Source organism: Hyphomicrobiales bacterium, from assembly GCA_030688605.1.
Lineage (GTDB): Bacteria > Pseudomonadota > Alphaproteobacteria > Rhizobiales > NORP267 > JAUYJB01.
In genome coordinates this window covers 1-45,553 of sequence record JAUYJB010000029.1, presented here as the reverse complement: position 1 = coordinate 45,553, position 45,553 = coordinate 1, and the positions used below count along the sequence as shown (strand labels likewise).

The window sequence follows — 45,553 nt, the reverse complement described above, 5'->3', positions numbered from 1 at the left end:
CCGCCCAGACGATCGGATACCGCTCGCCGTCGATGGGGTCGCCGGCCCTGAGCTTGGGCGCGTTGGGGTCGGTTGGCGCGTAGAGCCGCGGATGCCAGCGGATGTCATCGCCGGTGAAGCGCACCGAGAGCGCCCGTCGCCGCGCCGTCGCCGATGTGTTCGCGTAGGCGCCATGCAGCATCTTGCCGTGAAACGCCAGGCAGTCGCCGGGCGAAAGCTCCCAGGAAGCGGTATCGTAGTCGCCGGGCGAAGCGTCGATGTCGGGCGCCGGGCCGTCGAAATCCTCCGCCTCTTCGACCAGCTCGCCGAGACCGATGCGAACCGGGTGGAACTGCTTGCCCCACCGGTGCGACCCGCGCACGAACCGCATGGTGCCGTTTTCCTCGTTGACCGGGTCGAGCGGGATCCACATCGAGCAGAACTGCTCGCCGGCAAACTGATAGTAGGGCTGGTCCTGGTGCCAATAGGTCGGATTGCTGGTCTTCGGCTCCTTGATCAGGAGATGGTCGTCGACCAGGTTCACCTTCCGCGCGCCCATGAGACGGGCGGCGATCTCGCCCGCCGGCGACTCGAAGACGAAGCGGCGGATGGGGTCGTTGCGCAGATACATGTCGTGGTCGGTGAAGAATTTGCCCTTACCGTCCTTGGCGTAGTCCTTGGCGAGCGCGCCCGGGTCTGCAGCCGACTGCTCGGCCCCGAGACGGAGCAGCTCAATCCAATCCAGCGTGAACACCTCGCGCAGGCAGACGACGCCGTCAGCGCGCCATGTCTTTGCCAAATCTTCGGCGATGTTCCCGACCGTCATAGGCGTCCCCCCTGTGTACTTGCAACGGGAACCAAATCCGCCGCACCCCATCGTACCCGGCTGGCGCCGACCCGCCGGAGCGCTCTTTGCAGTCGATTGCCGCAGATGCGGATCCGACATTCCCCATATAAACCAGAGTTCCGAGGGTCAGAGTAGCCATTTGGCCTCCCTGCGGCAATCTCGTATAAGATAGTAGCCGCAGACATTGCCTCGACTGTCAATCATGGCCTTGCCCGGCCGCTGACGGCTTTATTTTTCGTTAACAAGGTGCACCTCCCGCCGTCATTTCTCACTGTAGGAATGGCAGTCGAACGCCTCACGCTGGCGGCGACGCAGGCGGCGGCCTCAATTCCGCGAAGAGCCGCAGGATTTCGCGGTACAAGTCCCTCGGCCCCGCCACCTCGGCCACCTGGAACGTGACGTAGCGGGCATGCGTGACGATCCCGGCGCCGACCTTCACGAGCTTCTCCCTGCGGCCGGTCAACAACCAATGCGCGACGGCCTCGGGCAATGCCAGCGTTCGCATGAAGTTGGCGAGATTGTAGGCGAGCGCGTGAAGCTCAAGCCGAACGGCGGCGGCGGCGAAAGAGCAGCATGATAGCCGCGTCCACTTCATTTCGTTCCTGCCTTCCTTGATCCACTACTCGGCAATTCCGCGCTGATTGTAAAAGACGACAGCACGCTCGGTCGGGCGTGACAGGTTGGTGGACTTGCAACGCAAAGGAAGCATGCATGTGTGCGGTGCCGAAGCCCAGGGAAAACGCCCATGCCGATCGAGCCGGAGACCGCGGATCAGCTGGTGGAGATGGCAAGCCACGACATCGCCGAGGTTGTGCGTGCAGCCGCGGCCCTTGCGGACGCGGCCCACACGTGTGCCGCCGCCGGAAACCGGGACGAGGCCTTGCACATCCTGCTCGACATCGAGCCGAAGCTTCATGACGCGAGCGCTCTTCTAGAGATCGCCTCCTTTGCCTGCCGCAACGTGAAGGGAAGGCGGCGAGCCTAAACCTCTTCCTCCGTCACAGGTCCCTCCGCCCCGCCGGCGCAAAAGCCCTCGCGGGGCTCCGGCGGTGACAGCGCCAGATGCTGTCGCATTCAACCGAAGGAGGGTCCGATGACCGTCAAACTTACCGACACCCAGCTCGTCATTTTGAGCGCCGCCGCCCAGCGCGACGACCACGCCGTCCTGCCGCTGCCGAAATCGCTCACGATCAACAAGGCGGCCGCCACCAAGGTGCTCAAGAGGCTGATTGCCAAGCAATTGATCTCCGAAACGCCCGCTAGCCTCGATGACGAGACCTGGCGCGAGGAAAAAGACGGCGCGCGCCTGATGCTCGCCGTCATTGATAAGGGCCTCGAGGCGCTCGGGATTGCGCCGGAGGGCGAAGGGCCGAAAGAGATACCGGCTGAACAGAAGAAGGCAGGCCGCACCTCTCAACCCCACAAGAATGGCAAGGTCTCATCGCCGCCAAAACTCGATGCGAAACCCGCAGCCAAAACTCCGGTGAGCAAACAAGGCATCATCATCGATCTGCTGAAGCGCAAGGACGGCGCCACCATCGACGATCTTACTGCCGCGACCGGCTGGCAGGCGCACTCCGTGCGCGGCGCGATCAGCGGCGCGCTGAAGAAGAAGCTGGGTCTTGCCGTCTCCTCGCAGACCGTCGACGGGCGCGGCCGGGTCTACCGCATTGAGGCGGGTGCCAAAGCAGGAAGATCGTGATGTCGAATGCCGAAAGATTCGTCAGCCCCTACCTGCTCCGCCCCTGCCGGAGCCTGCAGGAGGTCCTGCGCGAGCAGGCGGAGTGGCATGCGAGGGCGGAAGGGACCGGAGACGCAACGGCCTCTGCGAAGGGATCCGGAAACGAACGCTCCCGCGGAGGAGGCATAGACCGATGCCGACTCGCCGAGAAGGCTGGATCATGAGCGGGCCGTCATTGCACATGAAGGTCGAAGAAGAGATCAGCGGCTTGGCTGAGCTCTCTCGCCAGGAGCTGGTCGATCTGTGGGTCAAGGCCCGCGGGTGCAATCCACCGAAGGGCATCAAGAGACCGCTGCTGGAACGCTCAGCGTCCTACCGCATTCAGGCCAGGGCCTATGGCGGTCTCAAGCCCGCCACCCGCCGATACCTGCTCGCTCTCGCAGATAGAAGACCCGGCAATCAGTCGGAGACACCTGCTGCCCAGAAACAGTGCATTCCGCAGCCCGGCGCCCGCCTGGTGCGGCAATGGCATGGCAAGACCCACACCGTCGATGTGGTCGATGGCGGGTTCCAGTGGAACGGCGCGCACTACCGGTCGCTATCTGCGATCGCCCGTGAGATTACGGGCGCCCAATGGTCGGGGCCGAGGTTCTTCGGGGTGCGCCGCGCTGTGACGCGGAAAAGGCGCACATAATCAATATGTTCCGCGTCACGACAACTGGTTGACGACCGACAGTCAAAGGAGCTGTCCCAGCATGAGATGAGCATGTTTGGAAGGGGGTCGCGAAACTCGGGAACGGTCCGAAAGCCGGGTGAACTTAGCACAGCGACCTGAACTGTCCGGATAAGGGGCTGTTCCCCCGACGGCCGGGCTACCGCAGGACCCACGGCGAGAGAACGAAATCCGCGCATGAAGCCTCAGTATTTAACCAACGGAACCTCCACAACGGAACAGCGGGAGGTCATGGAGTGAGATCCGGATCGGCTGACCGAAACCGGTCTGGGCGTGCCGCCAACAACGGCACGGTCACCGCCCCCTCATCACGGTCGGTGAACAGGGCTCTCTGGGGTAAAGGCGGATCGCCTACAGGTCCAAGGGTTGTCAATCGGAACGCGGGAACCCGCGTTCGGTCGCCGGTCGGTAGCAGACCGGCTAGCCGCTCGGAGTCCGGAGATGACCGGACGCGGGGGCAGAGTTCCCGTAGTAGTCCGAGGCCGGGAGAGCCGGTCACATGGCGAAGGGGAACAGGTGTCCGTAGGTTTGCAGGCGAAGGAGAAAAAATTGGTGGACGCCAATTATCAGGCCGATAAGGCCTGGCTTCTCGACATTCAACGCAAGCTCTACACGTGGAGTCGGGCCAATCCTGACGACGCCTACCGGGACATGTGGAACTGGGTCATCGACCCCCGCAACCTCCGGCTGGCGTGGCGGCGCGTCTCGGGAAACCGGGGAGCACGCTCGTCGGGTGCGGACAAAGTAACGGTCAAGGATATCACCAGAGGCCCTGGCGTCATGAGTTTCCTCACTCGGGTGAGGCGGGAACTCCGAACTGGAGAGTACCGTCCCCGGCCCGTACGGAGGATCATGATCCCAAAGCCGGGGAAACCGGGGAAATTCCGTCCTCTCGGGATACCGACCGTCAAGGATCGCGTCGTCCAAGCCGCGCTCCTTCAAGTGCTTGAGCCAATCTTCGAGGCGGACTTCCTCCCCGTCTCGTATGGTTTTCGTCCCAAGAGGGCCTGTCGGGATGCTCTGGAGCATATCCGCATCTCGATCTGTCCGGCTTGGAAAAAGGAAGACGTGGATTGACCTCGTCCTCCATACGAGTGGGTTATCGAAGGGGATATCAAGGGATGCTTCGACACCATCGACCATCATGAGGTCATGACCCGCCTGCGCCGCAGGGTCCGTGACCAAAAGGTCGGTCGACTCGTGCGGGCATTCCTCAAAGCAGGGGTCCTGCACCAAGGGGCGTTCAGGCGCACCAAAAAGGGAACCCCACAGGGCGGTATACTGTCGCCGCTCCTCGCCAATATCGTGTTATCCGCGATTGAGGAGCGCTACGGGCAGTTTACCAAATGGTCCCGTCGGAAGGACGGAAAACCTTACGCCCACCCCGGACAGGAACTCCGGAAATTCCGCCGACGCGAAAGAAAGGCGGGCCGAACGGTGTTCCTTCCCATTCGCTATGCGGACGACTTCGTCGTCCTCGTCTACGGGACCGAAGAACAAGCCCGTGTCGAGAAAGAGGCCCTGGCGGTGTTCCTCAAGGAGGAGCTAAAGTTAACGCTCTCTCCCGAGAAGACACACGTCACAGCGCTGGCACAGGGGTTCGTATTCCTGGGTCATCGCATCCGGCTTCGGTGGCATGACCATTGCGGCTTCTGGCCGCGACTGGAAATTCCAAAGGATCGGATAAAGGACCTCCGCCGACGGATCAAGCGCCTCACGACCCGTCGAAGGGTCCTGCACAATCTTCAGGACATCATCGGCGACATCAATCCTCTCTTGATGGGATGGGGGCGTTACTACCAACACTGCTACGGAGCCAAATCCATCTTCGCGCGTATCGATCATTACGTCTGGGATCGGATATGGCGTTGGCTGAAGAAGAAGCACCCCAAGACGTCCCGAAGGCGGATCTACCGGACATACTGGAAACGTCTGCCTAACCGAAATCGGTCCGTTTGGACCGACGAGAGACCCGTCGCCATCATGGCGGATCTCAAGGTGGGACGCCACAATCTCGCAAGACTGGAGTATCCCGACTATGCGATGGACGCTGGAAAGCCCGGTGCATAACGAAAGGTGCACGCCGGGTTTGGGAACGAGGGAGGTGGAGACCGCCAGGGGCAACCCCGGTACGGCGTCATCTCCCTACGTTCATCTATGAGCACCAACACACGCTATCGCTGCGCCATCTACACGCGCAAATCGACCGAGGAGGGGCTGGAGCAGGACTTCAACTCGCTCGATGCCCAACGGGAAGCCTGCGAGGCCTTCATCGCCTCGCAGGCCGGCCTCGGCTGGCACTTGGTGCGCAAGCGCTATGACGATGGCGGCCTGTCGGGCGGGCACATGGACCGCCCGGCGTTACAGCAGCTTCTCGAAGACATCCGCTCAAGAAAGATCGACGTGGTGGTGGTCTACAAGGTCGACCGCCTGACCCGCTCGCTTGCCGATTTCGCCAAGATTGTCGAGGTGTTCGACGCCCATGGCGTGTCGTTCGTCTCGGTGACACAAGCGTTCAACACAACAACCTCCATGGGCAGGCTCACCCTCAATATGCTGCTGTCCTTCGCCCAGTTCGAGCGCGAGGTCACGGGCGAGCGGATCCGCGACAAGATCGCGGCGTCGAAGAAGAAGGGCATGTGGATGGGCGGCTTCGTGCCGCTCGGCTACGACGTCGTCGACCGCAAACTGGTCGTCAACGAGGCCGAAGCGGCAACGGTGCGAAAGCTCTTCGAGCTCTACCGCAGGCACTCCAACACCCGTCTCGTGAAAAAGGCGGCCGATCGGGTGGGCCTCAGAACAAAGTCAAGAATGCCCAACAATGGGCGACGCGAGGGCGGCGTGCCGTTTACCCGGGGTCATATCAACAAGATTCTCGTCAACCGCCTCTACATCGGCGAGATCACACACAAGGGTACGAGTTATCCCGGCGAGCATGCGCCGATCATAGACCGTGCCGTCTGGGATGCGGTCCAGGCGCAGCTCGCCCGCAACGCCGTCAAGCGCCGGCATGGCGGAAATACGAAACACCCCAGCCTACTCGCCGGGCTGCTCTATGATGGCGAGGGTCGGCCCATGACGCCATCCCATGCCACCAAGGCCGGACGGCGCTACCGTTACTACGTTTCCCGACTGCCCGACGGCGCCGAATCCGATACGGGTGTCGCTTGGCGCTTGCCGGCACTAGCGCTGGAGGATGCCGCGCTCAATGGGATCGTCTCGTTCCTCGGCGATCACCGACGCCTGAGTGAAGCCCTCGACATCACCGGACAGCTGCCCGACGGGCTGAAGGCGATGCTGTCGAGGGCATCACTCCTGGCCGACCGGATCTCACAGGCCACGCCTGCGGACCGGCGCCGCGTTACACTCGAGTTCGTCAGCCGTATCGACGTGCGGCCCAACCGCCTCTGCATCACCCTTCGCGCCGGGCCTCTGCAGGCGCGCCTCGGCCAGGCGACCGATCAGACGCGCGATCATGGCGACCATGCCATCCCGTTCGACGTTCCGGTTCAATTCCGTCGGCGAGGGGTGGAGACGAAAGTGGTCATGACGGGCGAAGCATCGCCCACAAGCTACCTGGACCCGAAGCTGATCGCCGCCGTTGCGCAAGCACACCACTGGTTCACGGCGCTGCGAAGCAGCGCCGTGGCGTCAGTTCGGGACCTCGCCGAACGCGACCGCGTCGATCGCGGCGAGGTCAGCCGGATCCTGCGGCTTGCCTTCCTCGCGCCGGATATCGTCGAGGCGATCCTCGACGGGCGCCTGCCGGTCGAGCTGACCCTCGCACGACTGACACGGATCGCCGATCTTCCGGTCTCTTGGGCCGAGCAGCGGCTGGCTCTCCGCTTTCTTTGAGCGGGTGGCGGACCCGCCCGGAGATATCCCCGAAAGAATGACGGCGAAATCGGCCGCGAGAGACAGTCGGCCGAAGACGCCCGAACGGCGCGCCTAGCCGCCGTCTCTAGTCGCGACTTTCCGACCGCCTTGGCGCCTAACGCTTTGAATTGGCGCGGAAACCGCGGATACCCTCCGGTAGCGTCACAAAACCCGTAGACTTAATGGTGGAGCCGAGGGGGATCGAACCCCTGACCTCCGCATTGCGAACGCGGCGCTCTCCCAGCTGAGCTACGGCCCCATCGGCGCGCTTGGGTTTGCGCGCGGCCGGTATTTAGGGGCCGGCCCGTAAGCCTGTCAAGAATGATGCCGCGGGCCGCCGCGCCGCGTCAGCGCGCTTGCAGCGGCGGTCACGGGCAGGTACATGAATGGCTGTCGCCGGCAACCGACTCTGGGGCAAACCCGATGCTCGCAATCTTCGACGTGATCCTTGCGGCGCTTTGGATCTACTGGTGGATCATCATCGCCGCGGCGGTGATGAGCTGGCTCATCGCCTTCAACGTGGTCGATACCCGAAACCGGTTCGTCTACACCGTCGCCGACATACTCAACCGGCTCACCGAACCGGCGCTGCGGCCGATCCGCCAGTTCATGCCCAATCTGGGGGGTATCGACATCTCGCCCGTCATCTTGCTGCTGATCATCTATTTCATCCAGCAGCTCATCATCCGAACCTTCTATTTCTGATTGTTCGGCCGCGCATGTGGACACGATCTGGCGAGAAAAGGACGGCGGCGTCGAACTACGCGTGCGCCTGACGCCGAAATCCTCGCGCGACGCGATCGAGGGCGTTGCCCGGCTCGCCGACGGCGGCTCGGTCTTGACCGCGCGGGTGCGCGCGGTGCCGGAGAAGGGCAAGGCCAATGCGGCGTTATGCGCCCTTGTCGCCAAGGCCCTGTCGGTGCCCAAAGGGTGCGTCGCGGTGACCGGCGGCGCGCGGGGACGCGTCAAGATCGTCGCCATCGCTGCCGACCCGCGGCTCATGGGCAAGCGCCTGACCGTCCTCCTGCAGGGCACGCGGGCGTGAAGGATCGACGCCAATGCCGAGGGCAAGTTTCGCGTGAGCGCCAACATCATCGACGGCAAGGCGATCGCCGCCGAAATCCGTGCCGCGGTCGCCGCCGGCGTCGGCGAGCTTGACCGCACGCACGGGTTCGTTCCCGGCCTGGCCGTAGTTCTGGTCGGCGACGATCCGGCAAGCCACATTTATGTGCGCAACAAGAGCCGGCAGAGCGCCGAGGTCGGCATGCGCGCCTTCGACCACATCCTCGAAGCGGCAACGCCTCAGGCGGGCCTGCTCGGCCTCATCGACCGGCTCAATGGCGATGCGGCGGTGCACGGCATCCTGGTGCAGCTGCCGCTGCCGGCGCAGATCGACTCGCAGACGGTGATCAACGCCGTCGACCCGCGCAAGGATGTCGACGGCTTCAATGTCGTCAATGTCGGACGTCTGGCCACCGGTCAGGAGAGCCTCGTCCCCTGCACGCCGGCCGGCTGCACGATCCTCGCCAAGCGCGCGCTCGGCGCGCTCGAAGGTCTCGAAGCGGTGATCGTCGGCCGCTCCAACATCGTCGGCAAGCCGCTCGCCCAGCTGCTCCTGAAGGAAAACTGCACCGTGACCGTCGCCCATTCGCGCACCCGCGACCTTGCCGCCGTGTGCCGCCGAGCCGACCTGCTCGTCGCCGCCGTCGGCCGCGCCGAGATGATCCGCGGCGACTGGATCAAGCCCGGCGCCTGCGTCATCGATGTCGGCATCAACCGCGTCGACGGGCCGGATGGCAAGAAGAGGCTTGTCGGCGACGTCGCCTTTGCCGAGGCAAGCGCGGTTGCCGGCGCCATCACGCCGGTGCCGGGCGGCGTCGGGCCGATGACCATCGCCCTGCTGCTGGCCAACACGCTCACCGCGGCGCGCGCCGCCGCCGGCCTCGAAGGCCCCGCCATATCGTAGAATCCCGCTATTTCCCGGAATTCAGCGCCAGCAATAGGCGACCTTGTCGAGCACGCGCCCGCCGAGCCGTTCCTTGGTCACCGCCGCCCGGTAGCCCTGCAGCGCCTCGTAGAAGGCGCAGGCCGGCGCGTTGTCGGCAAGCGCCCAGACGACGTGGCCGCGGCGCCCGCTGGCGTCGAGGCGCTTGCGCGCGGTGCGGAACAGGCGCGTCCCGAGGCCGACGCCCTGGAACTCGGGCTTGAGGTAGATCTCGTAGATCTCCCCCTCGTGGCCGGCGATGCGCATGCGTGCCGGCCCGATGCTGGCATAGCCGGCGAGCCGGTCGGCAAAGGCCAGCACCAGGATCGAGCGCGGCGCGGCGGCAATCGCCTGCCGCCACCAGCTGGCGCCGCGCCGGGCGATCATCCGCTCCAAGCTCAAGGCCGGAAGAATGCCGCGATAGGCGCCGTGCCAAGCCTGCCCGTGCAGATCGGCAAGCGTCTCGGCATCGTCGGGCGCGGCGTTGCGAATGTCGATGACGACAGGCTCCATGACGCCATCATATTCCCGGCCGCGGCGCGCCGGAAGCCGAATATGTCTAGGCGGCGGAGACTTTGCGCATCGAGCGGGCGAGCTTGACCGTCGCGTCCCAGGCATCGAGCACCTGGTCGCTCGGGCGGCCGTAAAGGAAGCCCTGCACCTGCGTGCAGCCGACCGCGCGCAGGGCTTCGGCCTGCGCCTCGGTCTCGACACCCTCCGCAACGATGGCGATGTCGAGGGCGCGGCCGAGCCCGACGATGGTCTTGATCACCGCGGTCGCTTCGGGGCTGGATCCCAGCGCATGGACGAAGGACTGGTCGATCTTCAGCTTGTTGAAGGGGAACCGGGCGAGATAGCTGAGGCTCGAATAGCCGGTGCCGAAATCATCGAGCGCCACCGCCACGCCGTGCTCGCCGAGCCGTCGCAGCGTATTCTGCACGCGATCGATATTGTGCAGAAGCACGCTTTCCGTGATCTCGATTTCGAGACGTTTCGGGTCGATGCCGGTCTCCTCCAGGATGTTCTCGATCATCGGCACCAGGTCGTTGTTCAAGAACTGGATCGCCGACAGATTGATGGCGACGTTCACCGGCACGGGCCAGGTGACAGCATAGCGGCAGCCGGTGCGCAACGCCCATTCTCCGATCGCGTGGATGAGGCCGCTCTGCTCGGCGCAGGGCACGAACTCGTCCGGCGGGATCGGCCCCTTTTCCGGATGGTCCCAGCGGATCAGCGCCTCGTAGCCTATGACCCGGCCGGTGATGAGGTCGAATTGCGGCTGATACTGGAGGCGAAGCTGTTCCTCTGCGATGGCCTTGCGCAGATCCTTCTCCAGCTCGCGGCGCCTGCGGCTTGCGTCCTCCATGGACCGGACGTAGAAGCGGCCGGAATTGTCCCCCGAAGCCTTGGCCTGGGCGAGGGCCATCTCGGCATGTTTCAGGAGGGTGGCCGGGTCCTCCCCGTCGGCCGGGCCGATCGCCAAGCCGACGCTGATCGAGCTGATCAATTTATGCCCGCGAACGGTGTGCGGTTTGGCCATCGAATCGCGAACGGTGCGGGCGAGCACGAGGGCGGCGTTCCTTGCCTTCTTGCCTTCGACGAGGATCGCGAACTCATTGCCGCCGAGGCGGCCGGCAATGGCGTCGTGGTCGGCGATGACCTCGCGAATCCGTTCGCCGACACTGGCGAGAAGCGCATCGCCGATCGGATGGCCGAGCGCATCGTTGATATCCTTGAAGCGATTGAGATCGACAGACAAGACGGCGACGGAGGTGTGGTTGCGCTGCGCCTCATCCAGGGCCCGCGCCAGATGCTGGATAAAACGGGCGCGGTTCGAAAGCCCGGTCAGCGGGTCGTGGGCGGCGAGGAAATGGATCTCCCGCTGCAGCTGGTCCTGCTGGCGGATTCGGCGCCAAACCACGAAGAGGGGAGCGCTGATGCCGAGCATCATCAAGGCCGAGGAGACGACGATCGCGATGTTGAAGGCGTTGCTGAAGCGGATGTAGGCGCTCGACTGGTCAGTGTCGACGACCATCACCTTCGATACCCGCGCGCCATCCTTGATCGGGACGAACACCCGGGCGGTGTGCGCGGGCATGTTCGGCATTCCCGAGGAGGCATAGCGCAAAAGGCTCCTGCCGGAGGTGATGGTGCGCTGGAAGGCCCGGTCGAAATTGGCGTTGCGGGCCAGCGTGCGCAGCTCCCGGGCGCTGAAATTCGGTCCCCTGGCTTCCACCGAGCGGTCAGCGCGAAACAGCGCAAAGCGGCGAACGATGCTGAAATGCTCGCCGCTGCGGAACGACAGGAGCTCATCTGGTCGATAGCGCGACGCGGCCGGCTCGCCGACAGAACGCTTTATGGCCAAAGCGGCGTCGCTCGAGGCCGCCGGGCTATGGACAAGGCCGTCCGCCTGCGAGCGCGGCGGCGACGCGTCGGCATATTGCAGACCGTGGCTATAGTTGCTGTCCCTGGCGATCGCCGCGGGACGGCCCATCTGGTTGCTGACATGCTGCGCCCAAAAGGTGGCGAGATAGCGCGCGTCCCGCTCGAGAACGTCAAGCGAGATCAGGCGGGTCACGAAAACCACGCCCAGCACCATGAACAAACCGAAGGCGACGAGCCCCGTGATGAGCATGAGGTCGCCTTTGGCCCACCTGGAAGACATACATGCTCCCTTGTGCTTGACAGCACATGGTTGCAGGCGCTGGTTAAGATACACTCAAGACGGGTGCGGTAATCGAACGCTATCGATTATCCGCTTCTAAACCCCGAAAGGGCGCTGAATTCCTCTGAAAAACCGAGGCGAGACCCCGACGCGGCGGCTCAGACGAGGGCTGAACGCCGCTCCGCCCGTTTGCGCGCGTGCGGGTCGAGCAACAGCTTGCGCAAGCGGATCGATTTTGGCGTGACTTCCACCAATTCGTCGTCCTGGATATAGGCCAGCGCCTTTTCCAGTGTCATGCGGATAGGAGGAGTTAGCCGCACCGCCTCATCCTTGCTGTGGGTGCGGATATTGGTGAGCTTCTTGCCCTTGAGCACGTTAACTTCAAGATCGTTGTCGCGCGTGTGCTCGCCGACGATCATGCCGGGATAGACCTTGACGCCGGGGTCGATCATCATCGGCCCACGCGCCTCCAGATTCCACATGGCATAGGCGACCGCCTCGCCGAATTCGGTGGAGATCAGCACGCCGTTGCGGCGGCCGGGGATGACGCCCTTGTAGGGCGCGTAGCCGTGGAACAGCCGGTTCATCACCGCGGTTCCGCGCGTGTCGGTAAGGAGCTCGCCCTGGTAGCCGATCAGCCCGCGCGTCGGCGCGTGGAAGACGAGCCGCAGCCGCCCGCCGCCGGAGGGCCGCATCTCCACCATCTCAGCCTTGCGCTCGGACATCGTCTGCACAACGACGCCGGAATGCTCCTCGTCGAGGTCGATCACCACCTCCTCGATCGGCTCCAGCAATTCGCCCTCGTCGTTCCGCTTGAACAGCACCTTGGGGCGGGAGACGCTCAACTCGAAGCCTTCGCGCCGCATGGTTTCGATCAGAATGCCGAGCTGCAATTCGCCACGTCCGGAGACCTCGAAGGCGTCGCTGTCCGCCGTCATCGCCACGCGCAGCGCCACATTGCCCTCCGCCTCGCGCAGCAGCCGCTCGCGGATCACCCGGCTCTGCACCTTGTCGCCGTCAAGGCCCGCGAGCGGCCCGTCATTGATGCGGAAGGTCATGGCCAGCGTCGGCGGGTCGATCGGCAGGGCTGCAAGCGGCATGTCGATGGCGGGATCGCAGATCGTGTCGGAGACGGTGGCGACGCCAAGGCCCGCGATGGCGACGATGTCGCCGGCGCGGGCCACCTCGATCGGCTGCCGCTCCAGGCCGCGGAAGGCGAGCACCTTGGAGATGCGCCCCTGCTCGACGATCCTGCCGTCGCGGGAAAGCGCCTTGACCGGCTGGTTGGGCGAGACGGCGCCGGACGTGATCCGACCGGTCAGCACCCGGCCGAGATAGGGGTTGGCCTCGATGGTGGTGGCCAGCATGCGCAACGCGCCGGGCTCGACCGTGGGCGCCGGAACGTGGCGGACCACGAGGTCGAACAGCGGTGCCATGTCCCGCTTCGGTCCCGCCGGCGCGACCGCCATCCAGCCCTCCTTGGCCGAGCCGTAGAGGATCGGAAAGTCGAGCTGCTCGTCGCTGGCGCCGAGCGCCGCGAACAGGTCGAACACCTCGTCGACAACGGCGTCGGGGCGGGCGTCGGCCTTGTCGATCTTGTTGATGGCGACGATGGGCCTCAAGCCCACCTTGAGCGCCTTGGCGACGACGAACTTGGTCTGCGGCATCGGCCCCTCGGAAGCGTCGACCAGGACCACGGCGCCGTCCACCATGTTGAGGATGCGCTCGACCTCGCCGCCGAAATCGGCATGCCCCGGCGTATCGACGATGTTGATGCGCGCCTCGCGCCACGGGATCGAGGTGACCTTGGCGAGGATGGTGATGCCGCGCTCGCGCTCCAACTCGTTGGAGTCCATCGCCCGCTCGGCGACGCGCTGATTTTCGCGGAAGGCGCCGGACTGCGCCAGCAGCCGGTCGATCAGGGTCGTCTTGCCATGGTCGACATGGGCGATGATGGCGATGTTGCGGAGGTTCATGGAAATCCACTTTCGCGCGGCCCGGGCGGCGCGTCACTCTGGTTGCGGCGCAATATAGGCGGGCGCACGAAAAGCGCAATGCCGGGGCGTCCGGCCGCGGCCATCGATTTGCCGTCTGTGCGGCTCTGATATAATCGGATCGTCGCGCAACCTTTCGAAAGCCGCTTGCATGAAGCGCCTCGCCGTATGGCTGTTCGCGCTGTTCTTTCCGCTGCCTTTGGTGGCAGGCGGCGTCTGGTTCGCGGCCCAGGGCTGGCCTCAGAGCTGGCGCTCGGCCGACTGGTCGTCGGCGGGGATCGCGCCCGACCCGGCGGGCAACGGCGAGGCGATCATCCAGGTCTATACGGCGCGCGCCGGCAGCTGGCGCGGCATTTTCGCCGTCCATAGCTGGCTCCTGATCAAGCCCGAAGACGCCTCGGGTTTCAGCCGCTACGAGGTCACCGCCTGGGGCAGCCCGGTGCACCGCAACCGCCACGCGCCCGACGGCCGCTGGTACGGCAACATGCCGCAAGTCATCTATGATCTGCGCGGCGAGGAGGCGGCGCGTCTGATCCCTAGGATCGAGGCGGCGATCCGCGCCTATCCGCACAATGAGCGCGGCGGCTACCGCAGCTGGCCGGGTCCCAACTCCAACAGCTTCATCGCCGCCATCGCCCGCGCCGTGCCCGGCTTCGACCTCGTCCTGCCGCCGGTTGCGCTCGGCAAGGACTATGTCGGCGACGGCGTCTATCTGGTTCAGGCGCCGAGCAAGACTGGCTGGCAGCTTTCGCTCGCCGGCATTCTCGGTCTCACCCTCGCCGGAGAGGAGGGCCTGGAGGTCAATTTGTTTGGCCTCGTCGGCGGCGTGAACCTGCTCGCGGCAACCGTCTCGCTGCCGTCGCTCGGCCGCGTCGATCTTGCCGGCCTTGCCTCGAGAGCCTTGGCGGCCTTCATGGCGAACTAATACCAGAGCCCCATCGCCGAGAGGCGGGTGCGGGGCCCGCGGATGACCGGCACCGAGCCGCGCGGCGGCTTCGGGCGGCCATCGGGCAGGTCGAGAAAGGGCCGCTCTGGCGGCTTCAGCGACAACAGCCGCCTCACCCGCTCGCTGGTCTTGGGATGCGAGCGCAGCACCGAGGGCTGCGGCACCCGGCCGCCGGGCAGCATCATCTCCCACATCCGCCCCTGGCTCTTTTCCAGATGCACCAGCGCCGAGGCCAGGCCCTCCGGGTCGCCGGTGAGACCCGCAGCGTCGAGGTCGGCGTCATATTCGCGCGCCCGGGACAGCGCCAGTTGCAGCAGCGCGCCGATGGTCGGCGCCGTCCACAGGAGCGCGATGCCGAGCCACGGCACCCGGCCGCCGCCGGCAAGGATCGCCGGAAAATTCAGGAACAGCGTGAACAGCCCGACCATCGACATGACCGATGTCAGGCGCGAGACCATGTCGGCGAGCGCCATGACCTTGATGTCCTCGTTGCGGATATGGCTCAGCTCATGGGCGATGACGCCGGCGAACTGGCGCGGGGTCAGGCGCCGGATCAGGGCGTCGGTGATGCCGATGGCGGAATCCTGCGGCGTGCCGACGGAAAAGGCGTTCATCAGGTTCGACGGCACGTAATAGAGGTCGGGCGGGGCGGGAAGGTCTGCCCGGGCGGCGATGAGGCGCAGGATGCGGTGGCCTTCCGGGAAATCCTCCGGCTCGAGCCGCCGCGCCTTGTAGAGCCTGAGGATGAGGTCCGGAGACATGCGCGCGCTCATCCACAGGCTCAGGCCGCCGAGGAGCGCCGCCCAGAAGATGCCGGCGAGCCCCGCGAACACATAGGCGCAGGCCACCAGCAGCAACAGGCTGCCGCCCGCGAGCAGCACGGTGTGCAGCCGGTTGCGCCATTTGTGCCGGACCTTGTTGAGCGGATCGAGCGGCGTCAGTCCCACCATGCCCCTGATATAGGGCGATCTTTACGTCTTTGCATTCATTGCGCCGCGCAGGTGTTGCCGACGGAGTCTTGAACGCGGCAGTGCGGCATGGCCGGCGCGGCGATCCGTGATCGTACCGAACATCGGCCCTCCCTTTCGCGCCCGCTTTGACGCCCCTGCGGAGCGTGCGATGCTTCCCGCACAGACCGCGTGGGCCGGGAGAACTCATCATGACCGCGACGTCAGACCAATCGAGGACCTACGCGCCGGGGACCGCGGGCGCGATCATGGCGACGCAGGTTCCGGTAATCGAGGCTGGCGAAACGGTCATGAACCTGCGACTCTTGCTGCAGGAAGCGAAATGGGACTCCGTCGACCCGGTAATCGTCACGGACGACGGCGGTTTCTTCACCGGCGCCCTACCAATGGCGCAGCTTGTTGCAGCGCCGGACCAGACATTGGTGGGAGAGCTGGCCGATCCGGACTGGCCCTGCGTGACGTGGGACGTGGATCAGGAGAGCGTGGCCAACATTGCCCGCAGCGAAGCCCTGTCGGGCGTTCCCGTGCTCGACACCCGGGACAATGTGCTTGGCTGTGTCTCCGCCACGATGCTCCTCGATGTCCTGTGGCATGAGCATACCGAAGACGTCCACCGGCTTGCCGGCATCATTGCCCGCACCGAGTCGGCCCGCCATGCATTGACAGCCTCCCCCGTGAGCCGCGCCTGGCGCAGGCTGCCCTGGCTGCTGCTGGGCGTCGCCGGAAGCGCGGTCGCGACCGGCATCATGGCCGGTTTCGAGGCGCAGATCAGCGCCGATGTCCGGATCGCGTTCTTCGTACCGGCGCTGGTCTATCTTGCCGATGCCGTGGGCACGCAGTCGGAGGCCGTGACGGTACGCGCGCTCGCGACCGGAAGGATCCCGCTGGGCCCGGCGCTGCGCGGCGAACTCGCCACCGGCGCGCTGATCGGCGTCGTCCTCTCGGCGTTCGCGTTCGCGGGCGTGATGCTGGGCTTTGCCGACGCGGACCTGGCGGCAGCCGTGGCGCTTACCGTATTCGCCGCCGGCGGACTGGCGACAGGGATCGGATTCGGCCTCCCCTGCCTGCTCGAACGGTTCGGGATCGACCCGGCCTTCGGCTCCGGCCCGTTGGCCACGATCGCTCAGGACGTGCTCAGCATCCTGGTCTATTTCGCCGTTGCCCTCGCGGTGCTCTAGATGCGAGTCGCTCCCGGTCATAGGCAACCACTCCAGCGTGTGCGGCACCTCACCGGGCGTAATTGTCGAGACCTTGAATCGCACCTTCTCGACAGCCTGCCGGAGATCACGATTGCCGGCCCGGCCATCACGCTTTCGCGAGGGGCGATTGCGCGCGGCGCCCGAACGTCTAGATTGCCGATAATCGTTGATCCCGGGAAAGGCTGGTCGCAATGAAGACTTGGCGGAATTCGAGAAGGCTCGGGAAATTGGGGCTGGCGGCGGTGGCCGGCGCCGCCCTCATCGCAGCCGCGGCGAGCCTCGCCGCGCGGGAGAGCAAGGCACAAGGTGCCGGCGCCGAAACGGCGATCTTCGCCGGCGGCTGCTTCTGGTGCGTGGAGGAGGCCTTCGACAAGGTCCCCGGCGTCGTCGAGACCACCTCCGGCTATACCGGCGGCCACGTCGAGAACCCGACCTACGAGCAGGTCACGGCCAAGGGCACGGGGCACAAGGAAGCCGTGCGCGTGCGCTACTACCCGGCCCAGGTGACCTACGCCGAGCTTCTCGACGTCTTCTGGCGCAATGTCGACCCGTTCGATGCCGCGGGCCAGTTCTGCGACAAGGGCGATTCCTACAAGTCGGCGATCTTCGTCGCCGACGACGCGCAGCGCAAGCTTGCCGACGAATCGAAGCAGGCGGTCGAAAAGCGCTTCGGCAGGAATGTCGCGACCCGGATCGAGGCGGCCAGCACATTCTGGCCGGCGGAGGGCTATCACCAGGACTATCACAACAAGAATCCGCTCCAATACAAGTTCTACAAATGGAACTGCGGCCGCGCCCAGCGGCTGGAACAGGTCTGGGGCCCGGCCGAGCATTCCTGAGCGCGGCGTCGGCAAGCAAGACCGTTCGGCGCAACGGCGTGCTTGACGCGCCCCGGCGCGATGCTATCTACCGCCCGTGACCGACCTCTCCCACATCCGCAACTTCGCCATCATCGCCCATATCGATCACGGCAAGTCGACGCTCGCCGACCGGCTGATCCAGATGTGCGGCGGGTTGCCTGAGCGCGAGATGAAAGAGCAGGTGCTCGATTCCATGGACATCGAGCGCGAGCGCGGCATCACCATCAAGGCGCAGACGGTGCGCCTCACCTACGCCGCCAGGGACGGCGAGACCTACGAGCTCAATCTCATCGACACGCCGGGCCATGTCGACTTCGCCTATGAGGTGAACCGGTCGCTGGCCGCCTGCGAGGGCTCGCTGCTGATCGTCGTCGCGAGCCAGGGGGTCGAGGCGCAGACGCTGGCCAACGTCTACCAGGCGCTCGACAACGACCACGAGATCGTGCCGGTCTTGAACAAGATCGACCTGCCGGCCGCCGAGCCCGCCCGCGTCCGCCAGCAGATCGAGGACGTGATCGGGATCGACGCCTCCGGCGCGCTGGAAATCTCCGCCAAGAGCGGGCTCGGCGTCGACGCGGTGCTGGAGGCGATCGTCGCCCGCCTCCCCGCCCCCAAGGGCTCGGCCGACGCGCCGCTCAAGGCGCTGCTCGTCGATAGCTGGTACGATTCCTATCTCGGCGGCGTCGTGCTGGTGCGCATCGTCGACGGCTTCCTGAGGAAGGGCATGCGCGTGCGCATGCTGGGCTCCGGCGCCGTCCACGATGTCGACCGGGTCGGCGTGTTCACGCCCAAGCTGGTGCAGACCGACCAGCTTGGCCCCGGCGAAATCGGCTTCCTCACCGGCTCCATCAAGGAGGTCGCCGACACCCGCGTCGGCGACACCATCACCGAGGAGAGGCGCCGCTGCGCCAAGCCGCTCGCCGGCTTCAAGCCGGCCCAGCCGGTGGTGTTCTGCGGCCTGTTCCCGGTCGATGCCGCCGATTTCGAGGCGCTGCGCGCCGCCGTCGGCCGGCTCCGCCTCAACGACGCCAGCTTCTCCTACGAGATGGAGACCTCCGCCGCGCTCGGCTTCGGCTTTCGCTGCGGCTTCCTCGGCCTCTTACACCTGGAGATCATCCAGGAGCGGCTGGAGCGCGAGTTCGACCTCGACCTGATCGCCACCGCCCCTTCCGTCGTCTACAAGATCGCCTTGACCGACGGCAAGGAGATCGAGCTGCACAACCCGGTCGACATGCCGGACCCGGTCAGGATCGCCGAGATCAGGGAGCCGTGGATCCGCGCCACCATTCTTTCGCCCGACGACTATCTCGGCGCCATCCTGAAACTCTGCCAGGAGCGGCGCGGCGTCCAGATCGGCCTCACCTATGCCGGCAGCCGCGCCATGGTCTCCTACGACCTGCCCTTGAACGAGGTGGTGTTCGACTTCTACGACCGGCTGAAATCGATCTCCAAGGGCTACGCCTCCTTCGACTATCAGCTCACCGACTACAAGCCCTCCGACCTCGTCAAGATGCAGATCCTGGTCAATGGCGAGCCGGTCGACGCGCTGGCCATGCTGGTGCACCGCGGCCAGGCCGAGGCGCGCGGCCGGGCTCTGTGCGAGAAGCTCAAGGAGCTGATCCCGCGGCACATGTTCAAGATCCCGATCCAGGCGGCGATCGGGGCTAAGGTCATCGCCCGCGAGACCATCTCGGCAATGCGCAAGGACGTCACCGCCAAATGCTATGGCGGCGACGTGACGCGCAAGCGCAAGCTGCTCGACAAGCAGAAGGCGGGCAAGAAGCGCATGCGCCAGTTCGGCAAGGTCGAGATTCCCCAGGAGGCGTTTATCGCGGCGCTGAAGATGGGGGAGTGAGGGAGCGAGGGGCGGTCTGCGCCGCTTCAACAATCTTGCTCTGCACGATGTCGCTGCGGGCAAGGCTCACCATTCGAAGGGCGACTACAACAAATGCCCGATGACTTGTTTCGTAACCGAACTCCCAGTCTCCGAATGAAGTTGGCCATCATGAGCAGCATGATGCCCAACAGGACGGAGGCCGTGGCCACCAGCCAAACGAGAATTGTGGGATCAATGATAGTGAGCACACCCACGACGACCAGCACAGCCCCTGGGAGCATCAGCAAGAAGCCGGAAGACGGCTGTTCCATCAACCCCTTGCACATCGTCGCCATCGAGCACATTGCCACGGGGGTCGGACGGGGCCCGATGCCGGGCCCCGTCGGGTCCGCCCCTTGTTGCGCGGTGTCTTCGACCATGGTTGACCTCCGGTTAACCAGACAGCCCTGCATACCGCTAGAGGACTAAAACTTGCGTGCGTGCGGCCTAAGGAGCCTGCTCGGAATGCATTGACCGCATGGCGTTCACCGGACTGAAGCCCGCAAACGTCGCATAGGCCCCCATCGCCGGGGACAACGCGGCGAGAAGGAACACCCAGACAGCCACGATCTGGCCGAGTTTTTGCACCGCCCCCCGACCAGACCTCTCAGATAGCGAAGAATCCTCGGCCGGAATTCCGCGTGGATCGCGTCAAAATCGGAACTGGCGTCTGGCATCGGAGTCGTCCTGCCACTGGGCCGAGATTGTCGGAGGCGGCGTCGGCTCCGGCATTGATGTCGATCAACTTCGCGTAGACTTTGGCTGCCCCGCGCCCCTTTGGGCGAAGGGGGAAAGATAAGGCAAAACCCGGAGCCAAGCCGCTCGCGGCAACGGCGAAGCTTGCCCTATTCCGGAATGACGCGCCGGTCGCGCAGGCGGGCGAGGCCGGCTCGGCCGGTCTCGGTGAGGAAGGGCACGATCAACAGGTCGATGCCCTCGGCGACATAGGAATCGAGGTCGTAGCGGCCGCGCAAGGCCCACTGCTTGAGCGCCCAGGCGTGGCAGAAATGAACCAGCTGGTAGATCGCCAGGAACACGTTGACCGGGCGGATCAGCCCCTCGGCGATGGCCGCTTCCAGGCACGTCTCCAACAGCTTGTTGGTCGCCGTCTCGCGCTCCTTGATGACGTCCTGGCGATGCGATTTGAGCGACTTGGTCGAGCGGTAGGCAAGCACGGTCGCGTCGAGCAGCCGGTCGACGACGCGGCAATAGGCGTAGAACGCCCGGCAAAGCCGCTCCAGCGGGTCCTCGAGGCCCTCGATGGCCTTGGGGATCTCCCGCTCATAGGTGTCGAGCACGGTGACCAGCGTCAGGAACAGCACGTCGTCCTTGTCGTGGAAATATTGGTAGATGAGCCCGGTCGAGACGCCCGCCTCCTTGGCGATCGCCTGGATGGTGGTGCGGTGGAAGCCCTGCTGCGAGAACAGCTTGGTGGCGGCGGTGAGGATCTGCCGCCGGCGCTCCTCGATCAGCCGCGGGTCGGTCACCAGGCTTTCGACTTCGCCGGGCTCGGTCATGCCATCTCCTCTCTGGCGAGTTCCCTGCCGATCAGCATGCACTGGATGTCGTTGGTCCCTTCGTAGATCTTCGTCACCTTGGCATCGCGATAATGGCGCTCGACGGCGAAATCCTTGAGATAGCCGTAGCCGCCGAAGGTCTGGAGGGCGTCGGAGCAGACCTGCTCTGCAGCCTCGCTGGCGAGAAGCTTGGCCATGCAGGCCTCCTTCAGACAGGACAGACCGGCGTCGCGCAGGCTCGCGGCATGCTGGACGAGCTGGCGGGCGGCTTCGATGCTGGTCGCCATCCGGGCGAGCCTGAACTGCACCGCCTGGTGTTCGATGATCGGCTTGCCGAAGGTCACCCGCTCGCCGGCATAGGCGACGGCCTCCTCAAATGCCGCCCTGGCGATGCCGACGGCGAGCGCCGCGATGCCGATGCGCCCGCCCTCGAGATTGCCGAGCGCGATTCTGTAGCCCTCGCCCTCTTCGCCGAGACGCAGATGGGCGGCGACCTCCAGATTGTCGAGCACGATCTGGCAGGTGTCCGACGAGCGCTGGCCGAGCTTGTCCTCCTTGCGCGCGACGACATAGCCCGGCGTGTCGGTCGGCACCAGAAAGGCGGAGATGCCCTTCGGCCCGGCATCGGCATCGGTGACGGCGAAGACGAGCGCCAGCTTGGCGTTGGCGCCGGAGGTGACGAACTGCTTGGTGCCGGCGAGCACATAGCCCTTCTCGGTGCGCCGCGCGCGGGTCTTCAGATCGGCGGCGTCGGAGCCGGCATGCGGCTCGCTCAACGCGAACGCGGAGAGCATGTGGCCCGCCGCCATCGGCTTGAGGAAGCGCTCCTTCTGCTCCTCCGTGCCGTGGCCCAGGACCGGCATGCAGCCGACCGAATTGTGGCCGCTCATCACCGAGGCGACGCCAGCATCGCCGGTGGCGATCTCCTCCAGCGCCAGAGCGAGCGAGAGATAGTCGCCGCCGGCGCCGCCATAGTCCTCCGGCACGGTCATCCCCATGAAGCCGAGCGCGCCCATGGCGGCGATGGCCTCGGCCGGGAAGGTCGCGTCGCGGTCCCATCGGGCGGCGTTCGGGGCAAGCTCCTGGGCTGCAAAGCGGCGGGCCATGTCGCGGATCGCCGCGTGCTCGTCACTCAGGATCACGCTTGGCCTCCGCCAACAGGCTGTCGGCGATGATCAGCTTCTGGATCTCGCTCGTGCCCTCATAGATCCTGAGCGCTCGGATCTCGCGGTAGAGGCTTTCGACAACCGTGCCGGTGACGACGCCGAGGCCGCCGAAAAGCTGCACCGCCTGGTCGACGACCCGTTGGCCGGCCTCGCTGGCGTGGAGCTTGGCCATGGAGGATTCCCGCGTGCCGCGGCTGCCGGTGACGTCCTTGGCCCAGGCGGCGCGGTAGACGAGGAGGGCGGATGAATCGATATCGACCGCCATGTCGGCGAGCTTGGCCTGGGTGAGCTGATATTCGGCCAAGGGCTTGCCGAACACTTGGCGGGCCTGAACCCGGGCGAGCGCCTCGTCGAGCGCCCGGCGGGCAAAGCCGAGCGCCGCTGCGCCGACGGTGCAGCGGAACACGCTCAAGGTCGCGACCGCCACCTTGAAGCCCTCGCCGGGCTTTCCGACCATGGCCGGCGCGGGAACGCGGCAGTCGGTAAACTTGAGGGTCGCGAGCGGATGCGGCGCGATGACCGGGACGCGCTCGGCGACAATCAGGCCGGGCGCGTCGGCCTCGACGATGAAGGCCGACAGGCCCTTGGCGCCGGGCGCCTCGCCGGTGCGGGCGAAGACGACATAGTGCGCGGCGATGCCGCCGTTGGAGATCCAGGTCTTGGTGCCGTTGAGCACGTAATCATTGCCGTCGCGCACCGCCGACGTGGCGATCGCCCCGACGTCGCTGCCGGCGTCGGGCTCCGACAGCGCGAAGGCCGCGATATGCGCGCCTGCCTGCACCGGCGGAAGATAGGTGTTGCGCTGCTCCTTGGTGCCGAACAGCGAGATCGGCCCGGTCCCCAGCCCCTGCATGGCGAAGGCGAAGTCGGCAAGCCCCGCGTTGCGCGCGAGAATGTCGCGGCTCAGGCACAGGCTGCGCACGTCGAACCGGCCGTCCGGCGCGACGACGCAGGCGTTCTTGAGCAGGCCCGCCGCGCCGAGGCGCTCGACAAGCGTGCGGCATGCCCGATCGAGCCCCTCGTCGTCGGCGGGATGCAGGTCGATGCCGGCAAGCCCGCTCTTCGCAAATTCCTCAAGGTCGGCGGAAAGCCGCTTGTGCCGCGCCTCGAAGAACGGCCAGTCGAGATAGCCCTTGTCCGGCATCGGCCCTCGTTCAGTTGCCTTCGAAAGCCGGCTTCTGCTTGGCCACGAAGGCGTTGTAGGCGCGCTCGAAATCCTTGGTCTGCATGCAGATCGACTGCGCCTCGGCCTCGGTCTCCAGCGCCTGCTCGATGGTCATCGCCCATTCCTGATGCAGGCACTTCTTGGTCATGGCATGCGCGAAATAAGGCCCGTCGGCAAGCTTCTTGGCCATCTCCTGAGCGTGGGAAAGAAGCTTGTCGGGTTCGACCAGGGCGTTGAAATAGCCCCAGGCGAGCCCCTCCTCGGCGCTCATGGAGCGGCCGGTATAGAGCAGCTCGGAGGCCCGGCCATGGCCGATGATGCGAGGCAGGATGGCGCAGGCGCCCATGTCGCAGCCGGCAAGCCCGACGCGCACGAACAGGAACGCCGTCTTGCATTCCGGCGTGCCGTAGCGGAAGTCGCAGGCCATCGGGATGATGGCGCCGGCGCCGGCGCTGATGCCGTCGACGGCGGCGATCACCGGCTGCGGACAGGTGCGCATCTCCTTGATCAGGTTTCCGGTCATGCGGGTGAAGGTCAAAAGCCCGTCCATCTCCATTCTGACCAGCGGCCCGATAATGTCGTGCACGTCGCCGCCGGAGCAGAAATTGCCGCCCTCGCCGGTGACGACCACGGCCCGCACGTCGTCGGCATATTGCAGCTTATGGAAGGTGTCGCGCAGCTCGGCATAGCTTTCCAGCGTCAGCGGGTTCTTGCGCTCGGGCCGGTTCAGGGTCACGGTCGCGACCCGGTCCTTGACCTCCCATTTGAAATGCTCCGGTTTCCATTCGGCAGCCTTGAGCTTGTACATTCGTCTGTCTCCTGTGGTCCTGTCTGTCGTTCGGCGCCTAGCCGGCCATGGTCAGGCCGCCGCTGACGCTGAGCACCTGGCCGGTGCAGAAGCTTGAGCGGCCGCTGGCGAAGAACAGGATTGCGTCGGCGACCTCCTCGGGCTTGGCCAGCCGGCGCATCGGCGTCACCCGCATGAAGGCCTCCTTGATCTTCTCGTTGACCGCAGCCATCAGCGGCGTGTCGGTGGGTCCCGGGCAGACGCAATTGACGTTGACGTTGAAGCGCGCCATTTCGCGCGCCAGCGACTTCGAGAAGGCAATGGCACCGCCCTTGGAGCCGGCATAGACGGACTCGCCGAGGCTGCCGACCCGGCCGGCGTCGCTGGCGACGATGACGATCTTGCCTTCGTTGCGCTCCATCATCGGCTCGCAGAAGGCGCGCGCCATGAAGATCGGCCCCATCAGGTTGAGATTGACCACCTTGCTCCAGAAATCCGGCGTGTTCTGGATAAAGGGCTCGGTCTTCCCCCAGCCGGCGACGCTGGCGAGAATGTCGACATGGCCGCGCAGCTTGACCGCCTTTTCGCGGAACGCCTCGACGGATTTCCGATCGGTGACATCGAGTTCGATAAAGTCGGCCGTGCCCCTATTGTCGCGGATCGCCGCCGCCACCGCCTCGCCGTCCTTGACATTGATGTCGCCGAGAATGACGGCGGCTCCCGCGGCAGTGAAGCGCTCGGCGGTGGTCTTGCCGATGCCGGACGCCGCGCCGGTGACGACCGCAGTCTTGCCCTCAAATCGCATGGTCCATTCCTTTCGGTTGTCGCACTCGGTTGGCTGAATGATTATTCATTCAGTCGAACTTTTCAAGGCGAAAAAATGCCGCTGCTAGCAAATCCGGGCTTTGTCCCGCCGGCGCGATGAGGAGGCGAGAAAAGAGAAAGAGCCGCCCGGCAAGAGTGGCGCAACGGGCCGGGGCAAATCTGCGGCCAGAGCCCTATTCGGCGGCTTCGCGCAGCTCGGTCAGGTTCCGGCGCACCGATTGCAGATGCCGGCGCATGCGCGCCGCGGCGCCGTCCAAGTCGCGTTCCTCGATCGCCTGCACGATCGCTTCGTGCTCGGCGAAACTGTGATGGTCCGAAGGCGGCTTCACCGGTTGGTCGCGCAGACGACCCCAGACGACGGCGCGGCGCACCGCGTTCAGCGTGTCGAACAATGCCAACAGCAGCGTGTTGTGGGTCGCCCGTGCGATGGTCCGGTGCAGGCGGTTGTCGAAATTCTCATATTGCCGCCAGGTACGCGTCTGGCGGCTGCCCTTGAGGCAGGCCCGCATCTCGGCGATCTCGGCCGAGTTCGCGTGCAGCGCCGCTTCCCGCGCGATCTCCGGTTCGATCAGAAGCCGGGTGCGCATGACCTCGGCCGGATTGGTCAGGCCGGAGACGCCGGCAATTGAAAAACGCTCCTCGACGGGCTTCGGGCCGACGAAGGTCCCCTTGCCGACATGGCGCCACAGTTCGCCCTCGCTCTCGAGGATCGCCAGCGCCTTGCGCAGATCGCCGCGCGAGACGCCGAGCAGATCCGAGAGCTCCCGCTCGGCGGGAAGGCGTGCGTTCGCCGTCAGCTCCTCCTGCGCCAGATAGGCGCGCAGTTGCGTCAATGCGGCTTGGGCGTCCTGGGCGCCCTGGCTGACCTGGTCCTCTTGCACGGTTCGGCTCGCGATTTGCTCAATGGGCGAGAATTAGCCATGTTTACAGGGCGTCGGTCAATACAAGTTGACCAATCCGGTGGTTTTGTTTAGCCAATAAGGGATTGGTCAAACAGAGGGTGTCGGCCAATTGCAACGATGTCACAGGGGGCGAGAAGCGTCGCGATCGCCTCGATCTCCCGTGACGGCCAGAACCGGGATGGCGAAACTGCCCGGGCCAAGGAGGAAACCCACCATGAGCAGAATTACAGGCTATGTCATGCGAGCGTTTGCAGGCGTACTGCTTGCCATGTTTTTTGTCCTTCAAAGCGGCACTGTCCAGGCGCAGAACAAGATGCGCATCGCCTTCGGCGATGTCGCGGCCATCGAGTCAGTCCATTTCCTTGCCGCCTTCGAGCGCACCAAGGAACGCGGCATCGATGTCGAGGTGACGTATCTGCAAGCCGAGGACATCGCGGCCCAGGCGGTGGTCGGCGGCCAATTGGACATCGGAATCGGCGGGCCCTACGCGCTCATCCAGAAGGTAAAGGCGCCGATCCGCATCTTCGCCCAGCTTTCGGTATTGCGCTTCTTCCCCGTCGTCAATTCCGAGTTCTACCAGACATGGGCAGATCTCGACGGCCAGGAGATCGCCGTGCATGCGCGCGGCTCGGGCACCGAGGCGATCATGAAGCTGATGGCCGACGTCAATAACATCAAGTATGCGTCGATCAGCTACGTGCCGGGATCGGAGGTGCGCGCCGGCGCGCTGCTGCAGGGCAACATCAAGGCCTCGATCGTCGACGCCGCCAACCGCCGCTTCCTCGAGCAGCAGGCGCCTGGCAAGTTCATCATCTTGCCGCTCGGCGACATCGCCGCCAGCGATGAGGTGCTGTTCGCCAATACGGACTATCTCGCTGCCAACGCGGACGATGTCGATATCCTGGTCGAGGAACTGCTCAAGGCCGTGCGCGAGGTCGCCGACGATCCGGCCGCCGCGGTGGAGATGCGCAAGAAATACAATCTCCTGCCCGATCTCGGCGAGGCGGCGAACGAAGAGATCCTCGCCTACTTCAAGGAAACCGCCGAGGCCGGCGCCATGCCCGTCAATGGCGGCGGCGCCGACGCGGCGCAGGACGACTTCGCCTTCTACACGATTGCGGGCCAGCTCGAGGGCGAGGCGTCGAGCCTCGATGTCGCCGATTTCTGGGATCTCGGCCCGCTCGAGCGGGTGCTCGACAAGATCGGGACCCGGTGAGGCCGAAAGCCTGATGTCGGATGAAATCAGCAGCGGGCGCGGGGCCGTCAGCCTCGCGCCCCTTGTTCCTGCACGCAGTCTGGCTGCCAGAGTGGCGGACAGCCCCGTCACCTGGCGCATTATCTCCTTCGCGCTGTTCGCTCTGGCTTGGGAGATCGCCGGCCGAATCCCGATCAGCTTCGCCTTCCCGACCTTCTCAGACACCGTCCAGGCGCTGGTTGCGATGTTGCTCGACGGCTCGATGCCGCGCGCCTATGTCTCGACCCTGCAACCGCTCGCTCTCGGGCTCTTCATCTCGGCGACGCTGGGCGTCGGGCTTGGTATCAGTTTCGGCCTGTCGCACACCGGCGAGTGGCTCGGTGTGCCGATCTTCATCGTGCTGCAGGCGGCACCCGTGGCCGCGCTCATCCCGCTGGTCACGTTCGTCTACGGCATTGGCCTCACCGCCAAGACGCTGGCGGTCGTCATCCTGGCACTGCCGGTGATCGTGTTGAATTCCTATAAGGCAGTCAGGAACGTCAACGAATCGCTGCTTCTCATGTGCCGCGCCTTTCTCGGTAACCAGCGCCAGGAGGTGCTGAAGATCGTTCTGCCCGACGCCAGCCCGGTGATCTTCGCCGGGCTGAGGCTCGGGATCGCCGCGGGATTCATCGGTGTGGTGCTGGCGGAGCTCCTGATCACGCCGACAGGCATCGGCGACCTCATCACCTATCACCGCTCCATCGCCGACTATCCCGAGATGTATGCCGCCATCGCTTCGATCATCGTGCTGTCGACGCTGACCCTGGTGGTCCTCCAATGGGTCGAGGTTCGCTTCCTCCGGCCGGAAAAGACGGGTACCTGACATGAACGCCAGTGCAGCGATGCAAGCAGCTGCGAAAACGGCCGCAGCCGATGCTGTGGTCGAGATCCGCGGTATCTCGAAGATTTACGGCACCGATGTCGAGGCGCTGCGCGGCGTCGATCTCGAGGTGCCGCGCGGCAAGCTGACCAGCCTGCTCGGCCCGTCCGGCTGCGGCAAAACCACGCTGCTCAAGATCATCGCCGGGCTGTTGCCGGCGACCTCCGGCGAGGTGACGATCAACGGCAAGCGCGTCACCGGCCCGGGGCCGGAGCGCGCCTTCGTGTTTCAGGACTTCGCACTGATGCCGTGGGCGAACGTTCTGCGCAATGTCGCCTTCGGCCTTGAACTGCGCGGCGTGCACCGCGCCGAGCGCGAGGCACGGGCCGACAAATATATCGGCGAGGTCGGCCTGAGGGGCTTTGAGAACAGCTATCCGCACGAGCTTTCCGGCGGCATGCGCCAGCGCGTCGGCCTTGCCCGGGCGCTCGCTGTCGATGCCGAGGTGCTGTTGCTCGACGAGCCCTTCTCGGCGGTCGACGAGCAGACGCGGCGGAAATTCCAGGAGGATCTGATCCGCCTGAGAGCCGGCGATCAGAAGACCTTCCTGTTCGTCACCCATTCGATCGAGGAGGCCGTCTACATCTCCGACCGTATCGTGTTGCTTTCGCCGCGCCCCGGCAGGGTGGCGCAGATCATCGAGCCGGAGATCGACCGCTCGGGCGATCCCGACCAGATCCGCGCCGACCGGCACTACATCGAGACGGTCGAAGAGATCTGGCGCGGCCTGAAACAGTATGTCGAATAGGAGCGGGCGATGAAGATTCTCGGCTATCGCGTGCCCATGATGGCCTCCCTGATCGTTTGGTGCATCGCCTGGGAAGTGGCCGGACGGCTCAATCTCGTGTTCCTGCTGCCGCCCCTCAGCGAGGTGCTCGCCGCCTTGGTCGATCTCGTCCAGTTGCCTTCCTGGCAGGCCGCGACCGTGACGACGCTGAGGACCTTTTTCGTCGGCATGGTGGTGTCCGTTTTGGTCGGCGTGCCGCTCGGGGTTCTGATGGGGCGCGTGCGGCTTGCCGACGATCTGCTCGGCATGTGGGTCAATGTCTTCGTCTCGGCGCCGCTGACGGCTCTGGTGCCGGTGCTGATGATCCTGTTCGGCTTCGGCGAAACGACGATCATCGTCACCGTCTTTCTCTTCGCGGTGTGGATTATCGTGCTCGATACCCGAGCAGGCGTGCGCCACGTCTCGCCGTCCCTGATCGAAATGGCGCACGCCTATGGCGCCGGCCGCATTGCACTGTACGGCAAGATCATCCTGTGGGCGGCTCTGCCGGAGATCCTGGCCGGCATCCGCCTCGGCTTCATCCGTGGCGTCAAGGGCGTGGTGATCGGCCAGCTGCTCGTTGCCATCATCGGCTATGGGGCGCTGCTGGAGCTTTATTCGCGCAATTTCCGCATGGCCCAGTTCTGGGCACTGACCATCATCCTGTTCGCCTTCGCGTTGGTCATCGCCGAACTGCTGGAGCGGCTGGAGCGCAAGGTCGATTACTACGCCGCCAGCAGGTAACCGAGGGCAACGAAGAAAGAGGTCAGTTTCCATGGATTACGTGATTACGCCGCCGACGATGCCGGTGCTTCCGGTGCGCGGCACGGATGCGGTCTTTCCCGTGCATCGGGTCTATTGCGTCGGGCGCAACTATGCGGCGCATGCCATCGAGATGGGGCACGACCCGGACAAGGAGCCGCCGTTCTTCTTCCTGAAGAATCCGGACAATATCGACACCAGCGGCACGTTTCCCTATCCCTCGGCGTCCAACGACGTGCATCACGAGATCGAGCTCGTGGTGGCACTGGCGAAGGGCGGCACCGACATCCCGGTCGAAAGGGCCCTCGATTGCGTCTACGGCTATGCGGTCGGGCTGGACATGACGCGGCGCGACCTGCAGGGCGAGGCCAAGAAGATGGGCCGGCCGTGGGAGGTGGGCAAGGCGTTCGAGCACTCCGCGCCCTGCGGCGAACTGGTGCCGGCTAGCGCGGTCGGGCATCCCGACAAGGGCGCCATCTGGCTCAAGGTCAATGGCAAGATGCGCCAGGAGGGCGACCTCAACCAGCTCATCTGGAAAGTGCCGGAAGTGATCTCCTATCTCTCCGGCCTGTTCACGCTGGCCGCCGGCGACCTGATCATGTCCGGCACGCCGGCCGGCGTCGACGCGGTGAGCCGCGGCGATGTCCTGCTCGGCCATGTCGATGGCATTGCCGACCTCGAGGTCAAGGTCGTCTGAGGCCGGGCCCCCGATCTGGCATCAGGATCGCATCATTCGCCAAATCGCCTTCGATTGGCTCAAGCGCCGGCCGCAATGCGGCGCGGAATGCGATGCTGATCGCGGGCAAAACGGCGGCCGCGGCGCGCCACCGGGCCGAGGCCGCGGAAGCCGCGGCAAAATGAACGGATGACCGTGGAGGGGGCGTGAGCGATCCGAGAAAACACGGCATCCCAATCCTGAGCTACGGGTTCCGGATCTTCTTCCTGCTCGCCGGCCTCTACGCGGTCGCGGCGATGGCGGCGTGGCTTGCCTGGCTCGGCGTGCATATGCTCGGCGCGGAAGTCGCAACGGGGAGCTTTTCCGGCGCGCCGAATGTCTGGCACGGCCATGAGATGGTCTTCGGCTATGGCGTCGCGACACTCGCAGGCTTCATGCTGACCGCGGTGCCGAGCTGGACCGGAGCGCTGCCGCTCTCAGGCCGGCCTCTGGCGATCCTCGCTGCCCTATGGCTCGCCGCCCGGCTCGCGCTGTGGACCTCCGCCTTGCTTCCGGAATGGCTGGTCGCCATCGTCGACCTCGGCTTCCTGCCCTGGCTGGGATTTTTGGTGGCCCGGCAACTGTTGCTGAAGCCACAGGCCCGCAACCTCGTCTTCCTCGCGCTCCTGGCGCTGCTGTTCGCCGCCAATTTCGCCGTGCACCTGGAGTGGATCGGCGTCGCCGACGACAGCGCCTCGTGGGGCCTGAGCCTCGGCATTGTCACGCTTGCCCTCATGGTCGCCATCGTCGGCGGACGCATCGTTCCGGCCTTCACCCGCAACGCCCTGATACGCGAAGGCGAAGGCGAGCGGTTGCCGCAAAGTTTCAAGCCCATCGAGGCTGCGTCGCTGATCGGCGCGTTCGCTGTCACGCTCTGCTATCTGGCGAACGCGCCCGACACGATCAGCGGCGGCGTCGCCGCGCTCGCGGCGCTTGCCCATCTCGCCCGTCTGGCCTTCTGGCGCTCCTGGGCCACGCGCCGCGCGCCGATCCTGTGGAGCCTGCATCTGGCCTATCTGTGGCTTCCCATCGGCTACGCAACTATTGCCGCCGCCCGTCTGTTCGACGCCATGCCCGAGCCCGTTGCCCTGCATGCGCTTGGCGTAGGCGCCATCGGCGGCATGACCCTGGCGGTCATGACCAGGGCGGCACTCGGTCACACCGACCGTCCTCTTGCGGTGACGCGGCCCATCGCCTTATCCTACGGACTGGTTGCGCTGGGGGCACTCGTGCGCGTGTTTGCTCCGGGATTGTTTCCCGCCTTCTATCTGGAGTTGATTTTCGTCGCGGGCGGCCTCTGGATAATGGGATTTGCCATTTTTGTGACCGTCTATTGGCCGATTTTGAGCGGTCCGGCTCTTTCGGGGGAGGGAAAGGTTTGATATCAGGTAAGGCGTTGCCGCGGCATTTTGGCGATCCAATGTGCGGTGGGATCACAAGCGGCCGCAGTGGTGAGGGACCGAGCTGATGGACTATGAGACAATTTTCGAGACCGCGGTCGCAGACGTCAAGGCGGAGGGTCGCTACAGGGTCTTTGCAGATCTGGAACGGATCGCTGGTGACTTTCCCTACGCCCGCAACCACGGGCCCGGGCCCGACCGGGTCGTGGTCTGGTGCTCGAACGACTATCTCGGCCAGGGTCAAAATCCCGAGGTGATCGAGGCCGCCTGCCGCGCGGCGCGGACCATGGGCGCCGGCTCCGGCGGTACCCGCAACATTTCAGGCACCCACCATCTGCACGTCATGCTGGAGCGCTCGCTCGCCGACCTGCACGGCAAGGAGGCGGCATTGCTGTTCACCTCGGGCTATGTGTCGAACGCGGCGACGCTGTCGACCATCGCCAAGCTGATGCCCGGCTGCATCATCCTTTCCGATGCCAAGAACCATGCCTCTATGATCGATGGCATCCGTCAGGCGGGGTGCGAGAAGGTGATATTCCGCCACAACGACCTGGAGCATCTGGAACAGTTGCTCGCCGCCGCGGACCCGGCACGGCCGAAGCTCATCGCCTTCGAGTCGGTCTATTCGATGGACGGCGACATCGCGCCGATCGTTGACATCTGCGATCTTGCCGACCGCTACGGCGCCATGACCTATCTCGACGAGGTGCACGCGGTCGGCCTGTACGGCGAGCATGGCGGAGGCATTTCCGAGCGTGACGGCGTCGCCCAACGGCTGACGGTGATCGAGGGCACGTTGGCCAAGGCCTTTGGCTGCATGGGCGGCTATATCGCCGGCTCCGCGGCGCTCGTCGACGCGGTGCGCAGCTGCGCCGCCGGCTTCATCTTCACCACCTCGCTGCCGCCGGCGGTCGCCGGCGCGGCGCTGGCCAGCGTCGAATATCTGAAAAAGCATGACGAACTCAGGCGACGTCACCAGGAGCGGGCGGCAACCCTGAAGCGGCGGCTTAGCGCGGCCGGTCTGCCGCTGATGCCGAGTGAGACCCATATCGTGCCGATCCTGATCGGCGGCCCGGAATGCGCCAAGGGCGTCACCGACTATCTGATGACCGAGCACGGCATCTACATTCAGCCAATCAACTATCCGACCGTTCCCAAGGGGACCGAGCGGCTCAGACTAACGCCGACGCCGTTCCATGGCGACAAGCTCATGAACGGGCTCTTGGCGGCGCTGCTCGCCGCCTGGCAGATGGCCCATCTAGAGCTGCGTCAGGTGGCCTGATCGGCCAAATCGCTTGAAGGATTGACAATCTTCTGGCAGCCATGCCGCGGCCGAAATAGGTTTCGGGGGCTTGATCAGGCTCGTTTTCGGCACATATCGGATATGAACGACTACGAGAATGCCGGGAGCGTTGGGCGCAGCAGAGGCGCCTCTTGAACTAGGCGATGGAGATGAAAATGAAGTTCAGTCACCTGTTTGCCACGGTCTTGCTTGTCGCCATGCCGGTCTTTGCCGGACAGGCGCTCGCCGACGGCGATGCCGACAAGGGCAAGAAGGTCTTCAACAAGTGCCGCACTTGCCACAACGCCGATGTCGAGAAGAACAAGGTCGGCCCGTCTCTTCTTGGGCTGTTCGGGCGTCACGCCGGCTCGGTCGAGGGTTTTAAATATTCCGATGCCATGAAGAATGCCGACATTGTGTGGGACAAGGAGACCGTCGAGGAATATGTCAAGGATCCCAAGGGCTTCATCCCCGGAAACAAGATGGCCTTTGTCGGAATCAAGGATGAAGACCAGCTCGAGGATTTGCTGGCCTATCTCGAAGAAACCACCAAGAAACCGCAATAGCGCTCGCCGTCCCGTTCCCGGCCAGGGCTTGTCAAATAAGCCCGATCAGCGGGTCGGGCCCGAAGGCGTAGCGGTGCAGCGCTAGAACCGCGGCATAGGCGACAAGGCCCCCTGCAGGCCGCGACCAACCGATTTCGGCGAGCGCCTGCATCGCGCTTCTTCGAGTCAGCGCCATCACCGGCACGAGCGCCGTGCCGCGGCGCCAGTCCGGCGCCTGCGGAGCATCCGATCTGGCGAGCACGATCTCGTCCTTGACGATCGCAACGAGCGCGATCAGTGCCATCACCGCAAAGGCCGTAAAGCGCTTCGCGTCCCCCATATTCAGCATGTGCAGGCCCGCCCACAAAAGGATGGCGAGGCTGCCGGGGGCGCGGGTGACGCGAAAGATGCCGGCGGGCTCAACCAGCTCCGCGCCGCGGCCCGCGCGCGTCGTAAGCCTGGCCACGACGCCGATGAAGGCAAGGGGCATGAGGATAACCGCAGCAAGACGCGCGGGCCCCGCCGGCACGAACAGCTGCGGGCCGGTTTCGGCCGCCCTATAGGCGAGCACGAAGGCGGCGAGCGCCGCCGTCGAGACGAGCGTGTAGACGGCATAAAAGGCGACGCGGCCGAGCCGCGCATGGAGCCAGGGCCGTACCCCCGGCGCCGACAGCGCGGCATGGCTCAGGACGAGGGCCAGACTGGCGGCGATATAGGCGGTCCATCCCTGCATGGCGGACGATCCGGGTTTTGGCGCGCCGCGCCGCCGAGGCGGCGGTCAATCGGCGGGGGAGCCGGCGAGCGCGGCCTTGACGATCCTGGCGGCGCGCTCGGGAAGCTTGAGCGCCAGCGCCGCCTCGTGGCCCTTGGGCGACATCTTGCTCCACGTCTTGCGCACGATGTCGATGAGCTTCGCATCCTCGTGCTTGGCGGCGAAGTCGGCGAAATAGTGCTTGAGAAACACGACGCAGATCACATCTTCCAGCGCCTGCGCCTCGGCGTCGTACTTGATTTTCTCCTTGCGCACCAGCGCGCCGACGCGGGCGATGTCGGCCTCCTCGTAGCCGGCCTCCCGCATGATCTCGGCCAGGCGCCTTGCGTGATAATCCATCAGCGCCTTGCGCCATTTGAGATAGCCGACGCGGCCGTCCGGATAGTTCCCGCGCGGGCTCGTCCAGCGCTCGATGTGCTGGCCGCGGGCGGCGATGCGCAAATGCTCGGATCCGTCCGGGTAGAGCGAAGCGAGCGCCGCGCTCATCCGCTCGCCATAAAGGCGCTCGGCGGCGCGCTCCTCGCCGTCGGCCATGACCCGGTTGGGATCGGCCGCGTTGGCGGCGTCGATCGCGGCCAGAACCGTCGCCAGACGCGGCTTGCTCATCGCCGTGGCGCCGCCTCGCCTTTCGGGCGGCGAAGCTTCGGCCTGGCGGTCATTCGGGAAACACCGGTGGGTCGGGGTCCTCGTCCCAGTCCTTTTCGGGCTCGGGATGGCGCTTCAGCAGGTCTTCGACGAGGCGCACGTGTTCGGCCTCCTCCGAGCGGAACTCCGCGGCCCATTTCTTCATCTCGTCGTCCTTGGCGGTGGCGACAAGGCGGTCGAAAAAGGCAAAGGCCCGCTTCTCGGCGCCGAGCGCCATCTGCAAGGCGTGCCACGGCGTCATCAGATAATGGGCTTCGTCGATCTCGGCCGCCTCCGGCCCCTCGAAATCGCCCCACTTGTACTCGCTGGGCTTGAGCTCGGGCATATTCAGGCCCTTGGCCTGCTCGAGGATCTCCTGGGCGTGATGCTCCTCGTGCGAGGCGAGCTTGCGAAACAGTGCGGCGAGTTCCGGATTGTTGTGCACCTCCATCTGGTCGGCGAGCATCAGATAGCGGTCGGTGGCGTCGACCTCGATCATATAGGCGTGGGCGAGAAGCTCCTCGACGCTGTCGATTGCTTCCGGTCCGGGCTGGCTTGCCCGTGCGGGCTTGGCCTTCTCGGTCATATTGCGAACATCTCCGCAAGTTGGTCCGGATCCTGTTGCGGCCCGCGCTTGGCAAGATGATAGGGGGTGCGGTTGCCGCGATAGAGAATTCCGATATTGAACCCATCATCGGTCATGATGCGCCGCGCGGCGCGGGCCGGATCGTCGGTCGGCTCGACCGGGGCCGGATGCACCAGCTCCTTCCAACTGCGCTCGTCGGGCCGAAAGGTCACGCACGGGCTGAGGATCTGGACGAAGGAAAGTCCGGGGTGCCGGATCGCCTCGACCAGTATGTCGCCGGTGCGCGCAGGGTCGCCGGAAAAGCAACGGGCGACGAAATTGGCGCCCGAGGCGAGCGCGATGACCAGCGGGTGAAACGGGCTCAAGCCCGTGCCGCCCGGCGACAGGGCGCTGTCCCAGTCCGGCTCCGTCGTCGGCGAGGGCTGGCCCTTGGTCATGCCGTAGACCCGGTTGTCCATGACCATATAGGTGAGGTCGATATTGCGCCTGCAGGCATGCAGGAAATGGTTGCCGCCGATGGAAAAGCCGTCACCGTCGCCGCCGGCGACGATGACGGTCAAGTCCGGTCGGGCAACCTTGAGGCCGGTGCCGAGCGGCAGCGAGCGCCCGTGCACGCCGTGGAACCCATAGCAGTTGAGATAGGCGGGGATACGCGAGGAGCAGCCGATGCCGGAGACGACCGCCACATTCTCCGATTGCAGGCCGAGGGCTGCCAGCGCCCGGGTCAGTGACAGGAGAACGTGATAGTCGCCGCAGCCGGGGCACCAGACCGGCTTGATGTCCGACTTGAAATCGCTGGCCTTGAGAACGGGCGCGGTTTGTGCGGTCACGGGATCAGCTCCATTCCTCGATGCGGTTCAGGATTTCCGTCGGACTGATGGTGAGCGGGCCGGGGTGGCGGAAGCCGCGCACTTCGGAGGGCAGGTCGTAATGAGCCCTGACATAGTTCATGAATTGTCCGGAGTGAGACTGTTCCACCACCAATAGCCTGTCGACGCCGGCGAACGCCGCGCGCATCGCCTCTGGCCGGCACGGCGCCAGCAGGCGCAGAGCGATGAGCTTGACCGCGGCGCCGCGCTGGCGCGCCATCTCGACCGCCTCGCGGGCGGCCGCGGTCGAGGAGCCCCAGATCAGCACGGCGAGATCTCCCTCGCCGTCGATCTCGGCCCAAATGTTCCCGAAATCGAAAGCGTCAACCTTGTGCTGGCGCTTGTCGAGCTGGGCGAGATGGTCCTCGGCGCGGGTCGAAGGGGTGCCGCGCGGCGAATGCTCGAGCCCGTCGGCTGTGTATTGGCCGCCGGGCGCGCCGGGAATGGCCATCGGCGAGACGCCGGACGCGGTCACCGCGTAGCGGTGATAGGCGCCGGAAATGTTCTCGGCGCGCTCGCGGCGGCCGAGAAAAGTGATCTCCGCGGGGCGATCGATCACCGCCTTGGCCTGGCCGATGAACTGGTCGGAGAGCACGATGGTTGGGACCTGCATCGCCTCGGCCAGATGCACGGCCCACTGGGTGGTGAACAGGCAATCGGCGATGGACAAGGGCGCCACCACCACATGCGGGGCGTCGCCGTGCAGGCCGTAGACGGCGATGTTGAGGTCGGATTGCTCCGACTTTGTGGGAATCCCGGTCGACGGGCCGCCGCGCATCACGTCGACGACCACCAGCGGCACCTCCGCGGCGGTGGCAAGGCCGATCGCTTCGGTCATCAGCGCCAGCCCCGGTCCGGAAGTCGCGGTCAGCGCCGGGACGCCGCCATAGGACGCGCCGATGACCATGTTGATGGAAGCAAGCTCGTCCTCGGCCTGGACCAGCGCGCCGCCGACCTTGGCAAGAGACGGGGACAACCATTCCAGTATTTCGGTCGCCGGCGTGATCGGATAGGCGGCGGCGAAACGCACGCCGCCGCGCACCGCGCCGAGGGCCGCCGCCTCGTTGCCGGTGATGAGCCAGCGCCCGGCGGCGGCCGGCGTGGGCTCGCCGAGCCGCGGCGCGCCTCCAAGCGTCTCGGCGAACTTGTAGCCAGCCTCCACGGTGACCTTGCCGGAGGAGACCGCGTGTTCGCCCTTGGAACCCAGCTGTTCTTCGATGAGGTCGAAAATCGTGTCCATCGGCAGGCCGACGATGCCGGCAACGGTGCCGAGCGCCAACATGTTCGGCCGCCCGCCCGGGATGGCCTCGAGGATCTCCTTCACCGGCATCTCGATGACCCGCGCGCCGGACGCCGTGACTGCGTCCGCGATCTCGCCGGAGGCCGGGTCGGCGATGACCAGCGTGTCCTTGCGCAACTCGATCTCGGCCGCGAAGCGGTCGAAATTGAGCCAATCGACGACGAACAGCAGGTCGAAGGCGGCGGTCTGAACCTCAACCGGGCGGGTCGACAGGCGCAACAGCGCGGCCGCCTCGCCGCCGCGGATCTGCGGCCCGACCGAGCGGGTCTGCAATCCATACCAGCCGGCCTTCGCCGCCGCTTCGAGCAGAAATCCGCCGGCCGTCATGACGCCCGCCCCGCCGCTTCCGGTGACGGCGATCGACAGGCTGGAGACGGTATTGCGCTGATTTGTCACGGTGCGTTCGGCCCTCTTGTCGCTTGGTCCCGGTGCCGGTCCGCGCGAGATGGGTTGACTTAATTTCGTATTCCAGTACGATTATACGATATTAACTGACCTTAGCGCTGTCAAGGCCCATCACGTCGCATCCGGGCCTGCTGGAAAACGGGTAAACCAAGCCGTCACCGAGGCCTTTGAGACAGATCAAAGCCGGGCTGATACGGATGGGAGATGAAGACCAGCCATGTCGGAACCAGCACATGGATGGATGGTGACCGCGGCCGCGCGAAGCGCCGCGTGGTGCTGGTGCCGGTAGCTAAGACAGGTTCAGGAGGAGTTGAAAGAGATGAATGCGGATACGGCAAAGGCGGCGCGCGAGACCGCTCCGGACAAACTGATTGATCACACGCTTCATTGCGAACTGGTGGTTCAGGGCGTTGTGTTCGAGAAGCGCCCCGCCAAGACCGCCGACGGAGAGATTGTCGAAGGGATCTACAATGCCTGGATCAGGCTCGACAATCCGGAACAGTACAATTCCTACACCACCCACATGGTCAAGGGCGTCATCCACGCCTTCCGCGACGCGTCGGTTGCCCGCGACGTCGTGGCGGTGGTGTTTACCGGCACCGGTGACCAGGCCTTCTGCAGCGGCGGCAACACCAAGGAATATGCCGAATATTACGCCGGAAACCCGCAGGAATACCGACAATATATGAGACTTTTCAATGACATGGTGTCGTCAATCCTGGCCTGTGACAAGCCGGTCATCTGCCGCGTCAACGGCATGCGCATCGGCGGCGGCCAGGAAATCGGCATGGCCTGCGACTTCTCCATCGCCCAGGACCTGGCCCGGTTCGGTCAGGCGGGCCCGAAACACGGCTCGGCCGCCATCGGCGGTGCGACCGACTTCCTGCCGGTCATGATCGGCTGCGAGCAGGCGATGGTCTCAGGGCTTCTGTGCGAGCCGTTCACGGCGCACCAGGCCTATCAGCTCGGCATCATCATGGATGTCGTTCCGGCGCTGAAGGTCGACGGCAAGTTCGTGCCCAATCCGACGGTCGTCACCGATCGCCTGTTTGACGAGTGGGGGCGCGTCGCCTACGGCACGATGAAGACCGGGGAGGAGCTGAAAAAGGGTAGGGCGCTGATCAAGAGCGGCACGGTCGATCTGTCGATGCTCGATGAGAAGGTCGACGAGCTGTGTGCCAAGCTGCTGACCACGTTCCCGGACTGCATCACCAAGTCCTTGGAAGAGCTTAGGAAACCGAAGCTTGAGGCGTGGAACAGAAACAAGGAGGATTCGCGCGCCTGGCTGGCGCTGAACATGATGAGCGAGGCGCGGGCCGGATTCCGCGCCTTCAACGAGGGCACCAAGGAGACCGGCCGCGAGATCGATTTCATCGGCCTGCGCCAGGCGCTCGCCAAGGGCACGCCGTGGTCGCCGGAACTGACCGAGAGCGTGATGCCGCGGGTCAAGGAAGCCGCCGAATGAGCGAAGCGCTGAAGGTCTGGACCGATCGCGAGGGACGGCTGTTGCGGCTGCGGCTGAACCGGCCGAAGGCGAACATCATCGACGCCGAGATGGTCGCTGCCCTCGATGCGGCCCTGAGCGCCCATGGCGACAATCCTGGCTTGCTCGCCATTCTGATCGATGCCGAGGGGCCACATTTTTCCTTCGGCGCCAGCGTCGAGGAACATCTTCCCGGTCAATGCGCGGCGATGCTGCGCGGCCTCCACGCGCTCATCCTGCGCATGGTCAAGAGCCAGATCCCGATCCTGGTGGCGGTGCGCGGCCAATGTCTCGGCGGCGGCCTCGAGGTCGCCATGGCCGGTCATCTCATGTTCGTCGCCCCCGACGCCATGCTCGGCCAGCCGGAAATCAAGCTCGCCGTGTTCGCGCCGGCGGCCTCCTGTCTGATGCCGGAGCGGGTCGGCCGCGCCGTCGCCGAGGAGCTGTTGTTCTCGGGCCGCAGCATCCCCGGCAGCCAGGCCGTCGCCATCCGCCTTGCCAATGCGGCGGCCGACGACCCGGAGGCGGCGGCCGTTGCTTGGTTCGACGATCATCTTGCCGGCCTTTCCGGCGCCGCCCTGCGCCATGCGGTCGGCGCGGTACGCATCGGGTTGGCCGAACGGCTTGCCGAGCGCCTCGCCTCTGTCGAGAAGCTCTATCTCGACAGCCTCATGTCGACTCGCGACGCGCTCGAGGGCCTGCAGGCCTTTATTGCCAAACGCCCGGCCAAATGGGAGCACCGCTAGCCATGTCCGCCATCGACAAGATCAACGAACGCTGCTTCGATCTGTATGAGGATCTGCATTTCAAGGCGGCGCGCGAATGGAAGGATGCCAAGCCCGGACGCAAGGTCGTCGGCTACATGCCGATCTACGTGCCGCGCGAGGTCATCCACGCCGCCGGCATGTTGCCGCTCGGCATTCTCGGCGGCGGCGACCAGCTCGAGGTGATCCACGGCGACGCCTACTATCAGAGCTATATCTGCCGCATCCCGCGCTCGACCGTCGAGCTCGGCGTGTCGGGACGGCTGGATTTCGTCGACGGCATGCTGTTTCCTTCCATCTGCGACGTCATCCGCAACCTGTCGGGCATGTGGAAGCTGATGTTCCCGAATGTCTATGTGCGATATTTCGACGTGCCGCAGAACTATATCGACGAGATCGGCGGCAACTATTACCGCAACGAGCTGCAGGAGCTGAGGGAAGGGCTGGAGGAGCTCGGCGGCTGCAAGATCAACGACAAGGCGCTCACCCACTCCATCGGCGTCTACAACGACAACAGAAGGCTGGTGCGCCAGGTCTACGACTTCCGCGCCAAGGAACCGTGGAAAGCGCCGGCGGCGGAAGTCTATCTGCTGATGCGCGCGGGACTGGTGCTGCCGGTCGAGGAGCACAGCCGGCTGATCCGCGACTGGCTGAAGGAGGCGGAGAGCCGCGACCTGCCGGCGCGCGACAATTGCCGCGTCATCGTTACCGGCCTGTTCTGCGAGCAGCCGCCGCTCAACCTGATCAAGTCGATCGAGCTTTCCGGCTGCTACGTGATCGATGACGACCTGCTGCTGGTCACCCGCTGGCTGATCGGCGACGTGAAGGCCGAGGGCGACCCGCTGACCAACCTGTCGCTCGCCTTCCTGCACCAGTCGGAGGAAACCTCGGCGAAGTATGTGGCGACGCTTGAAGAGAAGGGCCAGCACCTGGTGCGCGCGGTCAAGAGCCGCGGCGCGGAAGGGGTGATCTTCGCCTCGCCCAGCTTCTGCGACCCGGCGCTGCTCGACCGGCCGATGCTGCAGCACGTGTTGGCGGCCGCCAACATTCCCTACATCGCTTTCAAATTTGCGGAAAATTCCGGCCAGATGCAGCCGATCCGCGAGCAAGCCGGCACGTTCGCCGACTCGATCAAACTGTGGAGCCACGCATGACCGAGATCACCACACCGAAAGTTGCCGCGCCTGAGGTCGTCAAGGACGACTCCATGCTCAAGCAGAAGGACATGATGGCCGGTCATTACGACCGTATCACCAGCGCGCACGAGAACGGCAAGAAGATCTGCTCCACCTTCGTGCCGGGCAACCTCAACGAACTGATCATGTGCTTCGATCTGGTCAACAATCTGCCGGAAATCAACGCCATCCAGTCGGGGCTGCGCAAGAAGAGCGGCGCCTTCGTCATGGAGGCGGAAAAGATCGGCCATTCGGAGGACGTGTGCACCTATGTGAAATCGGACATCGGCATGATGTCCAAGGGCAACATCGCGCCCAACGGCAAGCCGTTTCCCGATCCCGACGTGCTGCTCTTGTCCTATACCGGCTGCTTCACCTTCATGAAGTGGTTTGAGCTCTTACGCGAGCAGTACAAGTGCGAGACCGTCATGCTGCACACCCCGTATACGGGCGACGGCAAGATCACGCAGAACATGCGCGACTATATGGTCAAGCAGCTCAAGGAGGTGGTGATCCCGAAGCTGGAGCAGGTGTCGGGCGTCAAGTTCGATATCGACCGGCTGCGCGAATATATGAAAAAGTCGGCCGCCGCCGAGCAGGACCTGGTCTATGTCCTGCAATCGGCCAAGCATAAGCCCTCGCCGATCGACGCCTATTTCGGCGGCATCTACTATATCGGCCCGATCTTCGGCGCCTTCCGCGGCACCCAGGACGCGATCGACTATTACAAGATGCTGCGCGCCGAGGTCGACGAGCGCATCAAGTCCGGCCGTGGCCCGGTGACGCCGGACGGCGACATGGGCGAGGAGAAGTACCGCCTCGTCACCGAGGGGCCGCCGAACTACACCAGTTTCCGCGACTTCTGGAAGATGTTCTACGAGGAAGGCGCGGTGGTCGTCGCGTCGAGCTACACCAAGGTCGGCGGCGTCTATGATTTCGGCTTCCGCCACGATGCCGAAAATCCACTGGAATCGCTCGCCGACTACTGCCTCGGCGTCTACACCAACCGCAACCTGCCGCAGCGCGTCGAGATGCTCGCCAACTATATCGAGGAGTACGAGGCGGACGGGCTGCTCATCAACTCGATCAAGAGCTGCAACTCATTCTCCGCCGGCCAGCTCCTGATCATGCGCGAGGTGGAGAAGCGCACCGGCAAGCCCGGCGGCTTCATCGAAAGCGACCTGGTCGACCCGCGCTATTTCTCGCCTGCCAACATCAAGAACCGGCTGGAGAGCTATTTCCAGATGATCGACCAGAAACGCACTGGCGCCAAGACAGCGGGAGTTGCGGCATGAGAAGCTTCATCGGTGTCGACCTGGGCTCGACAACCACCAAGGCCGTCCTGATGGACGAGAATATGGAAATCCTCGGCCGCGGCATCACCAACTCGCGTTCGAACTATGCCACCGCGGTCAATGTCGCCAAGCTGGAGGCGATGATCGGCACGCGGCTCACCCTGTCCTGGCGCAATTTGAAGACCCGTGTGCCGCAGCTGGGCAACAAGCTTGAAGAATTCCTGACGCGACTCGAGCTCGCCTTCCGGCTCGAGCAGTTTCTGGGGCAGTTGGACGATCTCGAACGGACCTGCATCCGCAATGTCGCCGGCGACCGGTTCGCCGGAATGGAAAAGGCCGTCATCGAGGTCATCTCGGAAGTCTTCAAAGGGGCGCGTGAGGATGCACCGGCGCTGTTTGAGCCCGGCGCGCCACGCAAGTCGGACTTCTTCCGCGACATCGCCGGATCGCTTTTCATGTCGCACGCCAACACGAGGGCCAAGGAAGCCGGCATGGCCTACGACACGCTGCTGAACGTTTACGACAAGTCGATCATCGAGGTGGAGAACCGGACCCCGGAGGTGCAAATCAGCGACCAGTTCATGCGCGCGCTCGACCGGGTGCTCGACCACATGGGCGGGCTCGGCGTCGATAAGGAGGTGGTCCGCGAGGCCGTCAAGGACGCGCTCGACGTGGAAGTGGAGGAGACCTATCTGGTAGGTACCGGCTATGGCCGCGTGACCCTGCCCTTCTCCAAGGAGCATATCCGCTCCGAGATCCTGTGCCACGGCCTCGGCGCGCATTTGATGTATCCGCAAACGCGTACCGTCCTCGATATTGGCGGCCAGGACACCAAGGGCATCCAGGTGGACTCCGCCGGAATCGTCGAGAATTTCCAGATGAACGACCGCTGTGCGGCCGGCTGCGGACGCTATCTCGGCTATATCGCCGACGAGATGAACATCGGCCTGCACGAGTTGGGGCCGATGGCGTTGAAGGCCAAACGCACGGCGCGGATCAACTCCACCTGCACCGTGTTCGCCGGCGCGGAATTGCGCGACCGGCTGGCGCTGGGCGAAGCGCGCGAGGACATCCTCGCCGGCCTGCACCGGGCCATCGTGCTGCGCGCCATGTCCATCCTGTCGCGCTCGGGCGGCATCCGCGACCAGTTCACCTTTACCGGCGGCGTCGCCAAGAACGGGGCGGCGGTGAAGGAGCTGGCAAAGCTGGTCAAGGAGAATTACGGCGACGTGACCATGAACATCAATCCGGATTCCATCTATACCGGCGCGCTGGGGGCGGCGACCTTCGCCTACCGCGCGGTCGAGGGCAACGCCTGAAGGAGACCAAGCTCATGACCATTACAGCAGGCATCGATATCGGTTCGGGCGCGGTCAAGGCGGCTCTGTTCGAGGTCACCGGCGAAGAGACCAAGTGGCTTGCCAAGGATCTGCACCGCGTCCGCCAGCGCGATCCGTTCCAACTCGCGCGGTTGGCGTTTGACACCTGCCTCGAAAAGGCGGGCCTCAAGGAAGAGGCCGTCCAATATGTGGCGACCACCGGCGACGGCGAGACGATCCCGTACCGCACCGGTCACTTCTACACCATGACGACCCATGCGCGCGGCGCCATCTATCTGCATCCCGAGGCGCGCGCGGTGCTCGATGTCGGAGCGCTCAACGGCCGCGCCATCAAGATCGACGAACGCGGCAAGGTTCTGACCTACAAGATGACCAGCCAGTGCGCTTCGGGTTCGGGCCAATTCCTGGAGAATATCGGACGCTATCTCGGCATAGCCCAGGATGAGATCGGTGAGCTGTCGAAACAGGCCGACGATCCGGAGAAGGTCTCGAGCATTTGCGCGGTGCTGGCCGAAACCGACGTCATCAACATGGTATCACGCGAGATTACCGCGCCGAACATCCTGAAGGGCATCCATCTGTCGATGGCCGGCCGTCTGTCGCGGCTTCTCAAGGCAATAGGGGCCGACGGCACGATCATGGTCACCGGCGGGCTCGCCGGCGACGCCGGCCTCGTCGCCGCGCTTGAGGAGGATCTTCGTGCGCAGAACATGTCGATGCCGGTGGTCACCCACGAGGATTCGATCTATGCCGGCGTCATCGGCGGGGCGCTGTGGGGCGCCTACCGTTATGAGAAGCTGAAGCAGATCGACGCGCTGCCGATCGCCTCGTGACCATCGGCGGAAGATAAGAAGGAAGCTTCTTATGGCATTGAAGATTTTGGAAACCTGCACCGCCTGCGACGCCTGCGAGCCGGTGTGCCCGAACAAGGCGATTTCGGTCGGCGACCCGATCTACAAGATCGATCCGATGAAATGCACCGAATGCGTCGGTGCCGAGGACGAGCCGCAATGCGTCCTGGTCTGCCCCGCGACCTGCATCGAGCCCGACCCGGACTGGCCGGAGACCAAGGAGCAGCTTATGGAGAAATACCACCAGCTGCACGGCTAGAGCATTCTTGAGCCCCCCGGGCATCGCCCCCCGGGTCTCGCTTTGCCGATCCCGGGGACAAGCTTTGCCGATCCCGAGGGCAGGCTTGTCAAGCCCGGCCATGATGGGGTGGACGGCCGCTGCTCAACGGCCTCGCAATGTGCCAGAACGGGGCTGCTATTGAGCGCCACCTTGCGAGAGGAGACGTCCGACATGCAGGTTGGAGCGCATTTCGTGAAACCGGTGTCACTCAAAGCGCTCTAACTTCTTTATTTTACACGCATTTTTGTCCGA

The 45,553-nt window shown here is 64.9% G+C and carries 43 protein-coding genes, 1 tRNA gene and 2 pseudogenes; 28 read left to right on the top strand and 18 right to left on the bottom strand.

What is annotated here, in order from left to right:
• Positions 1-805 (bottom strand): phytanoyl-CoA dioxygenase family protein (locus Q8P46_03695; GenBank protein MDP2619268.1); only part of this gene is annotated, 805 nt, incomplete at its 3' end.
• A gap of 316 nt (positions 806-1,121) precedes the next feature.
• Positions 1,122-1,481: pseudogene (locus tag Q8P46_03690) on the bottom strand (transposase).
• Between the two features lie 90 nt (positions 1,482-1,571).
• Between Q8P46_03690 and Q8P46_03685 the strand changes: the two are divergent.
• From Q8P46_03685 to Q8P46_03660, 6 genes and pseudogenes are all read left to right on the top strand, one after another.
• Entirely contained in the window at positions 1,572-1,811 is a 240-nt protein-coding gene (locus tag Q8P46_03685; protein MDP2619267.1) for a hypothetical protein, read from the top strand.
• A gap of 108 nt (positions 1,812-1,919) precedes the next feature.
• Complete coding sequence (locus Q8P46_03680) at positions 1,920-2,528, top strand: DUF3489 domain-containing protein (protein ID MDP2619266.1); 609 nt, start codon at positions 1,920-1,922, stop codon at positions 2,526-2,528.
• Between the two features lie 199 nt (positions 2,529-2,727).
• Positions 2,728-3,201, top strand: a complete 474-nt coding sequence (locus Q8P46_03675; GenBank protein ID MDP2619265.1) for a DUF2924 domain-containing protein — start codon at positions 2,728-2,730, stop codon at positions 3,199-3,201.
• A gap of 891 nt (positions 3,202-4,092) precedes the next feature.
• Positions 4,093-4,851 (top strand): annotated as a pseudogene (locus Q8P46_03670) (reverse transcriptase domain-containing protein).
• A complete protein-coding gene (locus Q8P46_03665) occupies positions 4,828-5,310 on the top strand; it encodes a group II intron maturase-specific domain-containing protein (protein MDP2619264.1) in 483 nt (160 codons plus the stop codon). Before Q8P46_03670 ends, Q8P46_03665 begins: the two are co-directional and overlap by 24 nt.
• 87 nt (positions 5,311-5,397) lie before the next feature.
• Complete coding sequence (locus tag Q8P46_03660; protein ID MDP2619263.1) at positions 5,398-7,095, top strand: recombinase family protein; 1,698 nt, start codon at positions 5,398-5,400, stop codon at positions 7,093-7,095.
• Between the two features lie 204 nt (positions 7,096-7,299).
• On the opposite strand, the gene Q8P46_03655 is transcribed toward Q8P46_03660, so the two are convergent.
• A tRNA-Ala gene (locus Q8P46_03655) sits at positions 7,300-7,375 on the bottom strand.
• Positions 7,376-7,539: 164 nt separating this feature from the next.
• Here Q8P46_03655 and Q8P46_03650 point away from each other — a divergent pair.
• From Q8P46_03650 to folD, 3 genes are read left to right on the top strand one after another with little or no spacing between them, the layout of a single operon-like run.
• Positions 7,540-7,821, top strand: coding sequence for a YggT family protein (locus tag Q8P46_03650; GenBank protein MDP2619262.1), 282 nt, complete (start codon positions 7,540-7,542; stop codon positions 7,819-7,821).
• A 16-nt stretch (positions 7,822-7,837) separates the two neighbouring features.
• Complete coding sequence (locus Q8P46_03645) at positions 7,838-8,161, top strand: DUF167 family protein (GenBank protein MDP2619261.1); 324 nt, start codon at positions 7,838-7,840, stop codon at positions 8,159-8,161.
• 33 nt (positions 8,162-8,194) lie between these two features.
• Positions 8,195-9,082 carry a bifunctional methylenetetrahydrofolate dehydrogenase/methenyltetrahydrofolate cyclohydrolase FolD gene (gene folD, locus Q8P46_03640; protein MDP2619260.1) on the top strand — a complete coding sequence of 296 codons (888 nt, stop codon included), beginning with the start codon at positions 8,195-8,197 and terminating at the stop codon, positions 9,080-9,082.
• Between the two features lie 21 nt (positions 9,083-9,103).
• On the opposite strand, the gene Q8P46_03635 is transcribed toward folD, so the two are convergent.
• From Q8P46_03635 to typA, 3 genes are all read right to left on the bottom strand, one after another.
• Positions 9,104-9,613, bottom strand: coding sequence for a GNAT family N-acetyltransferase (locus Q8P46_03635; protein ID MDP2619259.1), 510 nt, complete (start codon positions 9,611-9,613; stop codon positions 9,104-9,106).
• Positions 9,614-9,659: 46 nt separating this feature from the next.
• Positions 9,660-11,765, bottom strand: a complete 2,106-nt coding sequence (locus Q8P46_03630; protein MDP2619258.1) for a bifunctional diguanylate cyclase/phosphodiesterase — start codon at positions 11,763-11,765, stop codon at positions 9,660-9,662.
• A gap of 158 nt (positions 11,766-11,923) precedes the next feature.
• Positions 11,924-13,741 (bottom strand): translational GTPase TypA, encoded by a 1,818-nt coding sequence (typA, locus tag Q8P46_03625; GenBank protein MDP2619257.1) that lies wholly within the window; start codon positions 13,739-13,741, stop codon positions 11,924-11,926.
• Positions 13,742-13,910: 169 nt separating this feature from the next.
• Here typA and Q8P46_03620 point away from each other — a divergent pair, with 169 nt between their 5' ends.
• Positions 13,911-14,684 carry a DUF3750 domain-containing protein gene (locus Q8P46_03620; GenBank protein ID MDP2619256.1) on the top strand — a complete coding sequence of 258 codons (774 nt, stop codon included), beginning with the start codon at positions 13,911-13,913 and terminating at the stop codon, positions 14,682-14,684.
• Here Q8P46_03620 and Q8P46_03615 read toward each other — a convergent pair.
• Positions 14,681-15,655 carry a zinc metalloprotease HtpX gene (locus Q8P46_03615; protein MDP2619255.1) on the bottom strand — a complete coding sequence of 325 codons (975 nt, stop codon included), beginning with the start codon at positions 15,653-15,655 and terminating at the stop codon, positions 14,681-14,683. The two genes, Q8P46_03620 and Q8P46_03615, sit on opposite strands and share 4 nt — an antisense overlap.
• Positions 15,656-15,864: 209 nt before the next feature.
• Here Q8P46_03615 and Q8P46_03610 point away from each other — a divergent pair, with 209 nt between their 5' ends.
• The 3 genes from Q8P46_03610 (at position 15,865) to lepA (ending at position 19,587) form a co-directional block, all read left to right on the top strand.
• Positions 15,865-16,851 carry a magnesium transporter gene (locus Q8P46_03610; protein ID MDP2619254.1) on the top strand — a complete coding sequence of 329 codons (987 nt, stop codon included), beginning with the start codon at positions 15,865-15,867 and terminating at the stop codon, positions 16,849-16,851.
• A 212-nt stretch (positions 16,852-17,063) separates the two neighbouring features.
• A complete protein-coding gene (gene msrA / locus Q8P46_03605; GenBank protein MDP2619253.1) occupies positions 17,064-17,711 on the top strand; it encodes a peptide-methionine (S)-S-oxide reductase MsrA in 648 nt (215 codons plus the stop codon).
• 76 nt (positions 17,712-17,787) lie between these two features.
• A complete protein-coding gene (gene lepA, locus Q8P46_03600) occupies positions 17,788-19,587 on the top strand; it encodes a translation elongation factor 4 (GenBank protein MDP2619252.1) in 1,800 nt (599 codons plus the stop codon).
• Positions 19,588-20,453: 866 nt separating this feature from the next.
• Here lepA and Q8P46_03595 read toward each other — a convergent pair.
• From Q8P46_03595 to Q8P46_03570, 6 genes are all read right to left on the bottom strand, one after another.
• Positions 20,454-21,125: a TetR/AcrR family transcriptional regulator gene (locus Q8P46_03595; protein MDP2619251.1), complete on the bottom strand. Its 672-nt coding sequence runs from the start codon at positions 21,123-21,125 to the stop codon at positions 20,454-20,456.
• Positions 21,122-22,267, bottom strand: coding sequence for an acyl-CoA dehydrogenase family protein (locus tag Q8P46_03590; GenBank protein MDP2619250.1), 1,146 nt, complete (start codon positions 22,265-22,267; stop codon positions 21,122-21,124). The genes Q8P46_03595 and Q8P46_03590 overlap by 4 nt, the downstream gene beginning before the upstream one ends.
• Positions 22,254-23,435, bottom strand: a complete 1,182-nt coding sequence (locus Q8P46_03585) for an acyl-CoA dehydrogenase family protein (GenBank protein MDP2619249.1) — start codon at positions 23,433-23,435, stop codon at positions 22,254-22,256. Before Q8P46_03585 ends, Q8P46_03590 begins: the two co-directional genes overlap by 14 nt.
• Positions 23,436-23,445: 10 nt before the next feature.
• Positions 23,446-24,264: an enoyl-CoA hydratase family protein gene (locus Q8P46_03580; protein ID MDP2619248.1), complete on the bottom strand. Its 819-nt coding sequence runs from the start codon at positions 24,262-24,264 to the stop codon at positions 23,446-23,448.
• 37 nt (positions 24,265-24,301) lie between these two features.
• Positions 24,302-25,048 (bottom strand): SDR family NAD(P)-dependent oxidoreductase, encoded by a 747-nt coding sequence (locus Q8P46_03575; protein MDP2619247.1) that lies wholly within the window; start codon positions 25,046-25,048, stop codon positions 24,302-24,304.
• 193 nt (positions 25,049-25,241) lie between these two features.
• Complete coding sequence (locus Q8P46_03570) at positions 25,242-25,949, bottom strand: FCD domain-containing protein (GenBank protein MDP2619246.1); 708 nt, start codon at positions 25,947-25,949, stop codon at positions 25,242-25,244.
• A 289-nt stretch (positions 25,950-26,238) separates the two neighbouring features.
• Here Q8P46_03570 and Q8P46_03565 point away from each other — a divergent pair, with 289 nt between their 5' ends.
• From Q8P46_03565 to Q8P46_03530, 8 genes are all read left to right on the top strand, one after another.
• Positions 26,239-27,186, top strand: a complete 948-nt coding sequence (locus Q8P46_03565) for an ABC transporter substrate-binding protein (protein MDP2619245.1) — start codon at positions 26,239-26,241, stop codon at positions 27,184-27,186.
• Between the two features lie 91 nt (positions 27,187-27,277).
• A complete protein-coding gene (locus tag Q8P46_03560) occupies positions 27,278-28,030 on the top strand; it encodes an ABC transporter permease subunit (protein MDP2619244.1) in 753 nt (250 codons plus the stop codon).
• Position 28,031: 1 nt separating this feature from the next.
• Positions 28,032-28,835, top strand: a complete 804-nt coding sequence (locus Q8P46_03555; GenBank protein MDP2619243.1) for an ABC transporter ATP-binding protein — start codon at positions 28,032-28,034, stop codon at positions 28,833-28,835.
• Positions 28,836-28,844: 9 nt separating this feature from the next.
• Entirely contained in the window at positions 28,845-29,597 is a 753-nt protein-coding gene (locus Q8P46_03550; protein ID MDP2619242.1) for an ABC transporter permease subunit, read from the top strand.
• A gap of 31 nt (positions 29,598-29,628) precedes the next feature.
• Complete coding sequence (locus Q8P46_03545; protein ID MDP2619241.1) at positions 29,629-30,312, top strand: fumarylacetoacetate hydrolase family protein; 684 nt, start codon at positions 29,629-29,631, stop codon at positions 30,310-30,312.
• A 185-nt stretch (positions 30,313-30,497) separates the two neighbouring features.
• The gene (locus tag Q8P46_03540; protein MDP2619240.1) at positions 30,498-31,712 is read left to right on the top strand and encodes an NnrS family protein; all 1,215 of its coding nucleotides are present in this window, start codon (positions 30,498-30,500) and stop codon (positions 31,710-31,712) included.
• 85 nt (positions 31,713-31,797) lie between these two features.
• Positions 31,798-33,012 carry a 5-aminolevulinate synthase gene (gene hemA / locus Q8P46_03535; GenBank protein ID MDP2619239.1) on the top strand — a complete coding sequence of 405 codons (1,215 nt, stop codon included), beginning with the start codon at positions 31,798-31,800 and terminating at the stop codon, positions 33,010-33,012.
• Positions 33,013-33,188: 176 nt separating this feature from the next.
• Complete coding sequence (locus Q8P46_03530) at positions 33,189-33,578, top strand: cytochrome c family protein (protein ID MDP2619238.1); 390 nt, start codon at positions 33,189-33,191, stop codon at positions 33,576-33,578.
• Positions 33,579-33,609: 31 nt separating this feature from the next.
• Here the strand turns inward: Q8P46_03530 and Q8P46_03525 are convergent, their stop codons facing one another.
• Genes Q8P46_03525 through Q8P46_03505 form a run of 5 tightly spaced genes read right to left on the bottom strand, consistent with a single transcriptional unit; the run spans position 33,610 to position 38,104 of the window.
• Positions 33,610-34,290, bottom strand: a complete 681-nt coding sequence (locus Q8P46_03525; GenBank protein ID MDP2619237.1) for an NnrU family protein — start codon at positions 34,288-34,290, stop codon at positions 33,610-33,612.
• Between the two features lie 45 nt (positions 34,291-34,335).
• Positions 34,336-34,935 carry a DUF4202 domain-containing protein gene (locus Q8P46_03520; protein MDP2619236.1) on the bottom strand — a complete coding sequence of 200 codons (600 nt, stop codon included), beginning with the start codon at positions 34,933-34,935 and terminating at the stop codon, positions 34,336-34,338.
• 49 nt (positions 34,936-34,984) lie between these two features.
• Positions 34,985-35,539, bottom strand: a complete 555-nt coding sequence (locus Q8P46_03515; protein ID MDP2619235.1) for a ferritin family protein — start codon at positions 35,537-35,539, stop codon at positions 34,985-34,987.
• Positions 35,536-36,369 carry a 2-oxoacid:ferredoxin oxidoreductase subunit beta gene (locus Q8P46_03510; GenBank protein MDP2619234.1) on the bottom strand — a complete coding sequence of 278 codons (834 nt, stop codon included), beginning with the start codon at positions 36,367-36,369 and terminating at the stop codon, positions 35,536-35,538. The genes Q8P46_03515 and Q8P46_03510 overlap by 4 nt, the downstream gene beginning before the upstream one ends.
• Positions 36,370-36,373: 4 nt before the next feature.
• The gene (locus Q8P46_03505; protein ID MDP2619233.1) at positions 36,374-38,104 is read right to left on the bottom strand and encodes a 2-oxoacid:acceptor oxidoreductase subunit alpha; all 1,731 of its coding nucleotides are present in this window, start codon (positions 38,102-38,104) and stop codon (positions 36,374-36,376) included.
• Between the two features lie 328 nt (positions 38,105-38,432).
• On the opposite strand from Q8P46_03505, the gene oah reads away from it, so the two are divergent.
• From oah to Q8P46_03470, 7 genes are read left to right on the top strand one after another with little or no spacing between them, the layout of a single operon-like run.
• Positions 38,433-39,578 (top strand): 6-oxocyclohex-1-ene-1-carbonyl-CoA hydratase, encoded by a 1,146-nt coding sequence (gene oah / locus Q8P46_03500; GenBank protein MDP2619232.1) that lies wholly within the window; start codon positions 38,433-38,435, stop codon positions 39,576-39,578.
• Positions 39,575-40,342 carry a cyclohexa-1,5-dienecarbonyl-CoA hydratase gene (locus Q8P46_03495; protein ID MDP2619231.1) on the top strand — a complete coding sequence of 256 codons (768 nt, stop codon included), beginning with the start codon at positions 39,575-39,577 and terminating at the stop codon, positions 40,340-40,342. Before oah ends, Q8P46_03495 begins: the two co-directional genes overlap by 4 nt.
• A 2-nt stretch (positions 40,343-40,344) precedes the next feature.
• Entirely contained in the window at positions 40,345-41,514 is a 1,170-nt protein-coding gene (gene bcrC, locus Q8P46_03490; protein MDP2619230.1) for a benzoyl-CoA reductase subunit C, read from the top strand.
• Positions 41,511-42,830, top strand: a complete 1,320-nt coding sequence (gene bcrB / locus Q8P46_03485; GenBank protein ID MDP2619229.1) for a benzoyl-CoA reductase subunit B — start codon at positions 41,511-41,513, stop codon at positions 42,828-42,830. The genes bcrC and bcrB overlap by 4 nt, the downstream gene beginning before the upstream one ends.
• Positions 42,827-44,149, top strand: coding sequence for a benzoyl-CoA reductase subunit A (gene bcrA / locus Q8P46_03480; GenBank protein MDP2619228.1), 1,323 nt, complete (start codon positions 42,827-42,829; stop codon positions 44,147-44,149). The genes bcrB and bcrA overlap by 4 nt, the downstream gene beginning before the upstream one ends.
• A 14-nt stretch (positions 44,150-44,163) precedes the next feature.
• Positions 44,164-45,003 (top strand): benzoyl-CoA reductase subunit D, encoded by an 840-nt coding sequence (bcrD, locus tag Q8P46_03475; protein MDP2619227.1) that lies wholly within the window; start codon positions 44,164-44,166, stop codon positions 45,001-45,003.
• Between the two features lie 31 nt (positions 45,004-45,034).
• Complete coding sequence (locus Q8P46_03470) at positions 45,035-45,280, top strand: YfhL family 4Fe-4S dicluster ferredoxin (GenBank protein ID MDP2619226.1); 246 nt, start codon at positions 45,035-45,037, stop codon at positions 45,278-45,280.
• The last annotated feature ends 273 nt before the right edge of the window (positions 45,281-45,553 follow it).

Coding starts and splice junctions, on each gene's coding strand:
- Q8P46_03685 (MDP2619267.1), top strand. CDS start 1,572: ATGCCGATCGAGCCGGAGACCGCGGATCAGCTGGTGGAGATGGCAAGC.
- Q8P46_03680 (MDP2619266.1), top strand. CDS start 1,920: ATGACCGTCAAACTTACCGACACCCAGCTCGTCATTTTGAGCGCCGCC.
- Q8P46_03675 (MDP2619265.1), top strand. CDS start 2,728: ATGAGCGGGCCGTCATTGCACATGAAGGTCGAAGAAGAGATCAGCGGC.
- Q8P46_03660 (MDP2619263.1), top strand. CDS start 5,398: ATGAGCACCAACACACGCTATCGCTGCGCCATCTACACGCGCAAATCG.
- Q8P46_03650 (MDP2619262.1), top strand. CDS start 7,540: ATGCTCGCAATCTTCGACGTGATCCTTGCGGCGCTTTGGATCTACTGG.
- Q8P46_03635 (MDP2619259.1), bottom strand. CDS start 9,613: ATGGAGCCTGTCGTCATCGACATTCGCAACGCCGCGCCCGACGATGCC.
- Q8P46_03630 (MDP2619258.1), bottom strand. CDS start 11,765: ATGTCTTCCAGGTGGGCCAAAGGCGACCTCATGCTCATCACGGGGCTC.
- typA (MDP2619257.1), bottom strand. CDS start 13,741: ATGAACCTCCGCAACATCGCCATCATCGCCCATGTCGACCATGGCAAG.
- Q8P46_03620 (MDP2619256.1), top strand. CDS start 13,911: ATGAAGCGCCTCGCCGTATGGCTGTTCGCGCTGTTCTTTCCGCTGCCT.
- Q8P46_03615 (MDP2619255.1), bottom strand. CDS start 15,655: ATGGTGGGACTGACGCCGCTCGATCCGCTCAACAAGGTCCGGCACAAA.
- Q8P46_03610 (MDP2619254.1), top strand. CDS start 15,865: ATGACCGCGACGTCAGACCAATCGAGGACCTACGCGCCGGGGACCGCG.
- msrA (MDP2619253.1), top strand. CDS start 17,064: ATGAAGACTTGGCGGAATTCGAGAAGGCTCGGGAAATTGGGGCTGGCG.
- Q8P46_03595 (MDP2619251.1), bottom strand. CDS start 21,125: ATGACCGAGCCCGGCGAAGTCGAAAGCCTGGTGACCGACCCGCGGCTG.
- Q8P46_03585 (MDP2619249.1), bottom strand. CDS start 23,435: ATGCCGGACAAGGGCTATCTCGACTGGCCGTTCTTCGAGGCGCGGCAC.
- Q8P46_03580 (MDP2619248.1), bottom strand. CDS start 24,264: ATGTACAAGCTCAAGGCTGCCGAATGGAAACCGGAGCATTTCAAATGG.
- Q8P46_03575 (MDP2619247.1), bottom strand. CDS start 25,048: ATGCGATTTGAGGGCAAGACTGCGGTCGTCACCGGCGCGGCGTCCGGC.
- Q8P46_03565 (MDP2619245.1), top strand. CDS start 26,239: ATGTTTTTTGTCCTTCAAAGCGGCACTGTCCAGGCGCAGAACAAGATG.
- Q8P46_03555 (MDP2619243.1), top strand. CDS start 28,032: ATGAACGCCAGTGCAGCGATGCAAGCAGCTGCGAAAACGGCCGCAGCC.
- Q8P46_03550 (MDP2619242.1), top strand. CDS start 28,845: ATGAAGATTCTCGGCTATCGCGTGCCCATGATGGCCTCCCTGATCGTT.
- Q8P46_03545 (MDP2619241.1), top strand. CDS start 29,629: ATGGATTACGTGATTACGCCGCCGACGATGCCGGTGCTTCCGGTGCGC.
- hemA (MDP2619239.1), top strand. CDS start 31,798: ATGGACTATGAGACAATTTTCGAGACCGCGGTCGCAGACGTCAAGGCG.
- Q8P46_03530 (MDP2619238.1), top strand. CDS start 33,189: ATGAAGTTCAGTCACCTGTTTGCCACGGTCTTGCTTGTCGCCATGCCG.
- Q8P46_03525 (MDP2619237.1), bottom strand. CDS start 34,290: ATGCAGGGATGGACCGCCTATATCGCCGCCAGTCTGGCCCTCGTCCTG.
- Q8P46_03520 (MDP2619236.1), bottom strand. CDS start 34,935: ATGAGCAAGCCGCGTCTGGCGACGGTTCTGGCCGCGATCGACGCCGCC.
- Q8P46_03515 (MDP2619235.1), bottom strand. CDS start 35,539: ATGACCGAGAAGGCCAAGCCCGCACGGGCAAGCCAGCCCGGACCGGAA.
- oah (MDP2619232.1), top strand. CDS start 38,433: ATGAATGCGGATACGGCAAAGGCGGCGCGCGAGACCGCTCCGGACAAA.
- Q8P46_03495 (MDP2619231.1), top strand. CDS start 39,575: ATGAGCGAAGCGCTGAAGGTCTGGACCGATCGCGAGGGACGGCTGTTG.
- bcrC (MDP2619230.1), top strand. CDS start 40,345: ATGTCCGCCATCGACAAGATCAACGAACGCTGCTTCGATCTGTATGAG.
- bcrB (MDP2619229.1), top strand. CDS start 41,511: ATGACCGAGATCACCACACCGAAAGTTGCCGCGCCTGAGGTCGTCAAG.
- bcrA (MDP2619228.1), top strand. CDS start 42,827: ATGAGAAGCTTCATCGGTGTCGACCTGGGCTCGACAACCACCAAGGCC.
- bcrD (MDP2619227.1), top strand. CDS start 44,164: ATGACCATTACAGCAGGCATCGATATCGGTTCGGGCGCGGTCAAGGCG.
- Q8P46_03470 (MDP2619226.1), top strand. CDS start 45,035: ATGGCATTGAAGATTTTGGAAACCTGCACCGCCTGCGACGCCTGCGAG.